The 56,745-nt window shown below is 72.2% G+C and carries 51 protein-coding genes, 1 tRNA gene and 1 pseudogene (2 of these 53 running past the window's edge); 10 read left to right on the top strand and 43 right to left on the bottom strand.

The features are described 5' to 3' along the window. Together ABZW30_RS14630 and ABZW30_RS14635 are read left to right on the top strand one after the other, a co-directional pair. A protein-coding gene (locus ABZW30_RS14630) for a hypothetical protein (RefSeq protein WP_355671449.1) crosses the window boundary here: on the top strand, positions 1-3,638 show its 3' portion. It extends 1,189 nt beyond the left edge of the window; only the last 3,638 of its 4,827 coding nucleotides appear in the window; the start codon falls outside the window, past its left edge; the stop codon is at positions 3,636-3,638. A 117-nt stretch (positions 3,639-3,755) separates the two neighbouring features. Continuing rightward, complete coding sequence (locus ABZW30_RS14635) at positions 3,756-4,685, top strand: cellulose-binding protein (protein ID WP_030282004.1); 930 nt, start codon at positions 3,756-3,758, stop codon at positions 4,683-4,685. 84 nt (positions 4,686-4,769) lie between these two features. Here the strand turns inward: ABZW30_RS14635 and ABZW30_RS14640 are convergent, their stop codons facing one another. Together ABZW30_RS14640 and ABZW30_RS14645 are read right to left on the bottom strand one after the other, a co-directional pair. After that, positions 4,770-5,081 carry a hypothetical protein gene (locus ABZW30_RS14640; protein ID WP_355671450.1) on the bottom strand — a complete coding sequence of 104 codons (312 nt, stop codon included), beginning with the start codon at positions 5,079-5,081 and terminating at the stop codon, positions 4,770-4,772. Then, the gene (locus tag ABZW30_RS14645; protein WP_355671451.1) at positions 5,078-5,875 is read right to left on the bottom strand and encodes an alpha/beta hydrolase; all 798 of its coding nucleotides are present in this window, start codon (positions 5,873-5,875) and stop codon (positions 5,078-5,080) included. Before ABZW30_RS14645 ends, ABZW30_RS14640 begins: the two co-directional genes overlap by 4 nt. A 169-nt stretch (positions 5,876-6,044) precedes the next feature. On the opposite strand from ABZW30_RS14645, the gene ABZW30_RS14650 reads away from it, so the two are divergent. Beyond that, positions 6,045-7,049, top strand: a complete 1,005-nt coding sequence (locus ABZW30_RS14650; RefSeq protein WP_355671452.1) for an ABC transporter ATP-binding protein — start codon at positions 6,045-6,047, stop codon at positions 7,047-7,049. 1 nt (position 7,050) lies between these two features. After that, a complete protein-coding gene (locus ABZW30_RS14655; protein ID WP_355671453.1) occupies positions 7,051-7,818 on the top strand; it encodes an ABC transporter permease subunit in 768 nt (255 codons plus the stop codon). 44 nt (positions 7,819-7,862) lie between these two features. On the opposite strand, the gene ABZW30_RS14660 is transcribed toward ABZW30_RS14655, so the two are convergent. Continuing rightward, positions 7,863-8,186 (bottom strand): ATP/GTP-binding protein, encoded by a 324-nt coding sequence (locus tag ABZW30_RS14660; protein ID WP_355671454.1) that lies wholly within the window; start codon positions 8,184-8,186, stop codon positions 7,863-7,865. Positions 8,187-8,437: 251 nt separating this feature from the next. Between ABZW30_RS14660 and ABZW30_RS14665 the strand changes: the two genes are divergently transcribed. Further along, positions 8,438-9,745: an LLM class flavin-dependent oxidoreductase gene (locus ABZW30_RS14665; RefSeq protein ID WP_355671455.1), complete on the top strand. Its 1,308-nt coding sequence runs from the start codon at positions 8,438-8,440 to the stop codon at positions 9,743-9,745. Positions 9,746-9,822: 77 nt separating this feature from the next. On the opposite strand, the gene ABZW30_RS14670 is transcribed toward ABZW30_RS14665, so the two are convergent. Continuing rightward, positions 9,823-10,215: an SCO5389 family protein gene (locus tag ABZW30_RS14670; protein WP_045694845.1), complete on the bottom strand. Its 393-nt coding sequence runs from the start codon at positions 10,213-10,215 to the stop codon at positions 9,823-9,825. Positions 10,216-10,697: 482 nt separating this feature from the next. Between ABZW30_RS14670 and nucS the strand changes: the two genes are divergently transcribed. Continuing rightward, the gene (nucS, locus tag ABZW30_RS14675; protein WP_355671456.1) at positions 10,698-11,357 is read left to right on the top strand and encodes an endonuclease NucS; all 660 of its coding nucleotides are present in this window, start codon (positions 10,698-10,700) and stop codon (positions 11,355-11,357) included. Between the two features lie 4 nt (positions 11,358-11,361). Here nucS and ABZW30_RS14680 read toward each other — a convergent pair whose 3' ends face one another. The 5 genes from ABZW30_RS14680 to ABZW30_RS14700 all read right to left on the bottom strand — a co-directional run bounded on the left by ABZW30_RS14680 (position 11,362) and on the right by ABZW30_RS14700 (position 17,486). Continuing rightward, a complete protein-coding gene (locus ABZW30_RS14680) occupies positions 11,362-13,653 on the bottom strand; it encodes an ATP-binding protein (protein WP_355671457.1) in 2,292 nt (763 codons plus the stop codon). A 205-nt stretch (positions 13,654-13,858) separates the two neighbouring features. Then, positions 13,859-14,176, bottom strand: coding sequence for an STAS domain-containing protein (locus ABZW30_RS14685; RefSeq protein ID WP_355671458.1), 318 nt, complete (start codon positions 14,174-14,176; stop codon positions 13,859-13,861). A gap of 364 nt (positions 14,177-14,540) precedes the next feature. Further along, entirely contained in the window at positions 14,541-15,410 is an 870-nt protein-coding gene (locus ABZW30_RS14690; RefSeq protein ID WP_355671459.1) for a 3-hydroxyacyl-CoA dehydrogenase family protein, read from the bottom strand. Between the two features lie 256 nt (positions 15,411-15,666). Continuing rightward, entirely contained in the window at positions 15,667-16,317 is a 651-nt protein-coding gene (locus ABZW30_RS14695; protein ID WP_355671460.1) for a response regulator transcription factor, read from the bottom strand. Then, positions 16,314-17,486, bottom strand: a complete 1,173-nt coding sequence (locus ABZW30_RS14700; protein ID WP_355671461.1) for a histidine kinase — start codon at positions 17,484-17,486, stop codon at positions 16,314-16,316. Before ABZW30_RS14700 ends, ABZW30_RS14695 begins: the two co-directional genes overlap by 4 nt. 241 nt (positions 17,487-17,727) lie before the next feature. Here ABZW30_RS14700 and ABZW30_RS14705 point away from each other — a divergent pair, with 241 nt between their 5' ends. After that, on the top strand, positions 17,728-18,321 hold the full coding sequence (locus ABZW30_RS14705) for a hypothetical protein (RefSeq protein ID WP_355671462.1): 594 nt from the start codon (positions 17,728-17,730) through the stop codon (positions 18,319-18,321). Here the strand turns inward: ABZW30_RS14705 and ABZW30_RS14710 are convergent. The 26 genes from ABZW30_RS14710 to ABZW30_RS14835 all read right to left on the bottom strand — a co-directional run bounded on the left by ABZW30_RS14710 (position 18,318) and on the right by ABZW30_RS14835 (position 46,300). Further along, entirely contained in the window at positions 18,318-18,890 is a 573-nt protein-coding gene (locus tag ABZW30_RS14710; protein ID WP_355671463.1) for a cob(I)yrinic acid a,c-diamide adenosyltransferase, read from the bottom strand. The two genes, ABZW30_RS14705 and ABZW30_RS14710, sit on opposite strands and share 4 nt — an antisense overlap. A 22-nt stretch (positions 18,891-18,912) precedes the next feature. Continuing rightward, complete coding sequence (locus ABZW30_RS14715) at positions 18,913-19,413, bottom strand: DUF2550 domain-containing protein (RefSeq protein ID WP_355671464.1); 501 nt, start codon at positions 19,411-19,413, stop codon at positions 18,913-18,915. Positions 19,414-19,562: 149 nt separating this feature from the next. Then, the gene (locus ABZW30_RS14720) at positions 19,563-19,946 is read right to left on the bottom strand and encodes a F0F1 ATP synthase subunit epsilon (protein WP_153462636.1); all 384 of its coding nucleotides are present in this window, start codon (positions 19,944-19,946) and stop codon (positions 19,563-19,565) included. Between the two features lie 184 nt (positions 19,947-20,130). Next, positions 20,131-21,576, bottom strand: coding sequence for a F0F1 ATP synthase subunit beta (gene atpD, locus ABZW30_RS14725; RefSeq protein ID WP_355671465.1), 1,446 nt, complete (start codon positions 21,574-21,576; stop codon positions 20,131-20,133). Between the two features lie 2 nt (positions 21,577-21,578). Continuing rightward, positions 21,579-22,493 (bottom strand): F0F1 ATP synthase subunit gamma, encoded by a 915-nt coding sequence (locus ABZW30_RS14730; RefSeq protein ID WP_355671466.1) that lies wholly within the window; start codon positions 22,491-22,493, stop codon positions 21,579-21,581. Between the two features lie 32 nt (positions 22,494-22,525). Further along, the gene (atpA, locus tag ABZW30_RS14735) at positions 22,526-24,100 is read right to left on the bottom strand and encodes a F0F1 ATP synthase subunit alpha (RefSeq protein WP_355671467.1); all 1,575 of its coding nucleotides are present in this window, start codon (positions 24,098-24,100) and stop codon (positions 22,526-22,528) included. Positions 24,101-24,256: 156 nt separating this feature from the next. Then, the gene (locus tag ABZW30_RS14740) at positions 24,257-25,072 is read right to left on the bottom strand and encodes a F0F1 ATP synthase subunit delta (RefSeq protein ID WP_355671468.1); all 816 of its coding nucleotides are present in this window, start codon (positions 25,070-25,072) and stop codon (positions 24,257-24,259) included. Then, a complete protein-coding gene (locus ABZW30_RS14745) occupies positions 25,069-25,626 on the bottom strand; it encodes a F0F1 ATP synthase subunit B (RefSeq protein WP_355671469.1) in 558 nt (185 codons plus the stop codon). Before ABZW30_RS14745 ends, ABZW30_RS14740 begins: the two co-directional genes overlap by 4 nt. 40 nt (positions 25,627-25,666) lie before the next feature. Further along, positions 25,667-25,903 (bottom strand): ATP synthase F0 subunit C, encoded by a 237-nt coding sequence (gene atpE, locus ABZW30_RS14750; RefSeq protein WP_355671470.1) that lies wholly within the window; start codon positions 25,901-25,903, stop codon positions 25,667-25,669. A gap of 87 nt (positions 25,904-25,990) precedes the next feature. Further along, entirely contained in the window at positions 25,991-26,803 is an 813-nt protein-coding gene (atpB, locus tag ABZW30_RS14755; RefSeq protein WP_355671471.1) for a F0F1 ATP synthase subunit A, read from the bottom strand. 285 nt (positions 26,804-27,088) lie between these two features. Further along, positions 27,089-27,532: a hypothetical protein gene (locus ABZW30_RS14760; protein WP_355671472.1), complete on the bottom strand. Its 444-nt coding sequence runs from the start codon at positions 27,530-27,532 to the stop codon at positions 27,089-27,091. 318 nt (positions 27,533-27,850) lie between these two features. Further along, positions 27,851-29,131 carry an MraY family glycosyltransferase gene (locus ABZW30_RS14765; protein WP_355671473.1) on the bottom strand — a complete coding sequence of 427 codons (1,281 nt, stop codon included), beginning with the start codon at positions 29,129-29,131 and terminating at the stop codon, positions 27,851-27,853. Between the two features lie 211 nt (positions 29,132-29,342). Beyond that, positions 29,343-30,620, bottom strand: coding sequence for a serine hydroxymethyltransferase (locus ABZW30_RS14770; RefSeq protein ID WP_355671474.1), 1,278 nt, complete (start codon positions 30,618-30,620; stop codon positions 29,343-29,345). Between the two features lie 156 nt (positions 30,621-30,776). Beyond that, the gene (locus ABZW30_RS14775; RefSeq protein ID WP_355671531.1) at positions 30,777-31,418 is read right to left on the bottom strand and encodes a protein-tyrosine-phosphatase; all 642 of its coding nucleotides are present in this window, start codon (positions 31,416-31,418) and stop codon (positions 30,777-30,779) included. A 32-nt stretch (positions 31,419-31,450) separates the two neighbouring features. After that, positions 31,451-32,098, bottom strand: a complete 648-nt coding sequence (locus ABZW30_RS14780; protein ID WP_355671475.1) for an L-threonylcarbamoyladenylate synthase — start codon at positions 32,096-32,098, stop codon at positions 31,451-31,453. An 87-nt stretch (positions 32,099-32,185) separates the two neighbouring features. After that, on the bottom strand, positions 32,186-33,052 hold the full coding sequence (gene prmC / locus ABZW30_RS14785; RefSeq protein WP_355671476.1) for a peptide chain release factor N(5)-glutamine methyltransferase: 867 nt from the start codon (positions 33,050-33,052) through the stop codon (positions 32,186-32,188). A gap of 63 nt (positions 33,053-33,115) precedes the next feature. Beyond that, entirely contained in the window at positions 33,116-34,207 is a 1,092-nt protein-coding gene (gene prfA / locus ABZW30_RS14790) for a peptide chain release factor 1 (protein ID WP_355671477.1), read from the bottom strand. Between the two features lie 143 nt (positions 34,208-34,350). Next, positions 34,351-34,572: a 50S ribosomal protein L31 gene (rpmE, locus tag ABZW30_RS14795; RefSeq protein WP_030235761.1), complete on the bottom strand. Its 222-nt coding sequence runs from the start codon at positions 34,570-34,572 to the stop codon at positions 34,351-34,353. Positions 34,573-34,731: 159 nt separating this feature from the next. Continuing rightward, positions 34,732-35,856, bottom strand: coding sequence for an LCP family protein (locus tag ABZW30_RS14800; protein WP_355671478.1), 1,125 nt, complete (start codon positions 35,854-35,856; stop codon positions 34,732-34,734). A 154-nt stretch (positions 35,857-36,010) separates the two neighbouring features. After that, complete coding sequence (gene rho, locus ABZW30_RS14805) at positions 36,011-38,128, bottom strand: transcription termination factor Rho (protein ID WP_355671479.1); 2,118 nt, start codon at positions 38,126-38,128, stop codon at positions 36,011-36,013. Between the two features lie 579 nt (positions 38,129-38,707). Beyond that, entirely contained in the window at positions 38,708-39,646 is a 939-nt protein-coding gene (thrB, locus tag ABZW30_RS14810) for a homoserine kinase (protein WP_355671480.1), read from the bottom strand. A 367-nt stretch (positions 39,647-40,013) separates the two neighbouring features. Beyond that, a complete protein-coding gene (thrC, locus tag ABZW30_RS14815; RefSeq protein WP_355671481.1) occupies positions 40,014-41,123 on the bottom strand; it encodes a threonine synthase in 1,110 nt (369 codons plus the stop codon). A gap of 10 nt (positions 41,124-41,133) precedes the next feature. Then, the gene (locus tag ABZW30_RS14820) at positions 41,134-42,426 is read right to left on the bottom strand and encodes a homoserine dehydrogenase (protein ID WP_355671482.1); all 1,293 of its coding nucleotides are present in this window, start codon (positions 42,424-42,426) and stop codon (positions 41,134-41,136) included. A 137-nt stretch (positions 42,427-42,563) separates the two neighbouring features. Beyond that, positions 42,564-43,958 (bottom strand): diaminopimelate decarboxylase, encoded by a 1,395-nt coding sequence (lysA, locus tag ABZW30_RS14825; RefSeq protein WP_355671483.1) that lies wholly within the window; start codon positions 43,956-43,958, stop codon positions 42,564-42,566. Between the two features lie 166 nt (positions 43,959-44,124). Then, positions 44,125-45,786: an arginine--tRNA ligase gene (gene argS / locus ABZW30_RS14830; protein ID WP_355671484.1), complete on the bottom strand. Its 1,662-nt coding sequence runs from the start codon at positions 45,784-45,786 to the stop codon at positions 44,125-44,127. 94 nt (positions 45,787-45,880) lie between these two features. Next, positions 45,881-46,300, bottom strand: coding sequence for a response regulator (locus tag ABZW30_RS14835; protein WP_355671532.1), 420 nt, complete (start codon positions 46,298-46,300; stop codon positions 45,881-45,883). 170 nt (positions 46,301-46,470) lie between these two features. Between ABZW30_RS14835 and ABZW30_RS14840 the strand changes: the two genes are divergently transcribed. Further along, positions 46,471-46,542: transfer RNA gene (locus ABZW30_RS14840), tRNA-Arg, on the top strand. Between the two features lie 282 nt (positions 46,543-46,824). On the opposite strand, the gene ABZW30_RS14845 is transcribed toward ABZW30_RS14840, so the two are convergent. The 3 genes from ABZW30_RS14845 to ABZW30_RS14855 form a co-directional block, all read right to left on the bottom strand. Next, positions 46,825-47,805: a serine protease gene (locus ABZW30_RS14845; protein ID WP_355671485.1), complete on the bottom strand. Its 981-nt coding sequence runs from the start codon at positions 47,803-47,805 to the stop codon at positions 46,825-46,827. Positions 47,806-47,909: 104 nt separating this feature from the next. Continuing rightward, positions 47,910-48,827: a carbohydrate kinase family protein gene (locus tag ABZW30_RS14850; RefSeq protein ID WP_355671486.1), complete on the bottom strand. Its 918-nt coding sequence runs from the start codon at positions 48,825-48,827 to the stop codon at positions 47,910-47,912. A gap of 258 nt (positions 48,828-49,085) precedes the next feature. Then, positions 49,086-50,792, bottom strand: coding sequence for a DUF885 domain-containing protein (locus ABZW30_RS14855; protein ID WP_355671487.1), 1,707 nt, complete (start codon positions 50,790-50,792; stop codon positions 49,086-49,088). Positions 50,793-50,956: 164 nt separating this feature from the next. Between ABZW30_RS14855 and ABZW30_RS14860 the strand changes: the two genes are divergently transcribed. Next, positions 50,957-51,712, top strand: a complete 756-nt coding sequence (locus ABZW30_RS14860; protein WP_355671488.1) for a TetR/AcrR family transcriptional regulator — start codon at positions 50,957-50,959, stop codon at positions 51,710-51,712. Positions 51,713-51,803: 91 nt separating this feature from the next. On the opposite strand, the gene ABZW30_RS14865 is transcribed toward ABZW30_RS14860, so the two are convergent. After that, a complete protein-coding gene (locus ABZW30_RS14865; RefSeq protein ID WP_355671489.1) occupies positions 51,804-52,655 on the bottom strand; it encodes a fumarylacetoacetate hydrolase family protein in 852 nt (283 codons plus the stop codon). A 275-nt stretch (positions 52,656-52,930) separates the two neighbouring features. On the opposite strand from ABZW30_RS14865, the gene ABZW30_RS14870 reads away from it, so the two are divergent. Further along, complete coding sequence (locus ABZW30_RS14870) at positions 52,931-53,629, top strand: MBL fold metallo-hydrolase (RefSeq protein WP_355671490.1); 699 nt, start codon at positions 52,931-52,933, stop codon at positions 53,627-53,629. Here ABZW30_RS14870 and ABZW30_RS14875 read toward each other — a convergent pair. The 4 genes and pseudogenes from ABZW30_RS14875 to ABZW30_RS14890 all read right to left on the bottom strand — a co-directional run. Then, positions 53,585-54,805, bottom strand: a complete 1,221-nt coding sequence (locus ABZW30_RS14875; protein ID WP_355671491.1) for a serine/threonine-protein kinase — start codon at positions 54,803-54,805, stop codon at positions 53,585-53,587. The two genes, ABZW30_RS14870 and ABZW30_RS14875, sit on opposite strands and share 45 nt — an antisense overlap. Positions 54,806-54,943: 138 nt before the next feature. Next, positions 54,944-55,696, bottom strand: a complete 753-nt coding sequence (locus tag ABZW30_RS14880; RefSeq protein WP_355671533.1) for an amino acid ABC transporter ATP-binding protein — start codon at positions 55,694-55,696, stop codon at positions 54,944-54,946. A gap of 44 nt (positions 55,697-55,740) precedes the next feature. Continuing rightward, positions 55,741-55,956, bottom strand: a pseudogene (locus ABZW30_RS14885) (amino acid ABC transporter permease); the annotation flags it as partial. 251 nt (positions 55,957-56,207) lie between these two features. Beyond that, positions 56,208-56,745: the 3' portion of an ABC transporter substrate-binding protein gene (locus tag ABZW30_RS14890; RefSeq protein WP_355671492.1), read on the bottom strand. The gene runs 407 nt beyond the window's last position; the window shows 538 of its 945 coding nt (coding positions 408-945); its start codon lies off the right edge, out of view; its stop codon occupies positions 56,208-56,210.

Here is a 56,745-nt window from a genome sequence, read left to right on the forward strand (position 1 = left end):
CCACCGCCGAGTCGGTCGCCGCCGAGCTGAAGGCCGAGGCCGAGGCCGCGATCGCCGAGCTGCGGGCCCAGGCCGACCGGGAACTCGCGGAACTGCGGGCCCAGGCCGAGGCCGAGGCCCAGCGGCTGCGCAGCGAGGCCGAGGAGGAGGGCCGGGCGGCCGGCGCCAAGGACGCCACCGTCCACCTCGCCAAGGCCGCCAAGACCGCCGAGGAGGTGCTCGGCCGGGCCAACCAGGACGCCGAGGCCGCCCGCGGTGAGGCCTCCGCCGAGGCCGAGCGGATCCGCGCCGAGGCCCGTGCCGAGGCGCAGCGGCTGCGCGAGCAGGCGCAGGCCGCCGTCGAGCAGGCCCAGAACGCCGCCCTGGACGACGCCGCCGCGATCCGCGAGCGGATCGAGCAGATGCAGGACGAGGCGGCCCGGCTGCGGGCCGAGGCCGAGGAGCTGCGCGCCCAGGCCGCCGCCGAGGCCGACCGGGCTCGCAGTGAGGCCCGCCGCCAGGCGGTGCTGCAGATCGAGGAGTCGGCGAAGAACGCCGAGGAGCTGCTCACCAGGGCCAAGGCCGACGCGGACGAGCTGCGCGCCGGCGCCGCCGGGGAGATCGAGCGGCTGCGCGAGCAGGCCCAGGAGCAGGCCGCCGAGACCCAGGGCCGGGCCGAGCAGACCCTGACCCGGGCCCGCGCCGAGGCCGGGAAGATCACCGCCACGGCCGAGCAGCAGGGCCAGGACGCCCTGGCCGCCGCCAAGGCCGCGGCCGCCGAGAACCGGGTCGCCGCCGAGCGCGAGACCGCCGAACTCCGGCGCGACGCCACCGAGTTCGACCAGCGGGTGCGCGCCGAGGCGAGCGCCGCCGCGGAGGCGCTGACCGCCGAGGCCCAGGCCGAGGCGAGCGCGGTCCGGGACGCCGCGGTCGGCGACGCCGAGCGGGTGCGCACCGAGGCCGACGCCGAGGCCGCCCGCACCCGCGGCGAGGCCGAGGCCGCCGCGAACGCGCTGCGCGAGGAGAGCCTGCGCGAGCACGAGGCCGCCGCCACCGGGCTGCGGCGCGAGCGCGAGGAGACCGCCGAGCAGCTGGCCGCCGCCCGCTCCGCCCGCGAGCAGGCCGAACAGGCCGCCGCCGAGCTGACCGAGCGCACCGCCCAGGAGACCGCCGAGGTCCGCGGCGCCGCCGACCAGTACGCGGCCCAGCAGCGCGAGACGGCCGACCGCGAGACGGCCGAGCTGCGCGCCCTGACCCGGCAGCAGACCGTCGAGCAGCGCGAGAGCGCCGAGGCCTACGCCGACCGGGTCCGCACCGAGGCCGAACAGCACGCCGGCGAGCTCGCCGAGCGCACCGCGACCGAGACGACCGAGCAGCGCGAGGCCACCGACCGGTACGCCGCCGAGCAGCGCGAGGGCGCCGACCAGTACGCGGCCGCCCAGCGCGCCGAGGCCGAGCAGGCCGCAGCCGAGCTGCGCGCCCACGCCCAGCAGGAGACCACCCGGCAGCGCGAGAGCGCCGAGGCCTACGCCGACCGGGTCCGCACCGAGGCCGAGCAGTACGCCGGCGAGCAGCGCACCGAGGCCGAGCAGTTCGCGACCGACCGCCGCACCGAGGCCGACGAGCTGCTGGAGCAGGCCCGGACCGCTGCCGAGCAGCGCCGGGCCGAGGCCACCCAGGACGCCAAGGCCACCCGTGAGAAGGCCGCCGCCGAACTGGCGCTGGCCAACGAGCAGGCCGAGACGGTACGGGCCGAGGCCGGCCGCGAGCTGTCCGAGGCCCGCGCCACCGCCGACGGCATCCGGGCCGAGGCCGCCGCCGTCCTGGAGCAGGCCGGTGCCGACGGCGAGGACGTGGTCGCCGCCGCCCGGGCCGAGGGCGCCGAGCTGGTCGCCACCGCCGAGGAGGAGGCCGCCGAGGTCCGCCAGTCGGTGGCCGGCCTGCACGAGGCCGCCGCCGAGCAGATCGCCGCGCTGAAGGCCACCGCCGAGCAGGACGCCGCCGAGGTCCGCGACCGGGCCGAGCAGGACGCCGCCGAGACCCGCGCCCTCGCCGACCGGGAGACCACCGAGCAGCGCACGGCGGCCGACGCGTACGCCGTCGAGCAGCACGAGGCGGCCGACGCCTACGCCGCCGAGGTCCGTGCCCTCGCCGACCGGGAGACCGCCGACCAGCGCGACCTGGCCGAGCGGGAGACCGGCGATCTGCGCGCCCGTACCGAGGCCGAGACCACCGCCCTGCGCGAGCAGACCGAGCTGGAGCTCGCCGCCGAACGCGAGGCCGCCGAGGCCGAGCTGGGCCGTCAGCGCGCCGAGGCCCAGGCCTACGACGAGCAGCTGCGCGCCGACGCCGAGGCCGAGCTGCGCGCCGCCCAGGAGGCCGCCGAGCAGCTGCGCGCGGACGCCGACGCCCAGGCCGCCCGGACGGTGGCCGACGCCGACGCCCAGGGCGCCCGGACGGTGGCCGACGCCGAGGAGCTGGCCGCCGGGCTGCGCGCGGAGGCCGAGGAGTACGCCCTCGCCACCCGCTCCCTGGCCGACGAGTACGACAACGCCGCCCACACCCGCGCCGACGCCTACGACGCGGAGACCCGGGAGGCCGCCGAGCAGTTCGACAAGGCCACCCGCGAGCAGGCCAGGTCCGTCCTGGAGAAGGCCTTCGCGGACGCCGAGGCGCTCGGCGAGGACGCCCAGACCACCGCGCTGGCCACCACCGCGGCCGCCGAGGAGCAGGCGGACGCGATGGTCGCCGCCGCCCGCAAGGAGGCCGACCGCCTGGTCGCGGCCGGCGAGGCGGCCGGGCTGGCCGAGGTCGAGAAGGGCCGCGCCGACGCCGACGCGGTGCTCGCCGAGGCCCGCCGGGACGCCACCGCGATCCGCGAGCGCGCCGAGGAGCTGCGCGAGCGCACCGACGCCGAGGTCGAGGCGCTGCACGAGCGCGCCCGCAAGGAGAACGCGGCGGCCATGAAGTCCGCCGGCGAGCGGGTGGACGCCCTGGTGACGGCCGCTCAGGAGCAGCTGACCGAGGCCGAGGAGCAGGCGGTGGCCACCGTCGCCGAGGCCGAGGACCGCGCCGCCGCCCTGGTCGCGGCAGCCGAGGAGCGGGCGGGCGAGCTGACCTCGGAGGCCTCCGCGGAGGCCAGCAAGGTCCGGCTCTCCGCCGTCCGCAAGGCCGAGGGCCTGCTCAAGGAGGCGGAGACCAAGCTCGCCACCTCCACCGACCGCGCCGAGGCGCTGATCGGGAAGGCCGAGGCCAAGCTGCTGTCGGCCGAGACCGAGGCCGAGGAGCGGCTGGAGAGCGCGGCCTCCGCGGCGGAGAAGCGGCTGCAGGAGGCCGACCGCACCGCCGACGAGCAGATCGAGCTGGCCAAGGCCGAGGCCGAGCGGCTGGTCGCCGAGGCCAAGGCCGAGGCCAAGCGGGTCACCGACGAGGGCCGGCGCGAGCTGGACGAGCTGGTGCGCCGCCGCAAGGACATCAACACCGAGATCTCCAGGGTCCAGGACGTGCTGTCGGCGCTGGAGGCGTTCGAGGCACCGTCACCGGTCGCCCAGGCCAACGGGGGAAGCAGCACCAAGAAGGACGGGGGCGCCAAGGCCGGTGCCGGAGTTGGCTCCCCCCGGTCGGGTGGCAATCGCTCCAAGAACGCACCACCCGATTGAGCGGACATTGACGGTCATTGTCCGTGAGACAACGGCATTTCGCCGTCGACACTCCGGTACCGTGTCAGGATTCCCTCAACCACCTCAGCGGTTTGACGACAGGAAGCCCAGAGTCCCATGAGCGACAGTCACTCCCCTCACGGCTTCGACCTGGTGCGCCGTGGGTACGAGCGCGCCCAGGTCGACGAGCGGATCACCAAGCTGGTGGCCGACCGTGACAGTGCCTTGACCCGGATCAGCGCGCTGGAGAAGCGCATCGAGGAGCTCCACCTGGAGACCCAGACCGCCCAGGCGGCGGTCGCCGAGCAGGAGCCGTCCTACGCCGGCCTCGGCGCCCGGGTCGAGAAGATCCTGCGGCTCGCCGAGGAGGAGGCCAAGGACCTGCGCGACGAGGCGCACCGAGCCGCCGAGCAGCACCGCGAGCTGGCCGAGGCCGCCGCCCAGCAGGTCCGCACCGAGGCCGAGAACTACGCCAAGGACCGCAAGGCCAAGGCCGAGGACGAGGGTCTGAGGATCGTCGACAAGGCCAAGAGCGACTCCGCCCAGCTGCGCGCCGAGGCCAACAAGGACGCCCAGAACAAGCGTGAGGAGGCGGACGCCCTCTTCGAGGAGACCCGCACCAAGGCCGCCCAGGCCGCGCTGGAGTTCGAGACCAACCTCGCCAAGCGCCGCGAGCAGTCCGAGCGCGACCTGGCCGCCCGTCAGGCCAAGGCCGAGAAGCGCCTCGCCGAGATCGAGCACCGGGCGGAGCAGCTGCGCCTGGAGGCCGAGAAGCTGCGCACCGACGCCGAGCGCCGCGCCCGCCAGACCGTCGAGACGGCGCAGCGCCAGTCCGAGGACATCGTGGCGGACGCCAACGCCAAGGCCGATCGCATCCGCAGCGAATCCGAGCGCGAGCTGGCGGCGCTGACCAACCGCCGCGACAGCATCAACGCCCAGCTGACCAACGTCCGCGAGATGCTGGCGACGCTGACCGGCGCGGCCGTCGCCGCCGCCTCGCTGCCGAACGACGACACCATGGGCGTGCCCGCCCAGCAGTCGCGCTGACGGACAAACTGGCCCGGCGAGCACGGACCAGCACGGCAGGCCCTCACCCTCCCGGGTGAGGGCCTGCCGGCTTTCCCCCCGTCACTATCTCGGGTAGGCCCCGTCGGGCCGTTGGTGCCCGCTGCTGAGCTGGTTGCCCTCGTCGTCCGAGACGGTGCCGAACCAGGAGGTGCACCAGACCGACATCGAGTCGGGCCAGTACTGCACCTCGAACGGGTGCCCGGGCCCGTGGTCGCCGTACGAGGTGACGATGAAGGTCTCCCCCGGGCGCAACCAGTAGTCCTCGCCGAGTGGCTCCAGGGTCAGTTCCACCAGCCCCTCGCCGCGGTTGGTCACCGGCATCCGGCCGGTCACCTCCAGGGCGGAGAAGTCCCAGCCCGCCGCGTCCTGACTCATCCGGCGGCCACCCGGGCGAGCAGTCGGCGGACGGCGGCGTCGAACGCTCCGGGTGCCTCCAGGGCGCTCAGATGGCCGACCCCCGGGACGACGGTCAGCTCGGCGTCCGGGCGGGCCCGTAGCATCCGCTCGGCCTCCTCCGGGGCCACCAGGGCGTCCTGGGCGCCGGCGACGACCGACAGCGGCACCCGTAGGCCGGCCAGGACGTCCAGGGAGTCCGGTCGGGCCGCCATGGCCCGTTGGGCCCAGGCGACCGAGGCCGGCGGCGCGGCGGCGACCATCGCCTGCACCCGTTCCACCAGGTGCTGCGAGTCGGGCCCGAGCTGCCCGGCCGCCACCTTCTCGTCCAGCAGCAGCTGGACGCTGTCCCGGGCGGTGACGGCGGCGGCGATCCGCTCCCGGTTGGCCCGGGCGGCGTCGGTGTCGGCGGTGGCGCGGGTGTTGGCCAGCAGCAGCCCGGCCAGCCGCTGCGGGTGGCGGCGGGCGAAGGCCAGCGCCACGTAGCCGCCCATGGAGAGCCCGGCGACCACCGCGCGGTCGATCCCGGCCGCGTCCAGCAGCAGCGCGAGGTCGTCGGCGACCAGGTCCAGCGAGGGTTCGTCGGCGCCCAGCTCGGTGCCGCCGAAACCCCGCTGATCGGGGGCGAGCACCCGGACCTCGTCCCCGGTCAGGCCGGGCAGCGCGTCCAGCTGGGTGGACCACATCGAGGCGTTCAACGGAAAGGCGTGCAGCAGCACGAGGGGTGTTCCGGTACCGCTCTCGCGGACGGACACTGCGGAGGGGAGCCGACTCACGCGCCCACCTCGCTACGCTCGGCAGGGGCGTTCGCCCGTGCGCGCCCCTCAATGATTCGCTCGCTTCGCTCGCTCATGCGCCCAACCTATTGCGGTGCGCCCGGCGGGCCCACTCAGCGGGCTGCGTTATCCGCTTTGTCCTAGCCTGGCAAGGAGTAAGGGAGCGCGAATGATCGAGTTGCACGACCTGACGAAGCATTACGGGAAGACGCTCGCCGTGGACGGGCTCAGCTTCCAGGTCCCCCGGGGGGTGGTCACCGGCTTCCTCGGCCCCAACGGTGCCGGCAAGTCCACCACCATGCGCATGATCCTCGACCTCGACCGTCCGACCAGCGGCCGGGTCACCATCGACGGCAAGCGCTACGGGCAACTCAGCGAGCCGCTCAAGTACATCGGCGCGCTGCTGGAGGCCAAGGCCGTCCACCCCGGCCGCACCGCCCGCGACCACCTGCTCTGGCTCGCCCAGAGCAACCGCATCCCGGAGCGCCGGGTGGACGAGGTGCTCGCCCTGGTCGGCCTCACCCCGGTCGCCCGCAAGCGGGCCCGCGGCTTCTCGCTCGGCATGGGCCAGCGCCTGGGCATCGCCTCCGCCCTGCTCGGCGACCCGGAGATCGTCATGTTCGACGAGCCGGTCAACGGCCTGGACCCGGAGGGCATCCTCTGGATCCGCAACCTGATGAAGCGCCTGGCCGGCGAGGGCCGCACGGTCTTCGTCTCCTCCCACCTGATGAGCGAGATGGCCGTCACCGCCGACCACCTGGTGGTCATCGGCAGGGGCCGGCTGCTCGCCGACCTGCCGATGCCGGAGTTCATCCGGCGCAACTCCCGCTCCGCCGTCCGGCTGCGCAGCCCTCAGCCCGAGCGCCTGCTCGACGTGCTGACCGGGGCCGGCCTGCGGCACGAGCCGGGCCCGGAGGGCTCCTACGAGGTGCGCGACGGCGACATCGCGATCCTCGGCGAGCTGGTCGCGGCGCACGGCGTGGTGCTGCACGAACTCAGCCCGCAGCAGGCCTCGTTGGAGGAGGCGTTCATGCAGATGACGGCGGACGCGGTGGAGTACCACGCGGGCGACGGACCGGGCCGGGACGCGGCCGGCGCACCCGGCCCCTGGGGCGCCGGCTGGAAGGCGGACGGCACCCGGCCGACCGCCGCGGTGCGACAGGAGGAGAACTGAGATGGAGTCCTTCCCGGCGATCCTGCGCTCCGAGTGGACGAAGATCCGCAGCGTCCGCTCCACCGTCTGGACCCTCGCGCTGGCCTTCGTGGTCACCGTGGGCATCGGCGCGCTGCTGTCCCTGCTCACCAACAACAACTTCACCGAGTTCCGGCGGCACGAGCAGGTCCCGTTCGACGCCACCGGGACGGCCTTCTCCGGCATCATGCTCGGCGAGCTGGCCATCATCGTCTTCGGCGTGCTGGCGATCGGCAACGAGTACAGCAGCGGCATGATCCGGGTCACCCTGGCCGCCGTCCCGCAGCGCGGCACCCTGCTCACCGGCAAGGCGGTGGTGCTCGGCGCACTGGCCCTGGCGGTCTCGCTGGTGACCGTCTTCGTCGCCTTCTTCGTCGGCCAGTCGCTGCTCGGCACCCACTCCACCACCCTGGGCGAGCCGCACGTGCTGCGCGCGGTGTTCGGCGCCGCGCTGTACCTGACGATGCTCTGCCTGTTCTCGGCCGGCGTCACCGCCATGCTGCACAACCAGACGCTCGCCCTCGGCGTGCTGGTGCCGTTCTTCTTCCTGCTCTCGCCGATCCTCTCGGCGGTGCCGAAGGTCAAGACCCTGGCCCACTACTTCCCGGACTACGCGGGCTCGCGGATGCTGCTGGTGTACGAGCAGAACGGCCAGCCGTACGGCCCGTGGGCGGGCTTCGCGATCTGCCTGGCCTGGACGGCGGCGGCCCTGGTCGGCGGCGCACTGGTGTTCAAGAACCGCGACGCCTGAGGCGGTTCGGCACCCGGGGGCAGTCGGCACCGGGTCGGAACCGGTCAGTACCGCGGAGCGCCGCGGCCTCGCAGGATGTTCGAGGCCCGGCGCTCCCGCGCTCCCCAGCACGCGCGGTGCCAGTGCCGCCGGTCGTCCACCCCGGCGCCGTGCATCGGCCAGGCCACCACGTGGCCCACCCCGGACGGGATCTCCTGGTCGCAACCCGGGCAGCGGTAGGACCGCCCCGAGGTGCCCGCGACCGTCTGGACCACCCAGTCGTCGCCCTGGTAGTTCTCGGTACGGCGCAGCGATCCGCCGAGCGGGGCGGCGGTCGACTCGGCGCTCTCGCGGGGGGCGGCGATCTTGATCCGGTTGCGGCGGGGCACGGCGAACTGCCTCTCTTCCGGGGGCTCGAAGTCGTTCCAGCCTAGGGCCTGCCTCCTGGGCCCGGCCGGGTGCCCGAGCTCTTGAATGGCCTCTATCACGGGTCCGGCCGGTGGTCCGGCGTTTTTGCCGAGATCCACCCGATCATCGAGGAGATTCGGGGTTCCGCGTGCCATTGGCACATGACATCGGATACCCACGAAGGGAACAGGCGGGGCTCGCAGACCCTGCGTGCACCCGAGGAGGCCCCAGGATGACCAAGACCAGCCCCCGCGCCGAGACCCGTCGACCCGTCGGCGTCCGGCCGCCGGCACCCGGCCCGGCGCTGACCTCCGTACCACCGCTGACCGCCGTCGCGGGCGAGCCGCTGACCGCCGCGCAACGCACCGGCACGCTGCCGCCGAACACCGCCCCGGTACGGGTCGGCGCGTTCCTGTTGTCCGCGCAGTTCCCCGGGCAGACCCACGGCGAGGCGCTGGAGCGCACCGTCCGGGCCGCTGTCGAGGCCGAACGAGCGGGCCTGGACAGTGTCTGGCTGGCCGAGCACCACTTCGTCCCGTACGGGGTCTGCCCCGACGCCGCGACGCTGGCCGCGCTGCTGCTCGGCCGTACCCGCCGGATCGGCGTCGGCACCGCCGTCAGCGTGCTCTCCACCCGCCACCCGGTGGCACTCGGCGAACAGGCCGCACTGCTGCACCTGACCTCCGGCGGACGCTTCACGCTCGGGGTCGGCCGCGGCGGGCCGTGGATCGACCTGGACGTGTTCGGCAGCGGCGTGGAGGCCTTCGAGAACGGCTTCCCGGAGCGGCTGGACCTGCTGCTGCGCTGGCTGCGCGGCTCCCAGGTGGGCGCGGACGGCCCGCAGTTCTCCTTCCCCGAGGTGCCGGTGGTGCCGCAGGCCACCGAGTCGCTGCGGCGCCCGGGCCTGGGCAGCTGGCTCGGCCTGGACGAGCCGTCCGGCCCGGTGCGCTTCCCGCGCCAGCGCCAGGACACCGGCCTCGGCGAGGAACGCAACCCCGCCGGACGGCCGGTGGCCGGCCCGCCGGTGGTGGTCGCCTGCACCTCGCCGAACGGGGTCAGGCTGGCCGCCGAGCGCGGCCTGCCGATGCTGCTCGGCATGCACTCCGGCGACGACGACAAGCTGCGGATGCTGGAGCTCTACCGCACCGCCTGGCTGGCCGCCGGGCGCGGCGAGGAGCAGCTGCGCCGGATCAGCCGCCAGCACGTCGCGGCCGGGGTGGCCCAGGTGGACGACCGGGCCTCGGAGGCCCGGGCCACCCTGCTGAACGCGATGCCCGGCTGGTTCGAGTACGGGCTGGGCGCACACCGCACCGTGGACGGCCGCGAGCGGAAGATGCGCGACCCGCACCAGTACACCGAACTCCTCTGCGACCTGCATGCGGTGGGCACCCCCAAGCAGTGCGCCGACCGACTGCTGGCCACCGCCGAGCGCACCGGCATCCGGCGGTTCGCCCTGCTCGCCGAGGGCAGCGGCGACCACGAGACGACCCTGCACAACATCGCCCGGCTCGGCTCCGAGGTGCTGCCGCAGCTCAGTTGAGCCCGTCGGGACGATCGGGCGTGGCCGCCGCCCCCTCCCCCCGCGCCGGGGGACGGGGGCGGCCGGCACCACCGGGCTCAGCAGTCCCGCAGTTCCTCGGACTGGTTGAGCAACTGCTCCCGGACGGAGGTGAAGCGGTCGTAGCGCGCCTCGTTGGCCTCCGACGGCAGGAACACCGCCACCCGGTGACAGTTCTGGAACGCCAGCCGCACCCCGAAGTGGCGCTGCAGGGCGCCCCGGATGGCATCGCTGGCCAGGGCGCGCAGCAGCTGGCCACGGGCCTGCTCGCTGGGCGGCGGAACCTGGTTGTCGGCGAAGTCGGTGCCGTCGACCTTCGCCTGGGCGACCAGCGAGCTGATCAGGTCCCAGGCGTACGGCAGCGAGACGCGGACGCAGTCGACGAATTCCCGCTCGTCGACCTCGCCCCGCTCAGCCTTTTCCAGCAGGGCCGGTGAGACGTCGAGCGACATGGATTCTCCTCTCGCGGTCCACCCGCGCGGCGCCCGGGTGGTCGTGCGTGGTCCGAAGCTCACCGTGAGGGTGGGCAAAATCGCATGTGGCGTCCGGAACACCGTGGGACGCGGGTTTCCGGCACCTTTGCGAAGGGCGGAGGCGCCACGGGACGTGACGTCCCGAACACCGACCGCGCCAGAACAGCGTGGCAGTCAACGGCGGAGCAGGCTGGTCATTCCTGGGGATCGCTCCGGAAATACCCAGTGGCGCACCAGATTGGCCAGATCCTGTCGGATCGTTCATCTGAAGTCTCCATCACCGTTGACAGCGACCCCGCAGTCATGCCGTCACACAACGTAGCGACCACTCGGTGTGGGCGCCAGAGGGCGGCGGGCGGTGGCGGGATTGCCGAGCATCCATGTTCGCGGGCTTCGCGCTTTCTTCACCCGGTCGTCGCGGAATCGCATCAACTGGCCCCGGTGGGCTAGCGTGGTCGACCGTGCGTCTCGTAATTGCCCGCTGCTCAGTCGACTATGCCGGTCGGCTCTCCGCCCATCTGCCCTCCGCCACCAGGCTGATCCTGGTCAAGGCCGACGGCAGCGTCAGCATCCACGCCGACGACCGCGCCTACAAGCCGCTCAACTGGATGTCCCCGCCGTGCGCCCTCAAGGAGGCCGACGGGGTCTGGACGGTGGAGAACAAGGCCGGCGAGAAGCTCATCATCACGCTGGAGGAGGTGCTTCACGACTCGTCCCACGAGCTCGGGGTCGACCCCGGCCTGATCAAGGACGGCGTCGAGGCACACCTGCAGGAGCTGCTCGCGGACCGGATGGAGGTGCTCGGTTCCGGCTGGTCGCTGATCCGCCGCGAGTACCCGACCGCGATCGGCCCGGTCGACATCCTCTGCCGCGACGGCGACGGCGCCACGGTGGCCGTCGAGATCAAGCGCCGCGGCGAGATCGACGGCGTCGAACAGCTCACCCGCTACCTCGAACTCCTCAACCGGGACCCGCTGTTGGCCCCGGTCAAGGGCGTCTTCGCCGCGCAGGAGATCAAGCCCCAGGCCCGCGTACTGGCCACCGACCGGGGCATCGGCTGCGTGGTGCTGGACTACGACGAGCTGCGCGGCATCGACGACGACAAGCTCAAGCTGTTCTGATCGCTCACGCCGGGCTCGGGCTCGGGGAGCCGGTCCCGGACGGCGCCGGCGACGTAGCCGACGATGTCGGGGCGGGCGTGCCCGTGCCGGTCGGCGTCGACGGCGCCGTGTGGCTCGGGGTCGGCTTCGAGGGCTGCGGCGCCGACGGCTGAGGCTGCGTCGGCTGCTGGACCGGCGGCTGCGGCTGCCCCGGTGCGGGCTGCTGCGGCTGCGGCTGCTGCGGGGCGTCCGACCCGGTGGCCCCCGGCGAGGAGCTCGGCTTCCTCGTCGGCGAGGCGCTCGGCGAGTGCGACGCGCTGCCGCTCGCCGAGGCCTCCGCACTGGCGCTCGTCCCCGCCGGGCTGCCCGGCTCGGCACCGCCCGTACCGGCCTTCCCCGGGCTGCTGCTGGCGGACGGCAGCGGCATCGGCGTGTTCTTGGTGTCGCCGACGTCGTCCAGCCGCCCGTGCGGGTCGTTCCCCTTGTGCTCGTCGGGCCCGGTGACGCTCATCGCCACCGCCGTACCGAGCACCCCGAAGGTGAGTACGGCCGCGGAGGCCACCACCACCCGGCGCCGCTTCCCGGTCCGGGCCTTCAGACCGGCCGGCACCCGGGCGGCGATCTTGCGGATCACCGGCCCGCGGCCGGTCGCCGCCGCGACCGCGGCTGCGGGCAGCTGTCGGCCTTCGGCGCGCAGCAGGTCGAGCATCCGGCGCGCGGCGGCGACCCCGCGCTGCTCCCCGGCGGAGGCCCGCAGGGTGAGCGCGGTCTCCAGTTCGGCGATCGCCCGGGACGGCTGCTGGACGCAGATCGCGTGCACGCCCGCCTCATGGTGGAACCAGGCCTGGTCGACCGTCGAACCGGTCCGCCGGGCCGCCTCCAGACCCAGCTGCAGCACCCGCTCCCAGGCGCCCCAGCGCAGCGCCAGCGCCAGCGCGGGCGCCGCGGCCCGGGCCAGCCGGATCACCGCCTCGTGCCGCCCGGCGGTCCGGTCCGCGAGCAGCACGCCGATCACCACCTCGGCCTCGGCGGCGATCTGCTCCAGCGACACCGAGCTGTGCCCGACCCACCAGGCGAAGTGCTGGGCGGCACCGTCCACGCAGCCGCGGGCCGGCCAGTGCGGGGTGAGCAGTTCGAGCGCCCCGGCGGTGAGCCGGTGGTGCCCGCCGATGGACACCGCCAGCCCGGCGTCGGCGAGTTCGGCCAGCGCGCTCTCGCCCTGGCCGACGTCGATCAGCGCGGGCAGGTGCGGCGCGGTGGGGCACTCCCCGCCGAGCGCGACGGCGAGCCGCAGCACGGCCTGCGCGGGCTCGCTCAGGCCCTCGGCGAGCCGGACGGCGGGCGAGGCGGTCTCGGCGACCGAGAGCAGCGGGACGGTGCGGCGCAGCGCGTTCTCGCGCACCGCCGGGTCGGGGTCGCGGATGGGCTCGTCGATCGCGCCGAAGACGTCCAGCCGGTCCTCCTCGGCGGCGACCAGCGCGTCCACCGAGACGTCCCGCTGGCGCAGCAGCGCGGCGGCCTGGACGAAGCGCAGCGGCAGGCCCTCGGACTCGAACCAGAGGTCGACGGCCCAGGCCTTCTCGGCCACGTCCAGGGGGCGCCCGGCCTGCCGGGCGGCGAGGATGAGGCAGGCGGAGCGGGAGAGCCCGGCGACGGTGTGGTCCTGCAGCCGGGAGTCGTCCGGCAGCGGCAGGGTGTCCGGGGCGACCGAGATCAGGAAGGCGCAGCCGGGGGCGGCGGCGAGCAGCCCCTCCAGCTCGGCGCCGGTGGGCTCGGCCTCGTCGATCACGACGATCGCGCCGATCCCGGCGAGGTGGGCGGCCAGCTGGCCGGGGTCGGGCCGGAAGCCCGGGGCGTGGTGGGTGGCCGCGAAGAGGTCCTGGAGCAGGTCGGCGGCGGTGCGGCGGTGTCCGCAGAGCTGGACGACGCCGCCGGGGGCGAGGTCGGCCGCGGCCTCGGCGACGGCCGACAGCAGTGTGCTGCGGCCCGAACCGGCCTTGCCGACCAGGCGTATCGAGCGGCCCTCGGCGAGCAGGCCGAGCAGTTCGGCGATGTCGGCCTCGCGGTCGAGCAGCGGCAGGTCGGCGAGCCCGGCACCGAGGGCGAGCGGGCCGACCGCGCGGCCCACGCCGCCGGCCGGGCCGCGGGCGGGCTCGCTGCGCTCGATCCGGCGCGGGCGGGGGCGCCACTCCTCCGGACAGGGCCTGGCCTCGGATCCTTCCGGGGCTCCGACACCGACCAGCAGGCCGCCGGAGACCAGTTCCCCACCGCGGGTGCGGACGGCCTCCTGCCGGAACTCCCCGGTTGGCTGTGCCACGTTCTGCTCCGCATCGTGCTCGGCCGCCGGCGCCCCGCGCCGCCCGGCACACGTCTCGGTCGGGCCGCGGGCGGGGCCCGGGCGGCCGTTTTCTGACGGGCAGACTCTCGCACATCCTGGCCCGCCCGTGCAGAGGGGTCCGGTGCGGGGGAGGTGGCGGGGCGGGCCCCGGCCTAACGAAGCACTACCACCCGACAGAGCACCACTAGAGGATGTGCGCCTCGGCGACGCCGCCGTCGACGGCCAGGATGCGGTGCAACTTGGTGGCCACCAGCAGCCGCTGGAGCTGTGCGGGGACGGAGCGCAGCACGAGCCGGCGGCCGATCCGGCCGGCCCTCCGGTGGGTGCCCATGATCACGCCGAGGCCGGTGGCGTCCCAGAACTCCAGCCGGGCGAGGTCGAGCACGAGGTCGCCGAGGCCGCCGTCCACGGCCTGGTGCAACCGGGCCCGCGCGTCGGCGGCGGTGCGCACGTCGAGGCGGCCTTCGATGGCCAGCGCCGTGTGGTCGCCGGTGATGCGCATACTCTCCTCCTTCGCCTGGGTGGCCTGCTCGGGGTGGTCCGCCCCGGCCGCGACGGGCTCGGAGGCGGGGTAGAGGTTGTGGACGGAACGCCTGTGACGGCTCGGCCCGCACCCGGCCCCGGTCGGAATGCCGGGTTCCCTCATCTGACGGTGAAGCAGCGCCGCAGGTTGCTGGTTTTCGCCCCGGCCTGAAGCAATTTCACTCGTCCGAGGGAATATACGCAGGAACTCTCCACACCTATGCTCGATTACCGCCCAAATCACCCGTCTGCGGCACCCGGCGTGAGGAAACTCACCCGTCCGGCACAGCGGGCCGTACGATTCTCCGATCGCACGGCCCGCCAGGTCGTTCAGCCTTGTCGGCTCACTTGCCTTCGTACGGGTAGAAGCCGCGGCCGCTCTTGCGGCCGAGGTCGCCGGCGGTGACCATGCGGGCCATGATCTCCGGGGCGGCGAACTTCTCGTCCTGGGTCTCGGTGTAGATGTTGCGGGCGGCGTGCAGCAGGATGTCCACGCCGGTCAGGTCGGCGGTCTGCAGCGGGCCCATCGCGTGGCCGAAGCCCAGCCGGCAGGCGGTGTCGATGTCCTCGGCGGTGGCCACGCCCGACTCGTACAGGCTGGCGGCCTCGACGACCAGCGCGGTGATCAGGCGGGTGGTGATGAAGCCGGCCACGTCGCGGTTGACCACCACGACCTCCTTGCCGACGCCCTCGGCGTAGGCGCGGGCGGCGGCGAGCGTCTCGTCACTGGTCTTGTAGCCGCGGACCAGCTCGACCAGCTTCATCATCGGGACCGGCGAGAAGAAGTGCACGCCGACGACCGACTCCGGGCGCTGGGTGACGGCCGCGATCCGGGTGATCGGGATGGCGGAGGTGTTGGAGGCCAGCACGGCGCCGTCCTTGGCGAGCTTGTCCAGCTCGCGGAAGACGCCCTCCTTGACCTCCAGGTTCTCGAACACGGCCTCGACCACGATGTCGGCCTCGGCGACGGCGCCCAGGTCGGTGGTGGTGGTGATCCGGCCCAGCGCGGCCTCGGCGTCCTCGGCGCTCAGCTTGCCCTTGGCGACGAACTTCTCGTACGAGGCGCGGATGCCCGCGAGACCGCGCTGCAGCGCCTCCTCGGTGACGTCCCGCAGCACCACCGGGTGGCCGGCCTGCGCGGACACCTGGGCGATGCCGGCGCCCATCAGGCCGGCACCGATCACGGCGATCTGCTTGCTGGACGCATTGCTCATGGCTGGGTCTCCCGATGCCGTCGCCGCCCCGCGGGCGGGCCCTGAAGGCGGCTCAGGGCAGGGTCACCGCCTGAGAGCCGCATCGCTCGATTCTCCCGCCTCGCTGGCGCTCGGCGGTCACTTCCGCGAAGCGCGCCCCCCGATCGGTTCACTCGCTTCGCTCGCTCACGGCGGGACTCTAGTGCCCAAATCCCCCGTGCAATAGCAATCCGGAGTGTGATCTGCAACCGACCTGGTCAGTCGCTCAGGACGCGGATCAGATGGTCAGACCGAGGTCCTGGGCCAGGATCGCCGCCTGCACCCGGCTGCGCAGTCGCAGCTTCGCCAGGATCCGGCTGACATGGGTCTTGGTGGTCGCCTCCGCCATCTCCAGCCGGCGGGCGATCTCCCCGTTCGACAGCCCCGCCCCGATGCAGGCCAGCACCTCCCGCTCACGGGCGGTCAGCCCGGCCACCGCCTCCTTCGCCTCGGGCCCGATCCGCCGCTCCGGGCGGGCGAAGACGCCGATCAGCCGCCTGGTCACCGAGGGCGCCAGCATGCCGTCCCCGCGCGCCACCGTGCGGATGCCCTCGACCAGGGTGTCCGCCTCCAGGTCCTTGAGCAGGAACCCGGCCGCGCCGGCCCGCAGCGCGCCGTAGACGTACTCGTCCAGGTCGAAGGTGGTCAGCACGAGCACCTGGGCGGCCCCGGCGGCGACCACCTGGCGGGTCGCCGAGACGCCGTCCAGCCGGGGCATCTGCACGTCCATCAGCACCACGTCCGGCCGCAGCTCCAGCGCCAGCCGGACGGCCTCCTCGCCGTCGGCGGCCTGCCCGACCACCTCGAACTCGGGCTCGGCCCGCAGGATCATCACCAGCGCGGCCCGTACCGCCGCCTGGTCCTCGGCCACCAGCACCCGGATCGTCATGCCCGTCCCTCGCTCTCCCGGCCGCGCGGCAGTACCGCGCGCACCCTCCACCGACCGTCCCGCGGCCCGGCCTCGAAGCTCCCGCCGAGCAGCCCGGCCCGCTCCGACATGCCCACCAGTCCGGCCCGGGCGCCGGGCAGTTCTCGGCCCGGCCCGGCCCGGTACGGGCTGTCGACGCTGATCCGCAGCTCCTGGGGCCCGAACTCCAGCCGCAGGGCGACCAGTCCGGGCCCGGCGTGTTTGAGCGCGTTGGTCAGCGACTCCTGGACGATCCGGTACGCGGCCAGTCCGACCGGCACCGGCACCTCGTCGCGCTCGCCCTCCTCGGTCAGCTCGAACTCCAGGCCCACGTCCTGCCCGGCCGCCCTGGCCTTGGCCAACAGGGCGTCCACCGCGGCCAGGTCGGGCGCCGCGTAGGACTCGTCGGCCTCTCCCCCGCCGCTGTCCCGAAGCAGTCCGATCATGCGACGCATTTCGGCCAATCCCTGGACGCTGTTCTCCCGGATCACCGCCAGCACCTCGACCAGCGGATCGTCCTCGCCCAACCGCCGCCGCCGGGCCACCGACTGCGCGCCGGTGGCGTGGATCGCGATCGCCGACAGGTGGTTGGCCACCACGTCGTGCAACTCCCGCGCCATCCTGGCCCGTTCGGCGCCGACCGCCTCGCGCCGGTCCATCTCCGAGAGCAACGCGGTCTGTTCGGCCCGCAGCCGCTCGCTCTCCGCCTCCTGCCGGTGCTTGCGCACCAGGTCGCCGGTCCACACCGGCGCCAGGAACACCAGCGAGCCGAGCACCACGATCAGCAGCCCGGCCGCGGTGCCGCCCACCCACCACGCCAGGGCGGAGAGCACCAGCACCGTCGAGCCGCCGGTCAGGTGCAGCACCCGCGACATCCGGTGGCTGCCGTAGAGCACCGCCGCGTACAGCAGATCGGTGTACATGATCGTCGTCGCCAGCAGGCTGCCGGCGAACACGCTCCCCGCGAAGGCCAGCCCGCCGAGCGACACCGCCAGCACCGGCCGGGTCCGCCGGACCAGCTCCAGCCCCGCCATCACCAGCAGCGGCAGCACCACCGCCCAGATCGGCAGGTCGTCGGCGCTGTCGTACACCTTGAAGGCGATCAGCACCGCGCCGCCGAGCACCCCGCACAGGGCGATCAGCTGGTCCACACGGCGCGGGGGGACGGACGGTGCTAGCACACCCCCATCTCACCATCCCCGGCACCCGCACCGGCTCCCGTCCACGAAGGAGCCCGCTACATCGAAAGATGCAGCCCCGGACGGCACCGTGCGACGACGACACGGCCGCGCCCGCGCACGAGGCTGGACCAGGGCCTGTCTCCTGGGTCCTCGCCGGGCCCGCCGAAACCCGAGGACAGGCCCGGACCACCGACCCGACCGGGAGCAGAACGTGATCGTCACCCTCATCGTCGCGGCCGAGATCTCCTGGTGGATCGTGCTCGGCCTCGCGCTCTCCGCCCGCTACCTGCTGCGCCGGCGCCGCACCAGTACCGCGCTGCTGATCGGCCTCCCGGTGGTGGACCTCGCCCTGTACGCGCTCACCGTGCTCAACCTGCGCGGCGGCGCCGAGGCGAGCTGGATGCACGCCCTGGCCGCGAGCTACGCCGGCTTCTCGGTCGGCTACGGCCCCTCGCTGGTCCGCTGGGCCGACCGGCACTTCCTGCACCGCTTCGCCGGCGGCCCCAAGCCGCTGCCCTCGCCGAAGTACGGCCCGGAGCGGACCAGGTACGAGTGGCAGGTCGCCGGCCGAACCGTCGTGTCCGCCGTGATCACCCTGGGCCTGATCAGCCTGCTGGTGCCGCTCTCCGCGGGCTCCGCCCACTTCGGCACCTTCACCCAGTGGTACGTCAAGCTGGGCATCGCGGCCGTGGTGAACCTGGTCGTCGCCGGTTGCTACTCGATCTGGCCCAAGGAGCCGCCGGCCGGCGTGCGGGTCGAGAACGGCCGGGTGGTGGAGCGGAAGGCCCCGGCCGAGCGGGTCTAGCGGTTCTCCCCCGGCACCCAGAGCACGTCGCCGCGCTCCTTGTTGGCCACCCGGGCCAGGATGAACAGCAGGTCGGAGAGCCGGTTGAGGTACTTCGCGGTCAGCGGGTTGACCGAGTCCCCGTACTCCGCGATCGCCGCCCAGGTGGAGCGCTCGGCCCGCCGCACCACCGTGCAGGCCAGGTGCAGGTGGGCCGCGCCGGGGGTGCCGCCGGGCAGGATGAAGCTGCGCAGTTTCTCCACCTGCGCCAGGTAGTGGTCGCAGTCCCCCTCCAGCCGGTCGATGTAGGACTGCAGCACCCGCAGCGGCGGGTACTTCGGGTCCTCCACCACCGGGGTGGACAGGTCCGCACCGACGTCGAACAGGTCGTTCTGGACCCGGGTGAGCACGGCCACCACGTCCTCGGCCAGTGCGCCGGCCGCCACCGCCACCCCGATCGCCGCGTTCGCCTCGTTGGCGTCGGCGTACGCCATCAGCCGCGGGTCGGTCTTGGTGGTCCGGCTCATGTCGCCGAGCGCGGTGGTGCCGTCGTCACCGGTACGGGTGTAGATGCGCGTCAGATTGACCATGCGGCCAGACTAGCCCGGCAGGTTAGGCGACGTTAACCCTCTGGCCGGGCGGGGCCGCCTCCAGCCAGGCCAGGAAGCCCGTGAGCGCGTCCTCGCTCATCGCCAGCTCCAGCGGATCCCCGTTGTGCAGGCAGCGCAGCACCACCGAGCCGGAGAGCAGCGCCAGCTCCTCCTGGCCCTCCGGGTAGCGCCGGCCGAGCACCTCGATCTCCCGGCGCGGCAGCACCTTGCGCGGACGCGGGGCGTACGAGAAGACCCGGAACCACTCGATCGAGTCGCCGCTGTAGCGGCCGATACCAAAAACCCACCCCTTGCCGTCGGTCGGGGGGACCGGGGCTGAGGTGGGTTTGCCGTTCTCGTCGAGGTCGGGCTGCGTGGAGGCGTCGGCGGGCATTTTGAGCCGGTAGCTGCAGTCGAACGTGCCGCCGACCCGCTGGATCAGGCGGCGGCGCACGGCGAAGGCCATCAGGCCGATCACTCCCAGTGCCACGACCACCGCACACACCACAAGCGCGAGGACCATGCTCACCTACCTCCTCGCTACCCGCGTTCCCCGTTAACGGTCGTACCAAGCGACCGCACTGACCTACCAACTACGACGACAGTCCCGGGGTCACGCTCGCGCGTCCCCGGGACCGTCGGTCGACCCCGCTAAGCCGGGGTCCGGCGCACTCAGGCGTGGGCCTTGAGGCCGCGCGCCGCGAACAGACGCACCTCGGCGCGACGCTCGGCGTGCGCGTCCAGGTCCGACTTGGCCTTCTCCAGTGCGCGCTCGGCACGCGCGACGTCGATCTCGTCCGCCAGCTCGGCGATCTCCGCGAGCAGAGACAGCTTGTTGTCGGCGAAGGAGATGAAGCCGCCGTGCACCGCGGCGATCACGGTGCCGCCGTCCACCGTGCGGATGGTGACCGGGCCGGTCTCCAGCACGCTCAGCACCGGGGTGTGGCCCGGCATGATGCCGGTGTCACCGGAGGCCGTACGGGCGACGACGATGGTGGCCGCACCGGACCACACCTTGCGGTCGGCTGCGACCAGCTCGACGTGCAGCTCAGCCAACGTGGGCTCCTAGGCTCATGCAACGCCCGATTACTCGGGAGTTTCGGTAAGAATAACGGCCCCGCGCCTCCGACATGAAACCGGCGGCACGGATTTGACCGGAATCACAGCCGATGCGACGCGAGGGGTGGACCCCAGGCTCGGGGGCCACCCCTCACGGTCACTCAGCTGCTACCGGCCGCGATTACTTCTTGGCCAGCTCAGCGGCGTTCTTCTCGAGGTCCTCGATGCCACCGCACATGAAGAAGGCCTGCTCCGGAACGGCGTCGTACTTGCCGTCCGCGATCGCGTTGAAGGCCTCGATGGTCTCCGACAGCGGCACGGTCGAACCCTCGACACCGGTGAACTGCTTCGCCACGTAGGTGTTCTGCGAGAGGAAGCGCTCGATGCGACGGGCACGGTGGACCGTGATCTTGTCCTCTTCGGACAGCTCGTCGATACCGAGGATCGCGATGATGTCCTGGAGGTCCTTGTACTTCTGCAGGATCCCCTTGATACGGATGGCCGTGTCGTAGTGGGTCTGCGCGATGTACCGCGGGTCGAGGATGCGGGACGTGGAGTCCAGCGGGTCGACGGCCGGGTAGATGCCCTTCTCCGAGATCGGACGCGACAGAACGGTGGTCGCGTCCAGGTGGGCGAAGGTGGTGGCCGGGGCCGGGTCGGTCAGGTCGTCCGCGGGGACGTAGATCGCCTGCATCGAGGTGATCGAGTGACCGCGGGTCGAGGTGATGCGCTCCTGCAGGAGGCCCATCTCGTCGGCCAGGTTCGGCTGGTAGCCCACCGCGGAGGGCATGCGGCCGAGCAGGGTCGACACCTCGGAACCGGCCTGGGTGAACCGGAAGATGTTGTCGATGAAGAGGAGCACGTCCTGCTTCTCGACGTCACGGAAGTACTCCGCCATGGTCAGCGCGGACAGCGCGACGCGCAGACGGGTGCCCGGCGGCTCGTCCATCTGGCCGAAGACCAGCGCGGTCTTGTCCAGAACGCCCGAGTCGACCATCTCGTCGATCAGGTCGTTGCCCTCACGGGTGCGCTCGCCGACGCCGGCGAACACCGACACACCACCGAAGTTCTCGGCGACGCGGTAGATCATCTCCTGGATCAGAACGGTCTTGCCGACACCGGCACCACCGAACAGACCGATCTTGCCACCCTGGACGTACGGGGTGAGCAGGTCGATGACCTTGATGCCGGTCTCGAACATCTCGGTCTTGGACTCGAGGTCCTTGAAGTCGGGGGCCTTGCGGTGGATCGGCCAGCGGACCTCGACCTGCTGGTCGAACTCCGCCTGGTCCACGTTCAGCACGTCGCCGAGGGCGTTGAAGACCTTGCCCTTGGTGATCTGGCCGACCGGCACGGAGATGGCCGCACCGGTGTCGGTCACCTGCGAACCACGGACCAGGCCGTCGGTCGGCTGCATCGAGATGCCGCGGACCATGCCGTCGCCGAGGTGCTGGGCGACCTCGAGGGTCAGGGTCTTCTTGCCCGAGCCGTCGGGGTTGTCCACCTCGACGTGCAGGGCGTTGTACATGTCCGGAATCGCGTCGACGGGGAACTCCACGTCGACGACCGGGCCGATGACCCGCGCGACGCGGCCCGTCGCCGTGGTCGGCTCAACAGTGGTGGTCATACTCATTCGCTCCCGCGGCTCGCGTCAGCGAGCGCGTTGGCGCCACCGACGATCTCGCTGATTTCCTGGGTGATCTCGGCCTGGCGGGCCGAGTTGGCAAGCCGCGTGAGCGACTTGATGAGCTCGCCGGCGTTGTCCGTCGCGCTCTTCATCGCGCGGCGGCGGGCGGCGTGCTCGGAAGCGGCCGACTGCAGCAGCGCGTTGTAGATCCGGCTCTCGACGTACCGCGGCAGCAGCGCGTCGAGGACGCCCTCCGCCGACGGCTCGAAGTCGTACAGCGGGAAGATCTGGTTCTTGGCCGGCGACTGGTCGCTGAGCTGGACCTCGTCCAGCTTCAGCGGCAGCAGCCGCGCCTCGACCGCGTTCTGCGTCAGCATGGACACGAACTCGGTCGAGATCAGGTGGAGCTCGTCCACACCGCCGGTCTCGGCCGTGAAGGCCTCGATCAGCTCGGCCGCCACCGTCTTCGCGTCACCGTAGGTCGGCTTGTCCGAGAAGCCGGTCCACGAGTTCGCGATCGCCAGGTTGCGGAAGGTGTAGTACGAGACACCCTTCCGGCCGACGATGTAGGTCACCACGTCCTTGCCCTCGCCCCGCAGGCGCTCGGTGAGCGCCTGCGCGGCCTTGATGGCGTTGGTCGAGTAACCGCCGGCCAGACCGCGGTCGGCCGTCACCAGCAGGATCGCGGCCCGCTCGGCGCTCGGGTTCTCGGTGGTGAGCGGGTGCTTGGCGTTGGACCGGATGGCCACCGCCGTCACCGCCCGGGTGAGCTCATCGGCGTACGGAGTGGAGGCGGCCACCGCGCGCTGCGCCTTGACGATGCGCGCTGCGGAGATCATCTCCATCGCCTTGGTGATCTTCTTCGTCGCGGTGACAGAGCGGATCCGGCGCTTGTAGACCCGAAGCTGTGCTCCCATGGGTCGTTACGTCCTTTCCCTCGCTACCGGACTCAGGCCTGCTCGGAGAGCAGCTTGCCGTCTGCGGTCTGGTAACCCTGCTTGAAGGCCTCGATCGCGGTGGTCAGCGCGTCGACGGTGCCGTCGGCGAGCAGACCGGTCTCGACGATGCCGGCGAGCAGGTCCTTGTGCTGCAGGCGCACGTGGTCCAGGAACTCGCGCTCGAAGCGGCGGATCTCGGCGACCGGGACGTCGTCCATCTTGCCGGTGGTACCGGCCCAGATGGAGACGACCTGCTCCTCGACCGGGAACGGCTGGTACTGACCCTGCTTCAGCAGCTCGACCATGCGCGCACCGCGCTCCAGCTGGGCCTTGGAGGCCGCGTCCAGGTCGGAACCGAAGGCGGCGAAGGCCTCCAGCTCGCGGTACTGGGCGAGGTCCAGACGCAGACGGCCGGCGACCGAACGCATGGCCTTGATCTGGGCGGAGCCACCGACGCGGGAGACCGAGATACCGACGTTCACGGCCGGGCGGATGCCGGCGTTGAACAGGTCGGACTCCAGGAAGCACTGGCCGTCGGTGATGGAGATGACGTTGGTCGGGATGTACGCCGAGACGTCGTTGGCCTTGGTCTCGATGATCGGCAGACCGGTCATCGAGCCGCCGCCCAGGGCGTCGTTCAGCTTGGCGCAGCGCTCCAGCAGACGGGAGTGCAGGTAGAAGACGTCACCCGGGTAGGCCTCGCGGCCCGGCGGGCGGCGCAGCAGCAGGGAGACGGAGCGGTAGGCCTCGGCCTGCTTCGACAGGTCGTCGAAGATGATCAGGACGTGCTTGCCGTCGTACATCCACTCCTGGCCGATGGCCGAACCGGTGTACGGGGCGAGGTACTTGAAGCCGGCCGGGTCGGAGGCGGGAGCAGCCACGATGGTGGTGTACTCCAGCGCGCCGGCCTCCTCCAGGGCGCCGCGGACGGACGCGATGGTGGAGCCCTTCTGGCCGACGGCGACGTAGATGCAGCGGACCTGCTTCTCCGGGTCGCCCGAGCGCCAGTTGTCGCGCTGGTTGATGATCGTGTCGACGGCCACCGCGGTCTTGCCGGTCTGGCGGTCACCGATGATCAGCTGACGCTGGCCGCGGCCGATCGGGGTCATCGCGTCGATGGCCTTGATGCCGGTCTGCAGCGGCTGCTTGACCGACTTGCGGGCCATGACGCCGGGGGCCTGCAGCTCAAGGGCGCGACGGCCGGTGGAGGCGATGTCGCCCAGGCCGTCGATCGGGTTGCCCAGCGGGTCCACGACGCGGCCGAGGTAGCCGTCGCCGACCGGAACCGAGAGGACCTCGCCGGTGCGGCGCACGGTCTGGCCCTCTTCGATACCGCCGAACTCACCCAGGACGACGACACCGATCTCGCGGGTGTCGAGGTTCAGCGCGAGGCCGAGCGTGCCGTCCTCGAACTTCAGCAGCTCGTTCGCCATGACCGAGGGCAGACCCTCGACATGCGCGATGCCGTCCGCCGCGTCAGTGACCGTTCCGACCTCTTCCACAGAGGCGGCGTCCGGCTGGTACGACTGGACAAAGTCGGCCAGCGCGTCCCGGATCTCCTCCGGACGGATCGTAAGCTCCGCCATCAGGCTTCCCTGCTCTCCTAGTTTGCGATCCTCGGCCCGCCATTGAGGGCCGCAAGTACTCGACTCTCGGCCGGGTCGTATGAACCGGCCGTACGATTTGCCGGCTCCTTGGGGAACCGGTTTCCCGACCGAGGGTCGGATGTGCTGCTTGGGTGCTCAGCCTTCGAGCGACTGGCGAGCGCCTTCGAGGCGGCTCGACACGGTGCCGTCGATGATCTCGTCGCCGATCTGCACCCGGACACCGCCGACGACCTCGGGGTCGATGTCGATGTTCAGGTGGACCTGGCGGCCGTACATCCGGCCCAGAGCACCGGACAGGCGCTCCTTCTGGGTGTCCGACAGCGGCACCGCGCTGGTGACCAGGGCCACCACGCGGCCGCGGCGCGCGGCGGCGAGCTTCGAGTAGGACTCCAGGCCCTGCTCCAGGCTACGGCCACGCGGCGCGTTGACGAGAGCGGTGACCAGCCGGACGGTGCCGGCGTTGGCGCGGCCGCCGAGCAGCTTCTTGATCAGCTCGGCCTTGGCGACGGCGCCGGCCTTCGGCTCGGTCAGCGCGGCGCGCAGCTCGTGCGAGCCGCTCACCACCCGGCCGAAGCGGAACAGCTCGTCCTCGACGTCGTCCAGGACGCCGGCCTTGTCCGCGGCGATGATCTCGGCGTACGCGGCGAGCTCCTCGGTCGCGTCCACCAGGTCACGCGAACCCGACCAGCGGGAGCGGACCAGGCCGGAGACCAGGTCCACGGCCTCGCCGGAGACCTGACCGGTCAGCAGCGAGGTGACCAGCTGGGCCTTGTCCTGACCCGACCGGGACGGGTCGGTCAGGACGCGGCGCAGCGAGACCTCGCGGTCCAGCACGGCCGTGACGGCGGTGAGCTCCTCGGCGAGCTTGGCCGCGTCCACCGAGGTGGAGTCGGTCAGGCTCTCCAGGTTCTGCCGACCGGCGGCAAGAGCCTCGCGGCTGGCGCCGATCACTTGGCCGCACCCTGAGCAACGGCGGCCTTGGCCTCCAGCTCGTCCAGGAAGCGGTCGATCACGCCGCTCTGCCGGGCGTGGTCCTCCAGGGACTCGCCCACGATGCGGGTGGCCAGCTGGGTGGCCAGCGAACCCACGTCCTGGCGCAGGACGGCAGTCGCCTGCTTCTTGTCAGCCTCGATCTGGGCGTGACCGGCGGCGACGATGGCCTCGCGCTGACGCTGGCCCTCCTCGCGCATCTCGGCGAGCTGGGCGGCGCCCTGCTCGCGAGCCTGCTCGACAATGCGGGCGGCCTCGTGGCGCGCCTCGGCGAGCTCGGCGCGGTACTGCTCAAGCACGGCCTGGGCCTCGGCCTGAGCCGCCTCGGCGCGCTCCATGCCGCCCTCGATGGCGTCCCGGCGCTCCGACAGCACCTTCTCGATGCTGGGGAGGAGCTTCTTGCCGAGCAGACCGAAGACGATGAAGAAGCAGAGCAGGCCGATGATGACCTCGGGCCAAGCGGGGAGAAGAGGGTTCATCTTCTCCTCTTCCGCGAGGAAGACCACGGGGTTCATATCTGAACCTTTCGTCTGGGGGACTACCGGTGTACCGGAATTACTTGCCGGTGCCGAACACGAACGGCATGACGATGCCGATGAGCGCGAGCGCCTCGGTCAGCGCGAAGCCGATGAACATGTTCGAGCGGATCAGGCCGGCGGCCTCGGGCTGACGGGCCATGGCCTGAACGCCGTTGCCGAAGATCAGACCGACGCCGATGCCGGGGCCGATGGCGGCGAGGCCGTAGCCGACGGAAGCGATGGAACCGACGACGCCCTCAGCGATCATCATCATTGCGATTGTCCTTTACGGGGTGGTGAACCGGTGGTGATTGGCCACCGGGATGCGAATGGTGGTTCACGGGAGGCCAGGGCCTCAGGCTCAGTGAGCCTCTTCCAGGGCACCGGCGATGTAGCTGCTGGCCAGCATCACGAAGATGTAGGCCTGCAGGAACTGGACCAGCAGCTCGAAGGCGGTCAGGCCGACGGCGACGATGAACGAGGCCGAGCCGTAGAGCGCACCCAGGGAGGGGCTGAGCAGGTACCAGGAGGCGATGGAGAACATCACGATCAGCAGGTGGCCGGCGAACATGTTCGCGAAGGCTCGGACCGCGAGCGTGAAGGGGCGCACGAAGATGTTCGAGAAGAACTCGATCGGCACCAGGATGAACATGACCCAGCCGGGGATGCCCGACGGCCAGCAGAGGTTCTTCAGACCGCCGACGAAACCGTGCTTCTTGAAGGTCAGCGTCATGTAGGTGACCCACACGACGGCCGCGAGGCCGGCCGGGAACGCGATCGCCGCCGTCACGGGGAACTGTGCGAACGGGATGATCGACATGATGTTCAGCAGCCACACGAAGAAGAACATCGAGACCAGCATCGGGACGTACTTCTCGCCCTTTTTGCCGATCGTCTCCAGCACGATGGAGCGCTTGACGAAGTCGTAGCCGATCTCACCGACCAGCTGCAGCTTGCCCGGCACCAGGCGCGGCTTGGCGAAGGCGGCCCAGAAGAAGACGACCACCAGCAGCGCGACGAGGATCGACAGCAGCATCGGCTTGTTGAAGTCGACGCCGCCGACCGAGAAGATCGGCTTGAACTGGAACTCGTTCAGACCCGGGGCCGGGAAGCCGCAGCCAGCGTCCCCGAAGTGGCAACTGCCTGAGGCGAGGGACGTGAGTTCAGCACTCACCGCGGACTCCTTCGTCGTGACGCATGGTTACGGCAACCTCGGTGTGTCGGCGTGGCCTGCGACCACGGAGCGGCACTGGAACTTGATGGGTTTCTCGCCGACCCCGCGCGACGGCGCGCTGCGCGACTGCGGGATCATCGAAGACTGCGCGGGTCCGGGGGGCGATCAGTCCGCTGTCCGGACAGACCAGGCCTCTTCCCGTACTCCGTTGTTGCGACGGACGATAGCAGCCCGTCAGTGCGGCATAAACACCGCCCCCCTCGTTGGAGGGACAGTCAGGCCTCGTCACTGTTGACGCCCCGAGTCGGAGGGCTTGTCGCCCTTCTTTTCGGAGGCGTCGGTGTCGACGTAGAAGGTCTTGGCCTTGAGAGCGCCACGCACCTGGAAGCCCGTCCAGATCAGGGCGCAGCCCAGCAGGGTGAAGGCGAAAGCCTGCCGGTTGAACAGTTCGGTGTTCTTGAAGATCGCGAGCACGATGCCGACCAGCAGGATCTGCGTGGTGTACACCAGCAGCCCCGCGGCCATCAGGATGTGCGGGTTCGACCTGGTCAGCCGGTCGAGCGCGACCTGGCCGAAGCTGAAGAAGGCCATCACGAGCAGCGCGCCGAAGAGGGCGCCGAGCAGCCCTTTCCCACCGGCGACAACGAACGAGATCGCCATGGCGATGATCCCGGCGACCGCAGTGGGAATCGCGGCGCCTCGGAGGATCCGGGCGTCGGTGGACGGCATGTCGGCAGCTCCGGCGGCATGTCGATGTGGCGGGGGACGGGCACAGACGGTGGTGACAGGCACAACGGTGGTGGTGGCACCGGACCGAGCGGGCCGCCGCCGGGCCGCCCGCGTGAGCGGCGGGCCCGTCGAGGGAGACCGACCGGGGACGGAAGTCCTCCACCTGTCAGGTCTTTTCGGCGTGTTCTCGGTACTCGTGAACGGTATCACAAACTATTTGATGAGAGCTTTACCATGAACGTGTGGCCCCTGTCACACCGTCGGCGCAGCGAACCCACCGTGCGGGTGAGGCTATTTGACGGAACGTCAACTTTCTTGCTAGCGACGGCCGGTGGCCTTGTCATGGTCGGAGGACGCGGACGAACCCCGGCCGGCTTCACCGAGAAGTTGCTTGTCCTTTGCCGACAGTTCAGCCATCGGAGCGGAGCCGCCGTGCCTGCGGTACCGCGGCGGGACGAAGGACTGCACCGCCCGCGGGGCGCGCGGCCGGAACCGCGGGGTGAGCAGCACCACCAGACCGACCAGGCAGAGTCCGGCGAGGGTCAGCACCACGGTGCGGCCGGTGTTGGTCACCGAGAAGGCGACCGTGCCGAAGGCGATCAGCGCGGCCCAGAAGTACATGATCAGTACGGCGCGGCTGTGCGAGTGCCCGACCTGGAGCAGTCGGTGGTGCAGGTGGCGCTTGTCGGCGGCGAACGGGGACTGCCCGGCCCAGGTGCGGCGCACCACCGCGAGCAGCAGGTCGGCCAGCGGCAGCGCGATGACCGTCAGCGGCAGCAGCAGCGGGATGTAGATCGGCACCAGGGCGTGCACGGTGGCGGTCTGCGAACCGGTCTCGCTGTTGATCAGGTCCGGGTCGACCCGGCCGGTGATCGAGATCGCGGCGACGGCCAGCATCAGACCCAGCATCATCGAGCCGGAGTCGCCCATGAAGATCCGCGCGGGGTGCATGTTGTGCGCCAGGAAGCCCAGGCACATGCCGATCAGCAGCACGCTGAACAGCACCGCGGGGGCCGCGTCGGTGATCGCGTAGCCGTACCAGAGCCGGTAGCTGTACAGGAAGAACGCCATCGCGGCGATGCAGACCATGCCGCCCGCCAGGCCGTCCAGACCGTCGATGAAGTTCACCGCGTTGACCATGACGACGACCAGGGTGACCGAGATGACCATGCCCTGGGTCGGGCTCACCGCGACCGCGCCGACACCGGGCACCGGAAGGGTGATCACCGTGACGCCCTGCCAGACCATCACACCGGCGGCGATCATCTGGCCGCCGAGCTTCACCAGCGCGTCCACGCCCCACTTGTCGTCGAGCACGCCGAGCAGCCACATGATCCCGGCGCCGGACAGCAGCGCGCGGATGTCGCCGCCCTGGCTGAACACCTTGCTCAGGTTGTCCAGCTGCGAGGCGACCAGGATGCCCGCGCACAGCCCGCCGAACATGGCGATGCCGCCGAGGCGAGGGGTGGGCTCGCGGTGCACGTCGCGGGCGCGGACCGGGGGCATCGCGCCGGCCGCGATGGCGAACTTCCGGACCGGGCCGGTCAGCAGGTAGGTGACGGCGGCGGTGCAGAACAGCACCAGCAGATACTCACGCACCACTGGCCTCCTGCATCACTGTCGAACGGGGAGGTACCGAAGGTACTCCCCTGCCTTCCCGGGGTTCGAGGTGCGTCGCCACGGCACACACCTTATTGAGTCGGACGCCCGGGACGCGCATCGCGGTTCGCCCTCCCGGGTAGGAGATCCGGATACCCGTGCACGGCACCTCTTGATCGGTGCGCTCGCCGTCGCCCGCTCACTCGTCGACTCAGGCCCCGGCGAAGGCCCCCGCCAGCTCCCGGACCCGCTCCGCGACCGGCGCCACCGCGTCCCCGGCGAGCAGGCGCGCGATCAGCCCGGCGATCTCCGTCAGCTCCGCCTCGCCCATCCCCTGGCTGGTCACCGTGCCCGTGCCCAGCCTGATCCCGGAGGCCTCGGCGGCCGGCGCCGGGTCGTACGGCAGCGCGCACTTGCCGAGCAGCAGCCCGGCCGCCGCGCAGCGCCGCTCGGCCGCCGCGCCGGTCACCCCGAGCGAGCTGACGTCGGCGGTCACCAGATGGGTGTCGGTCCCGCCCGTCAGGGGGCGCATTCCGGCCTCTGCGAGCCCCGCAGCGAGCGCCCGCGCCCCTGCCACCGCCCGCTGCGCGTAGGCCCGGTAGGCGGGCGTCCGGGCCTCCGCGAGGGCGACCGCCTTGCCGGCCACCTCGTTCATCGCCGCGCCGCCCTGGCTGAACGGGAACACCGCCCGGTCGACCCGCTCGGCCAGCTCGGCGGTGGACAGCAGCAGGCCCCCGCGCGGGCCGCGCAGCAGCTTGTGGGTGGCCGCCACCGTGACGTCGGCGTACGGCACCGGGGAGGGCGCCTCCCGGGCCGCGATGAGGCCGGTGGTCTGCGCGGCGGAGGCGATCAGATAGGCGTCCACCTCGTCGGCGATCTCCCGGAAGGCCGCCCAGTCCGGGTGCCGGGGGTAGGAGATCGAGCCCGCCACGATGGCCTTGGGGCGGTGCCGGCGGGCCAGGTCGCGCACCTGATCGAGGTCGATCAGGCCGTCGCCCTCGCGCACGCCGTAGCCGGTGAAGGCGAACCAGCGGCCGGAGAAGTTGGCCCGCGAGCCGCAGCTGAGGTGGCCGCCGTGCTCCAGCGACATCGCCAGCACCCCGTCACCGGGCCGCAGCAGCGCCGCGTAGGCCGCCAGCATCGCCGAAGTCGCCGATCGGGGCTGGACGTTGGCGTGCGGGGCGGCGAACAGCTCACGGGCCCGGTCGATCGCCAGCAGCTCCGCGGCGTCCGCCAGCGCGCAGCCGGTGTGGTGCCGGCGGCCCGGGTAGCCCTCGGCGTACTTGTCGATCAGCGGCCCGGTCAGTGCCGCCAGGACGGCGGGGCTGGTCAGGTTCTCCCCCGCCAGCAGCTGGATCGTCTCGGCCCTCCGCTCGGCCTCGGCGGCCAGCAGGTCGGCGATCTGCGGATCCGCCCGGTGCAGCGCCTCGGACGCCCACGGGCGGACCCTCGTCGCGGTCGAGCCGGTCGCGGCATCGGTGACGGTCATGGCAGGGCTCCCGGCGCTGCGGATGGGGGCGCCCCCGGCCGGCGGCTGGGGGGGTCTACCCAGCGTAGGACCGTCTCGGCCGCCCGGCTCGGCGGCGCGGGCCGTTCGGAGCCCCCGGCTGGACGGCGCAGGGCCGTTCGGAGCCCCCGGCTCGGCTCAGCGCGGCGCTGGGATGCCGGTGAGCGCGGTGACCACCGGGTCGACCGCGTGGAATATCTCCTCGCCGCAGTTGCGGAACATGCCGATCGGCGCCCCGTACGGGTCCTCCAGCTCGTCCGACTCGGGGGTGGCGGCCAGCAGCCAGCCGCGCAGCGAGGCGGCCGCCCGGACCAGCGCGCGGGCCCGCTCGGTGACGTCGGCGCCGCGGCGGGGGTCGGGCAGGGTGCCCGGGTCGATCGTCCGCACCAGGCGGGTGAACTCCTTCAGCGTGAAGGTGCGCAGCCCCGCCTCGTGGCCCATCGAGATCACCTGGGCGCGGTGGTCCAGGGTCGCGGTGAGCACCAGGTCGGCCTCGACCACGTGCGCGTCGAGCAGCTCACGGCCGGTGAAGCCGCCGCTGTCGGCACCGTACTCGTCGAGCACGGTCGCGGCGTGGTCCTCCATCGGCGCGCCGACGTGGCCCCAGGTGCCGGCGCTCTCGACCAGCATCCGGCCGGCCACCCGGGGGCTGAGCCGGGTGTCCAGCTCACGCCGGGTGAGCCGCTCGGCTATCGGCGAGCGGCAGATGTTCCCGGTACAGACGAACAGGATCCGGAAGTGGTCCAGCGGCCTGGGGCCCACGGCCAGGTACGGCGCTATGCCGGGCCCGTCATGGAGCGAGGCGGTGGGTGTCAACTTCCGGCCTCCAGGTCGGGGACGACCTCCCTCAGCTGCTCGATGCTGATCGCGCCGGCCCGCAGCAGGATCGGGACCTTGCCGGTCACGTCGACGATGGACGAGGCGGTGGCGTGGTCGGACCGCCCGCCGTCCAGGTAGACCGAGATCGCGTCGCCGAGCTGGGCCTGCGCCTCGTCGCAGGTCGCCGGGGACGGCCCGCCGGTCTTGTTGGCGCTGGAGACGGCCAGCGGGCCGGTGGTGTTCAGCAGCTCGATGGCGACCGGGTGCAGCGGCATCCGGACCGCGACGGTGCCGCGGGTCTCGCCGAGGTCCCAGCGCAGCGAGGGCTGGTGCCGGGCGACCAGGGTGAGGCCGCCGGGCCAGAAGGCGTCGACCAGCTCCCAGGCCTGCTCGGAGAAGTCGGTGACCAGTCCGTGCAGGGTGGTCGGCGAGCCGACCAGGACGGGCGAGGGCATGTTGCGGCCCCGGCCCTTGGCGGCCAGCAGCTCGCCGACGGCCTCCGGGGAGAAGGCGTCCGCGCCGACCCCGTACAGGGTGTCGGTGGGCAGCACGACGAGTTCGCCGCGGCGGATGGCCGAGGCGGCCTCACGCAGGCCGGTGGCACGGTCCCCGGCGTCGGCACAGTCGTAGCGGCGGCTCATCGGTGCGGTCCCCTTCTGGAGTGGCTCATGACGGTCACGGCGGGCTTCACAGCACGGCTTTACGCGCCGTCGTGCTGTGCTTGATGTTCACAACCCGACCCTGCGGGCGGTTGTGAAGCGCGGCCGGTTGTTCAGGTCGCGGTGGTCGGCGGTGTCCGTCCAGCCGCGTTCCTCGTTGAAGATCCACGGCACCTGGCCGCCCTGCTGGTCGGCGTGCTCGATCACCACCGCGCCGCCCGGGCGCAGCAGTCGCGCGGCCACCCGCTCGATGCCGCGGATGGTGTCCAGGCCGTCCTCGCCCGAGAACAGCGACATCTGCGGGTCGTGGTCGCGGGCCTCCGGCGCGACGTACTCCCACTCGGTGAGCGGGATGTACGGCGGGTTGGAGATGACCAGGTCGAAGCGGCCGTCCCAGGAGCGGTCGTCCTCGAAGGCCTTGGTGGCGTCCCCGGCGTGCAGGGTGACCCGCGCGCGGTCCGGGCTGGCCTCGATGTTGCGCCGGGTGTACTCCAGTGCGCCCTCGTCGAGTTCGAAGGCGTGCACGGTCGACCGCGGCAGCTCCTGGGCCAGGGCGAGCGCGATGGCGCCGGAGCCGGAGCACAGGTCGACCACCAGCGGCTCGGCGACGTCCATGTCGCGCACCGCGTCTATCGCCCACTCGACGACCGTCTCGGTCTCCGGCCGGGGCACGAACACCCCGGGGCCGACCTCCAGTTCGAGGTAGCGGAAGAACGCCCGCCCGGTGATGTGCTGGAGCGGCTCGCGCGCCTCACGGCGCGAGACCGCCTCCCAGTAGCGGGCGTCGAAGTCCGCGTCCTTCACCGTGTGCAGCTGGCTGCGCTTGACGTTGTGGACGTAGGCGGCGAGTTCCTCCGCGTCGAAGCGCGGCGACGGCACGCCGGCCGCGGCCAACCGCTGGGTGGCCTGGGCCACCTCGGCGAGCAGCAGGTTCATCCGTACGACCTCTTGTTTCTGCGCTCCGGCTTCAGGCTTGCGTCGGGCTGGGGCGCGCCGGTCTCAGTTCTCTTGGGCCGCGGCGAGCTTGGCCGCCGCGTCCTTGTCGACGCAGGACTGGATCACCGCGTTCAGGTCGCCGTCCAGGACCTGGTCCAGGTTGTACGCCTTGAACCCCGTGCGGTGGTCCGAGATGCGGTTCTCGGGGTAGTTGTACGTCCGGATCCGCTCGGAGCGGTCCACCGTACGGACCTGGCTGCGACGCGCGTCCGAGGCCTCGCGCTCGGCCTCCTCCTGCGCGGCGGCCAGCAGCCGCGAACGCAGGATGCGCATCGCCTGCTCCTTGTTCTGCAGCTGGCTCTTCTCGTTCTGGCAGGACGCCACGATACCGGTCGGCAGGTGGGTGATCCGGACCGCGGAGTCGGTGGTGTTGACCGACTGGCCGCCGGGGCCGGAGGAGCGGTAGACGTCGATCCGCAGGTCGTTGGCGAGGATCTCGACCTCGACCTCCTCCGCCTCGGGGGTGACCAGCACGCCCGCCGCGGAGGTGTGGATGCGGCCCTGGGACTCGGTGGCGGGGACGCGCTGCACGCGGTGCACGCCGCCCTCGTACTTCAGCCGGGCCCAGACGCCCTGGCCGGGCGAGCCATCAGGGTTCGTCCGAGCGCCCTTGGTCTTGACCGCGACCGAGACGTCCTTGTAGCCGCCGAGGTCCGACTCGTTGGAGTCGATGATCTCGGTCTTCCAGCCGATCCGCTCCGCGTAGCGCAGGTACATCCGGAGCAGGTCGCCGGCGAACAGCGCGGACTCCTCGCCGCCCTCACCCGCCTTGATCTCCAGGATGACGTCCTTGTCGTCGCTCGGGTCGCGCGGCACCAGCAGGAGCCGCAGCTCCTCGGTCAGCTCGTCGCGGCGCTGCTCGGAGTCCTTCACCTCGGAGATGAACTCCGGGTCCTCGGCGGCGAGTTCGCGCGCGGCCTCGATGTCCTCGCCGGTCTGCCGCCACTGCCGGTAGACCCGGGTGATCGGGGTCAGCTCGGCGTACCGCTTGGCCAGCTTGCGGGCGTTCGCCTGGTCGGCGTGGACGGACGGGTCGGCCAGCCTCTTTTCGAGGTCGGCGTGCTCGACGAGGAGCTCTTCGACTGCCTCGAACATGGGGTGGCCTTCTTCCCGGGGTTAGGAACGTGTGAGGAGGTGAACGCGGGGTGTTCGGAACGCGCGGGGGGACGCGAACGGCGCCGGCCCCCAGCGCCCCCGGAACGAGTACGGGGGCACCGGGAACCGGCGCCGAGGGAGCGCTAGGCCTTCGCGCTGTGCTGCTTGCCGAAGCGGGCCTCGAAGCGGGCCACGCGGCCACCGGTGTCGAGGATCTTCTGCTTGCCGGTGTAGAACGGGTGGCACTGCGAGCAGACCTCGGCGCGGATCTCGCCGCTGGTCTCGGTCGAGCGGGTGGTGAACTCGGCGCCGCAGGTGCAGGTCACGCGGGTGACCACGTACTCCGGGTGAACGTTGGACTTCAAGGGGTTCTCCTAGGTTTCGGGAGGGCACCGGGTCGGCGACTGGAGTGCCGCACGTGAACCGGGACCGACGTACCAGTCTGCCAGGACCGGCCGCACCTTCCAAAACCGGGGCCTACTGCGGGATATTCCGGGGGCGCTCCGGGCGCCGCCCGCGCCCGGTCAGCGCCCCGCCGTGGCCGTCGCGGCGGGCTTCGGGGAGGTGGCCGGGGAAGCCGCCGGGGAGGCCGTGGGGGTCGCCTGGGCGGGGTTCTGCGGCTGGGTCGAGACGATCGCCTGCGGGACGGGCCGGTCGGCCTTGAGCGCCGCCCAGAGCTGCTGGGCCTGCGGCTGCCGCTCGACCACCCGGTTGGGGTCGCCGGGGGCGGTCTCCACCGGCAGGGTGACCATGGTCAGCCGGTCCGGGCCGATCCCCTTGAGCTCCTGGACCAGCCCCACCAGGGAGTTCACCGAGCCCAGCGCGGAATCGGCGGTGATGCTCCTGGTCATGGTGTCGCCGATCGACCACAGCTTGACCGGGTTGGAGAACAGTCCGATCCCGCCGGCCTGCTGGAGCAGCGACTTGACCATCTGCTTCTGCAGTTCGATCCGGCCGAGGTCGCTGCCGTCGCCGACGCCGTGCCGGGTGCGGACGAAGGCCAGCGCCTGCCGCCCGTCGAGGTGGTGCTCGCCGGCCGGCAGGTCGAGCCCGCTGTCCTTGTCGTGGATGGCCACCGTGGTGGTCACGGTGACGCCGCCCATCGCGTCCACGACCCGGGCGAAGCCGGCGAAGTCGACCTGCAGGTAGTGGTCCATCCGCAGCCCGGTGAGCTGCTCGGTGGTCCTGACCGCGCAGGCCGCGCCGCCGGCCTCGAAGGCACTGTTGTACATCGCGCGCTTGGCCGCCGGGACGGCCTTGCCGTTCGCGTCGGTGCAGTCCGGGCGGTCGACCAGGGTGTCGCGCGGGATGGAGACGATCGAGGCCCGCGAGTGGTCCTGTCCGATGTGCACCACCATCGCGGTGTCGGAGCGGGCGCTGTCGCCGGTGTCCCCGCCCGCCAGGTCGCCGTTCTCGCCGACGCGGGAGTCGGAGCCCAGCACCAGGATGTTGAAGGAGCCGTCGGTGGCGGCCGGGGGCCGGGCGTCACCGAGGCGGCCGTCGATGTCGACGCTCTTGATGTTGCCGTTGAGCTTCAGGTACGCGTACCCGGCCGCCCCGCCGCCGAGGACGACGAGCGCGGCGAACGCACAGGCGGTCACCCGCAGGACCTTGCGGCGACGCCCCGGGACCCTCTTGTGCTCGGCCATACGGTCCAGAGTAAAACGGACAAGATGATCGAATAACCCCAAGTCGTCCCAACTCGGGAACAAAGCCGCCGCCCCGGTCGGCGTGCTGGCGCACGGAACCCCGGACCGCTCGCGCGATCCGGGGTTCCGTGCTTCAACAGCCGTACGGCTACGGTCAGTCGCCGGAGCCGGGGGTGGTCTTGGCGATCTGCATCAGGAACTCGGCGTTGCTCTTGGTCTGCTTCATCTTGTCCAGGAGCAGCTCGATCGCCTGCTGCGAGTCGAGCGCGTGCAGCACCCGGCGCAGCTTCCAGACGATGGCCAACTCCTCGTTGCCGAGCAGGATCTCCTCCTTGCGGGTGCTGGAGGCGTCCACGTCGACGGCCGGGAAGATGCGCTTGTCCGAGAGCTTCCGGTCGAGCTTGAGCTCCATGTTGCCGGTGCCCTTGAACTCCTCGAAGATCACCTCGTCCATGCGCGAGCCGGTCTCGACCAGCGCGGTGGCCAGGATGGTCAGCGAGCCGCCGTTCTCGATGTTGCGCGCGGCACCGAAGAACTTCTTCGGCGGGTACAGCGCGGTCGAGTCGACACCACCGGACAGGATGCGGCCGGAGGCCGGCGCCGCCAGGTTGTAGGCGCGGCCCAGGCGGGTGATCGAGTCCAGCAGGATGACCACGTCGTGGCCCAGCTCCACCAGGCGCTTGGCGCGCTCGATGGCCAGCTCGGCGACGGTGGTGTGGTCCTCGGCCGGGCGGTCGAAGGTCGAGGAGATGACCTCGCCCTTCACCGACCGCTGCATGTCGGTGACCTCTTCCGGACGCTCGTCGACCAGGACGACCATCAGGTGGCACTCGGGGTTGTTGTGGGTGATCGCGTTGGCGACCGCCTGCAGCACCATGGTCTTACCGGTCTTCGGCGGCGCGACGATCAGACCGCGCTGGCCCTTGCCGATCGGCGACACCAGGTCGATGATCCGGGTGGTCAGCACGCCCGGGTCGCTCTCCAGGCGCAGCCGCTCCTGCGGGTAGAGCGGGGTGAGCTTGTTGAACTCGGGGCGGCCGCGGCCGGTCTCCGGGTCCATGCCGTTGACGGAGTCCAGGCGCACCATGGCGTTGAACTTCTCGCGGCGCTCGCCATCGCGCGGCTGGCGCACCGCACCGGTGATGGCGTCACCCTTACGCAGGCCGTTCTTGCGGACCTGGGCGAGCGAGACGTAGACGTCGTTCTGACCCGGCAGGTAGCCGGAGGTGCGCACGAACGCGTAGTTGTCGAGGATGTCGAGGATGCCCGCGACCGGGATCAGGACGTCGTCCTCGCCGATCTGCGGCTCGACGGTGCCGGTCTCGAAGCCCTCGCGGCCGCGACGGCCGCGACGGTCGCGGTAGCGGCCCCGACGGCCCCGACGGCCCTCGCCGAACTCGTCGTCGTCGTAGCCGCCCTGCTGGGCCTGCGGCTGCTGCTGGGTCTGCTGGCCGCCCTGGCGGCTCTGCTGGCCGTCGGCCTGGACCTGCTGCTGGCCCTGCTGGCCCTGGCGCTCGGCGCGGTCGCGGCGGCCCCGGCGGTCGCGGCGCGACTCGCGCGTCTCGCCGTCCTGCCCGGCCTGGGCCTCGCCGGTGTCCTGACGCTCGGTGCGCTCGGTGCGCTCGGTGCGCTCGGTGCGCTCGGTGCGCTCGGTGCGCTCGCGGCGCTCACGGCGGTCGCGGCGGGTCGCCTCCCGGCCCTCCTCGCGGCCCTCGAAGCCGCGGGTCTCGGCCGGACGCTCGGCCTGCTTGGGCTCGGCCACCGCGACGGTGGCGGCCTCGGCGGCGGCCTCGGCCACCGGGGCGGTCGGGGCACCGGCGGCGGCGGTGGCGCGACGGCGGGTGCGCTCGGTACGGGCGGGCGCGGCGGTCTCGGCGGCGGCCTGGACCGGGATGTCGATCTGGGCCTGCGTCTCGGCTGCGGCGGCCGCCGCAGCCGCGGCGGCGGCCTTGGTGCGACGGGCCGGCTTCTCGGCCGGGGCCTGGGCGTCCGCCTTGGCGGCGGTGCGCTTGGCGGCCGGGGCGCCACCGGCGGCGAGCAGCGGGTCCCCGCCGCTCTTCTCCTTGATGGTCTCGATCAGCTGGCTCTTGCGCATGCGTCCGGTACCGGTGATGCCCAAGTCCGCGGCGAGCTTCTGCAGCTCGGCGAGGACCATGCCGTCCAGGCCCGCGGCGGCACTGCGGCGGCGGCGGGCCGGGGCAGCGGGGGCGGCGGCTGCGTCCGACGCCTCGGCGTCCGGGCGCGCGCCCATCAGATCGGTGGAGTCGCTCACTAAGGGTCCTTCCCTGGAGCGGACGTCGGCCTGTCTGGCTCGGCGACCGGTTGTGCTGTCCTGACCAACGCTCGACTGCGTCGGTCCGAGGCGGTGATCCCTCGAATGGCGGGAGCCGGTCGAGGGAGAGCTGCGAGGTGCGGTGCATGAAGCACGGTGGTGCTGAGGTGGCGCGTGGGCCGGTCGTGTGTCGACCTCCCCTGAGGGCACTGCCCCCACGCTGCCTGCGAATCCCGGGCCCCCGTCGCGTGACGGTGGCCCGCGCTCCGCCCGTCCTGGCCTCAAGGTGGGAGGCTGCGGGTGGGAGTCAGGTGCCGTCACGGCTTCGGGATGCGGCCGCATGTCGCGCAGGCAGGCTGCGTACGCGCTGCGGTGGGCTCCCGGAGAATCGTCGCCCCGGACATCGCCACGACTCCACGGCCGTGGAGTGCTGGGATCGGGACGCGGCGCACCGAGCCCCGGAGGGCACCTGGTGCAGCAATGAGGTTAACACTACCGACCCCCTCACACATTCCCCGACCTCGGGCTTGCCAATCGTGTCCGGACGGCCCGGCTGGACGCCGGGCCCGAACTGGCTGCTCAGACGCCCAGCGGGAGCACGGCGGCCCCGGTCCGGTCGATGCCGAGCCGGTGCGCGGCGAACGCCGGGTCCCCGCCGTGGCCGTGGTGGCCGGCGAAGGAGAGCACCTTGTCGACGCCGGCCTCGTCGGTGAGCGCCAGCACGGTCGGACCGGCCCCGGAGATGACCGCGGGGACGCCCTCCGCGCGCAGCACGCCGACCAGCGCGGCGCTGTCCGGCATGGCCGAGGCGCGGTAGTCCTGGTGCAGCCGGTCCTCGGTGGCCGCGAGGAGCAGTTCGGGCCGCCGGGTCAACGCCTCCACCAGCAGCGCGGATCGGCCCGCGTTGACGGCAGCGTCAGCAAGCGGGACGGTCTTCGGCAGCAGGCCTCGGGCGGTCTCGGTGAGCACCTCGCCGGCCGGTACGAACACCACCGGGACGACCTGCTCGGAGGGCTCCAGGGCGACCGCCTTGGCCGACTCCTCGTCGGTCCAGGCGATGGTGAAGTTGCCGCGCAGGCAGGCCGCGACGTTGTCCGGGTGGCCCTCCAGCTCGGAGGCGAGGGCCAGCAGCGCGTCGTCGTCCAGCGCGGACGGACCGCCGATGGTGACCGCGCGGGCGGCCACGATGCCGGCGCAGATGGCGGCCGAGGAGGAGCCCAGGCCGCGGCCGTGCGGTATCCGGTTGGCGCAGACCACTTCGAGGCCGCGGGGTTGGCCGCCGAGCCGGTCGAAGGCGGCCCGCATCGAACGGATCAGCAGGTGGCGCTCGTCCCGGGGCAGCGTCTCGGCACCCTCGCCGGCGATGTCGACGGACAGGCCCGAGTCTGCGACCCGGACGACCACGTCGTCGTACAGGCCCAGCGCGAGTCCGAAGGCGTCGAAGCCCGGACCGAGGTTGGCGCTGGTCGCGGGAACCCGGACCCGGACGGCGGCGGCACGGAACGCAGGACCGGCCATACGGTGGACTCTCCTGGGGAAATCGGGCGGCGCGAAGCGCGTCGTCGGTGCAAGGGTGGGGGGGGAGGGCCGAGGACCCACGGGGCGGGCGGCCACAGTCGTCGGCGCGGCCCGCACAAGGACGGGCCCGGGGCATGTGCCACACGGCCGAAGCCAGAGTATCGAAGAGAGGTTCCCCAGTGGTACACCCCGTGGGCCCTCGATCTGGTGTGTTGCCGCTTCTGGCCGGAATGCGCACCCCTCTCTGTCGAAGAGAAGGGCGGAATCGGATCGGAATGCGAAGCGGAATTGACACAAAAGAGCCGGCGGAGAACTTTGACGGGCCTCCCCCGAAAGGGTCGGCCCGTCGAAGCGTCAGGCCCCTTCGTCAGTCCAGCAGTCCGAGCCGCTGGGCCGCGGCCTCCGGGTCGACCGGGACGACCTGCGGCTGCGGCGCGCCGGCCACCGCCCAGTCCGGGTCCTTGAGGCCGTTGCCGGTCACGGTGCAGACGATCCGCTGGCCCGGGTCGACCAGGCCGGCCTCCGCCTTGGCCAGCAGACCGGCCACCGAGGCAGCCGAGGCGGGCTCCACGAAGACGCCCTCCTGTGCGGCCAACAGCCGGTAGGCGGCGAGGATCTGACGGTCCGTCACCTTGTCGATGAGGCCGCCGGACTCGTCCCGGGCGGCGAGCGCGCAGTCCCAGGAGGCCGGGTTGCCGATCCGGATCGCGGTCGCGATGGTCTGCGGATTGAGGACGGGCGCGCCGTCCACGATCGGGGCCGAGCCGGAGGCCTGGAAGCCCCACATCCGCGGGGTGCGCGAGGCCATCCCGTCGGTGGCGTACTCGCGGTAGCCCTTCCAGTACGCGGTGATGTTGCCCGCGTTGCCGACCGGCAGGACGTGGATGTCCGGGGCGTCGCCGAGCATGTCGACGATCTCGAAGGCCGCCGTCTTCTGGCCCTCGATGCGCGCCGGGTTCACCGAGTTGACCAGGGCCACCGGGTACTTCTCGGACAGTTCGCGCGCGAGCGTCAGGCAGTCGTCGAAGTTCCCGTCGACCTGTAGGATCCTGGCGCCGTGCACCAGCGCCTGGCCCATCTTGCCGAGGGCGATCTTGCCCTGCGGGACGAGCACGGCGGAGACCATCCCGGCCCGCACCGCGTACGCGGCGGCGGAGGCCGAGGTGTTGCCGGTGGACGCGCAGATGACGGCCTGCGCGCCCTCCTCCTTGGCCTTGGAGATGGCCATCGTCATCCCGCGGTCCTTGAAGGAGCCGGTCGGGTTGGCGCCCTCGACCTTGAGGTAGACCTCGCAGCCGGTGCGCTCGGAGAGCACCTGGGCGGGGACCAGGGGCGTACCGCCCTCCAGCAGGGTGACCACCGGGGTGGCCGCGGTGACCGGCAGACGGTCCCGGTACTCCTCGATCAGCCCGCGCCACTGGTGGGTGTGGGTATGGGTGTGGGTGTTTCTGGCCGCGTTCTCGGCAACGCCGCTCATCATCTGTTCCTTACTCCCCTTCGACCCGCATGATGCTGGCCACGTCCCGCACGCTGTCCAGCGCGCGGAGCTTGTCGACCGTCGCCGACAGTGCGGCGTCGGTGGCACGGTGGGTGACCACGACGAGCGAGGCGTCGCCGTCGCGGCCCTGCTGGCGCACGGTGTCGATGGACACACCGTGCTCGGCGAACACGGACGCGACCTGGGCGAGCACGCCCGCGCGGTCGTCCACGTCCAGGCTGACGTGGTAGCGGGTGACCACCTCGTCCATCGGCTTGGCCGGCAGCCGGGTGTACACCGAGTCACCGGGACCGGTGGCGCCGGCCAGCTTGTTGCGGCAGACCGCGACCAGGTCACCGAGCACCGCGGAGGCGGTCGGTGAGCCGCCCGCGCCCGGGCCGTAGAACATCAGCCGGCCGGCCGCCTCGGCCTCGATGAACACCGCGTTGTACGCCTCGCGGACCGAGGCCAGCGGGTGCGAGAGCGGGATCATCGCCGGGTGGACCCGCGCGGTGACGGACCCGCCGTCGGCCGCCCGCTCGCAGATCGCGAGCAGCTTGACCACGCAGCCCATCGCCTTGGCGGAGGCGATGTCGGCGGCGGTCACCTCGGTGATGCCCTCGCGGTAGACGTCCGCCGCGGTCACCTTGGTGTGGAAGGCGATACCGGCCAGGATCGCGGCCTTGGCGGCGGCGTCGAAGCCCTCCACGTCGGCCGTCGGGTCGGCCTCGGCGTAGCCGAGCGCGGTGGCCTCCTCCAGTGCCTCCGAGTAGCCGGCGCCGGTGGTGTCCATCTTGTCGAGGATGAAGTTGGTGGTGCCGTTGACGATGCCCAGCACCCGGTTGACCTTGTCCCCCGCGAGGGACTCGCGCAGCGGGCGCAGCAGCGGGATCGCGCCCGCCACCGCGGCCTCGTAGTACAGGTCCACCCCGGCCTCGGCGGCCGCGGCGTGCAGCTCGGTGCCGTCCTGGGCGAGCAGCGCCTTGTTGGCGCTGACCACCGAGGCGCCCTGCTTGAAGGCGGACAGGAGCAGCGATTTGGACGGCTCGATGCCGCCCACCACCTCGACCACCACGTCGATGTCGCCCCGGTTGATCAGGGCCTCGGCGTCGGTGGTGATCAGGTGCTCGGGCACACCGGGGCGCACCCGGCCGGCCCGGCGGACCGCGATCCCGGCGAGCTCGACCGGGGCACCGATGCGAGCGGCGAGGTCGTCGGCCGTCGTCGTCATGATGCGCGCCACCTCGGAGCCCACCACACCACAACCCAGCAACGCCACCTTCAGCGGGCGCGTACGCATCATCCGACTCCGCTCTGCATTCATCGTGCTTCGGTATTCCCGGCGGTTTTTCGGGGCCACCGGAAACTTCGGTCCGTACCAGTCTCGGGGACTTTCCGCACGGATCTACGGTCGTTCCATGATCTGAGACGAGAATTTCGTCATCCGATATCCAGGCGCAGGAGATCCTCCTCCGTCTCGCGCCGGACGATCACCCGGGCCGCACCGTCCTTGACGGCGAGCACGGGGGGCTTCAGGGCGTGGTTGTAGTTGCTCGCCATCGAGCGGCAGTAGGCGCCGGTGGCGGGCACCGCGATCAGGTCGCCCGGGGTCAGATCGGCCGGCAGGAAGGCGTCCCGGACGACGATGTCACCGGACTCGCAGTGCTTGCCGACCACCCGGACCAGCATCGGCTCGGCCTCGCTGGTGCGCGACACCAGGGCCACCGAGTACTCGGCGTCGTACAGCGCGGTGCGGATGTTGTCGGACATCCCGCCGTCCACGCTGACGTAGGTGCGCAGGCCCTCCAGCGGCTTGACCGTGCCGACCTCGTACAGGGTGAACGCGGTCGGGCCGACGATCGCCCGGCCCGGCTCCACGCACAGCCGGGGGGTGTCGAGGTTCGCGGCCTCGCACTCACGGCGGACGATGTCGGCCAGCGCGGCCGCGATCTCGGCCGGCTCGCGCGGGTCGTCCTCGCTGGTGTACGCGATGCCGAGGCCACCGCCGAGGTCGATCTCGGGCAGCTGGACACCGTGCTCGTCGCGGATCCCGGCCAGCAGGCCGACCACCCGACGGGCGGCCACCTCGAAGCCGGCCGTGTCGAAGATCTGCGAGCCGATGTGCGAGTGGATGCCGCGCAGCTCCAGACTGTCGCCGTGCGCCAGCACCCGGCGCACCGCCTCGGCCGCGGCGCCGCCGTTCAACGAGAGGCCGAACTTCTGGTCCTCGTGCGCCGTGGCGATGAACTCGTGGGTGTGCGCCTCGACGCCGACGGTGATCCGAATCAGCACCTGCTGGCGCACGCCCTGGTGGGCGGCGATCGCGGCCAGGCGCTCGATCTCCTCGTAGGAGTCGACCACGATGTGCCCGACGCCGGTCTTCACCGCGTGCTCGAGCTCGTCCACCGACTTGTTGTTGCCGTGCAGCGCGATCCGCTCCCGCGGCATCCCGGCGGCCAGCGCGACCGCCAGCTCGCCGGCGCTGCACACGTCGAGGTTGAGGCCCTCCTCGTGCAGCCAGCGCACGACCGCCTTGGAGAGGAAGGCCTTTCCGGCGTAGAAGACGTCCGCGTCGGCGCCGAAGGCGTCCCGCCAGGCGCGGGCCCGGGTCCGGAAGTCCTCCTCGTCCAGCACGTAGGCCGGGGTGCCGAACTCGGCCGCCAGCTGCTTGACGTCGATCCCGCCGACGGTGGCCACGCCCTCGGCGTTGCGGGCGACGGTGCGCGACCAGACCTTGGGGTCGAGCGCGTTCAGGTCGGCCGGCGGGGCCTGGTAGTGGGCCTCGGACAACACGTCCCCGTGCCGGGGGCCTGCGGGGTGTGCGGAGCGACTCATGCTCCCGCCTCGCTTCGCTCGGCGGTGCCTTCGTCAGACACGGCTCTCATGATTCGCTCGCTTCGCTCGCTCATGTTCTGCAAAGTCCTTCGAGACCTATGGCAAGGGGCGGCGACGGTCACCGTTGACCGTCAGCCGCCCCCCGCTGTGCGCTTGGGGGTGGTGCTTACATCCGCTCGGGCGCCGTCACGCCCAGCAGCGTGAGGCCGTTGGCGAGCACCGTACGCGTCGCCTCGACCAGCCAGAGGCGGGCCCGGTGCGTGTCGGTGAGCTCCTCGTCGCCCTTGGGCAGGAACATGCAGTTCTCGTACAGGCGGTGGTACTTGCCCGCGAGCTTCTCCAGGTACACGGCGACCCGGTGCGGCTCGCGCAGCTCGCCGGCCGTGGCCAGCACGCGCGGGAACTCGCCGAGGTGGCCGAGCACGTCGGACTCCCACTCGGTGGCGAGCAGCTCGGGTTTGAACTGCTCGGCCGTGCCCTTGTCCACGCCCAGCTCGACGGCCTTGCGCGCCACGCCGCACATCCGGGTGTGGGCGTACTGGACGTAGTAGACCGGGTTCTCGTTGGTCTGGCTGGTCAGGATGTTGATGTCCAGCGTGATCGTCGAGTCCGTGGACGAGCGCGCCAGGGTGTAGCGGGCGGCGTCCACGCCGATCCACTCGACCACGTCGTCGATCGTGATGATGTTGCCGGCCCGCTTGGACATGCGGACCTCTTCGCCGTCGCGAAGCATCTTCACGAACTGGCCGATCTTCACCTCGATGTTGCGGTCCATGTCGTCGCCCGCGCAGGCCGAGATGGCCTTGAGGCGGTTGACGTAGCCGTGGTGGTCGGCGCCCAGCATGTAGAGCGCGACCTCGGCGCCGCGGTCCCGCTTGGACAGGTAGTAGGCGGCGTCGGCGGCGAAGTAGGTCTTGTCGCCGTCGGCCTTGATCAGGACGCGGTCCTTGTCGTCGCCGAAGTCGGTGGTGCGCAGGAAGACCGCGCCGTCCTGCTCGAAGACGTGGCCCTGCTCGCGCAGCCGGTCGATGGCCTTCTCGACGGCGCCGGAGTCGTGCAGCGTCTTCTCCGAGAACCACACGTCGAAGTGGGTGCCGAACTCGTCCATCGAACGCTTGATCTCGGCGACCATGAGCTTGAGGCCCTCGGTGCGGAAGACCTGAAGCTGCTCGTCCTCGGGCAGGTCGAGCACGCCGGGGACGGCGCCGGTGATCGCCTTGGCGATGTCGACGATGTACTCGCCGACGTACCCGCCCTCGGGCGCCTCGCGGCCGTTCGCGGCGGCCTGCAGCGAGGCGGCGAACTTGGTGATCTGCACGCCGGCGTCGTTGAGGTAGTACTCGGTGGTGACGTCGGCACCGGAGGCCCGCAGCACGCGCGCCAGCGAGTCGCCGACGGCGGCCCAGCGGACGCCGCCGATGTGGATCGGGCCGGTCGGGTTGGCGGAGACGAACTCCAGGTTGATCTTCAGGCCCTTGAGGGCCTCGTTGCGGCCGTAGGCCTCGCCCGTCTCGACGATGGTGCGGGCGAGCGCACCGGCGGTGGCGGTGTCCAGGGTGATGTTCAGGAAGCCCGGACCGGCGATGTCGACCTTGGCGACGCCGGTGATCCCTCGCAGGCGGTCGGCCAGCAGCTCGGCAACGGCTCGCGGCGGCTTGCCGGCCGCCTTGGCGAGCTGGAGGGCCACGTTCGTCGCGTAGTCGCCGTGGTCCCGGTTCTTGGGCCGCTCGACCGTCACGTGCTCGGGCACGGCGACGGCCAGCTCGCCCGCCTCGACGGCGGAGCTCACTGCGGCTTGGATTGCCTGGGAAAGGTCTGCGGGGGTCACGACGCCAAGCGTAGGCGAGACGGGGTGCCCGCCCGCCACTCCGTTTACCGGTTGAGACGCGTGGAGGCGCCGCCACGCCGTGCGTCCAGGGGTGTCAGCCGCGATCCGTGCGATCCGTTCGCTCAGGGCGAAACACTTCGGGCTGTCCGGTGAGTCGCATCAGGCGCCGGACCAGGGCCACCAGATCGGCCGGGTCGAAGGGCTTGCCGAGGTAGCCGTCCACCCCGACGGCCTCCCCCAGGTCCAGATCCGCCGGGGTGCAGGCGCTCACGATCGCGATCGGCAGTCGACTGGTGTCCGGGGTCGCGCGCAGCCGGGCCGCGGTCCGCAGGCCGTCCAGCCGCGGCATCATCACGTCCAGGGTCACCACGTCCGGCTTCACCCGGCGGATGACCTCCAGGCACTCGGCGCCGTCGGCAGCGGTCACCACCTCGAAGCCCTCAAGCTCCAGGTTGACCCTGATCAGCTGGCGGATCACCTCGCTGTCGTCCACCACGAGGACCCGCCCGGACACTCCCGACACCTCACCGAGGGTATCGGCGGGCCCGCCGATACGTCCGGCCTTTGGGCACTTCCGCCCCGGGCCGACCCCGACGATCTTTCCGGAAACCCGTGCACGGACCACGACCGAAGCCTGGTAGTGTTCATTCCGTCGGAACGCGGAAGCGGCCGACAGGCCAACAGGCCCCCGTAGCTCAGGGGATAGAGCACCGCCCTCCGGAGGCGGGTGCGTAGGTTCGAATCCTACCGGGGGCACTTCGCGGTAAGTGCAACTGAGGCCCAGATCAGTGGAGTTGATCCACGGATCTGGGCCTTCGTCATGTCCGAGCCCCGGAGGGGGTCGGCATTGGCGGGGTCGAGCCCCGGAGGGGGTCGGCGTTGGCGGGGTCGAGCCCCGGAGGGGGTCGGCATTGGCGGGGTCGAGCCCCGGAGGGGGTCGGCATTGGCGGGGTCGAGCCCCGGAGGGGGCCGGCGTTCGCGGGGTCGAGCCCCGGAAGGCCCCGGAAGGCCCTGAAGGGGGCCGGAGCCGCCCGGCGCTCAGGCCGAGGCGGCGGACTCGGCCTGGGAGTACAGGTCGGCGATGGTGTGGTCGAAGTAGGCGCTATACGAGGTGTCGTCGCTGTCGCCGCCCTGCTGGTAACCGCCGATGGCGCCGACCACGTCACCGGTGGCGGTGTTGATCCACGGGCCGCCGCTGGTGCCGGCCGGGTAGGACGGGCACTGGATGACGCGCTGGTAGGCGCTCTGCTTGTCGGTGGTGTTGGTGCAGAGGCTGGCCGTCTCGGCGTCGGCCGGGTAGCCGTAGAGGCGGACGGTGGCGCCGAAGGGCTCGTTGGTGCCGAGGCGGTTGGCGCCGACCACGTCCTCGACCTTGCGGCCGTTGTTGGGGGCGGTCTCCAGGATCGCGAAGTCCTCGTCCACGTCGCCCTTCTGGGACCAACCGGTGGTGGTGTGGACCGCGGTCACCTGCCAGGTGCCGTACGGCGCGGAGCCGTCGCGGTAGCCCGGGGCGAAGACGACGCCGTCGGTGCCGGTGATGCAGTGGGCGGCGGTCAGCAGCAGGTTGCCGGTGGCGCTGTGCAGCACGCTGGCGGTGCAGAAGTGGTTGCCCGCCGTCACCGAGCCGCTGAACAGCGCGCCCACGATGGCACTCTCCTTGTCCGCGGTGGGGGCGGCGGCGGTTGCCCCGAGGACGGCGCTGCGGGTGTCGGGGGTGGCCGTCGGGGTGTCGGTGGGAGTGTCGGTGGGGGTGGGCGAGGACGAGGGGGTCGGGCTGTCGCTCGGCGTGGTGGCCGCGGCCGGGGCGGGCGAGGCGGGCGCCTCCGTGGTGGCGCTCGGGGTGGGCGCGGCGACGGTCCGGACGCTGCGGGCCGCCTTCCCGGCGGCCGTCGCGTCGGACAGGTTCAGCTCGTGCGCCCCGGTCACCATCGCGGCCACCACGACCGCGGACAGCGCGGTGAACAGCGACGGGGCGAGCAGACGGTGACGGCGCGACCTCTCGCGGCGGTGCTGACCCATGCCTGTCTCTCCTGCCGTGGTCGGTGGCGGCGTTCGGTCAACGACTATGACGCCTCAGCCTGCAAAGGTTGTTACCGCAGGCTTGGAGGTCGATGAGAAATCGGTCACCGGGACAGCAGGGTATCCAGTTCGCGGGGGTCGATGAAGTCGGTGTGCGTACCGGCACTGGTGCAGGTGAACGCGCCGGCCGCCGAACCGGCCCGGGCGCAGTCCAGCGGCGGGTGTCCGCGGAACCAGGCGTACAGGAATCCGGAGACGAAGGCGTCCCCGGCGCCGTTGGTGTCCACCACCGGGCGGCCCGGGTCGACGGCGGGCAGGTGGCGCAGGACGCCGTCCTCGCGGGTGAGCAGGTAGCAGCCCTCCGCGCCCGCGGTGGCGGTGACCGCGGCGGCCCGGCCCTCGGCGAGGATCGCCCGCATCACCTGCTCGTGCCGGTCGCGGCAGCCGGCCACCGAGAGGAACACCAGGTCGGAGCCGAGCGCGTAGTCGCGGTGGTGGGGGTTCGCGCCGTCCCAGTCGTGCAGGTCGGCGGAGGTGGTGCGGCCCAGCCGGCGCAGGTCGTCGTACATGTCGCGGTTGACGCCGGTGATGGAGAGGTGGACGTGTCGGCTGCGCTCGGCGTACGGGAGGTAGAACTCGCGCGGGAGCCGCAGGTCGGCGGGGTGGCGGCCGTCGAAGAAGGAGAACCGGCGGCCGTCCGCGTCCACCAGGTTGACCCCGCGCGGGGTGCCGTGCGGGCTCACCAGGTGCGCGAAGTGCAGCCCGTGCCGCCGGTAGTGGGCGCGGACCAGGTCGCCCTGCGGGTCGTCGCCCAGGAAGTCCAGGAAGGCGGTGCGCAGGCCGAGGCGGTGGGCGCCGAGGGCGACGCCGTTGCCGGTGTGGCCGACGTAGTCGCGCACCGGCTCGACGAACCGCGAGTCGCCGGGCGGGATCTCCAGCCGATCGACCCGGACGATGGTGTCCACCCCGGCACCACCGACGACCAGCAGGTCGAACTCGGGCGACTCGGTTTCCGGCAGCATGGCGGCGCCTCCTTGATCCCCGGACGGTGGCCAGGAGTCAAGCAGGCACCGGAGGTTGACTGCAAGACCTTGCTGCAAGCTTTCAATCGGGGTGCTGCCGATCGGCCGCTCTCAATCGGCCCGTGGCCGCCCCGCCCCCGCTTCCGCCCGGACCTCGCCGGCCGGTTTCACGGTGGCCCTGACGTCGGCCCTGACGTCGGCCATCGCGGCGGCCCCGGGACTCGCGACCGAGTCCCAGGGCCCCGCTGCGCACCGGCCCTACAGCGCCGACAGCTCCGCGACCAGGTCGTCCAGCCCCAGCGAGCCCTGCGAGAGCGCCGCCATGTGCCAGGCCTTGAGGTCGAACTCCTCGCCCCGCGCCTCGTGCGCCGCCCTCGCCGCCGCCCGGCCGCGCAGCCAGGCGCGCTCGCCGAGCTTGTAGCCGATCGCCTGGCCGGGCAGGCCCAGGTAGCGGACCAGCTCGCTGTCCAGGAAGTCGGCGGACAGGCCGCAGTACAGGCCGAAGAACTCGCGGGCGTGCTCCGGGCTCACCGGCTCGCCCGGCTTGTACGGGGAGTCGGCCGGGAAGTCCAGGCCCAGGTGCATGCCGATGTCGATGATGACCCGCAGCGCCCGCATCATCTGGGCGTTGAGGTAGCCCAGGCGGTGGCCCGGGTCGGTGAGGTAGCCGAGCTCGTCCATCAGGCGCTCGGCGTACAGCGCCCAGCCCTCCAGGTTGGCGCTGACCCCGCCGAGGCTCACCTGGTAGGTGGAGAGCCGGTCGGCGACGTAGTTCCACTGCGCGAGCTGCAGGTGGTGGCCCGGGACACCCTCGTGGTACCAGGTGGAGACCAGGTCCCAGACCGGGAAGCGGTCCTTGCCGAGCAGCGGAAGCCAGGTCCGGCCGGGGCGGCTGAAGTCCAGCGAGGGCGCGGTGTAGTACGGCGCGGCGGCGCTGCCGGCCGGGGCGATCCGCGACTCGACCCGGGTGACCGGCTCGGCCAGGTCGAAGTGGCTGCCCTGGAGGTCCCGGATCGCCTGGTCCATCAGGCTCTGGAGGTACTCCCGGGTCGGCTCGGCGCCCTCGATGGCCGGGCCGTCCTCCTCCAGCCACTTCATCGCGGCCATCGGGTCGGAACCCGGGCGGACCTTCTCGGCCTCCGCCCGCATCTGCGCGTACAGGTCGTGGAACTCGCCCCAGGCCCAGGCGTAGGCCTCGTCCAGGTCCAGGTCGGCGCCGGTCCAGTAGCGCACCCAGCGGCCGTAGCGCTCCCGGCCGACCTGGTCCGGGGTGCCGGCGGCGGCCGGGGCGTACACGTCGCGCATCCAGTCACGCAGTGCGGCCAGCGCCTCGGCGGCGGCCACCGCGTGGGCGGACAGCTCGGCGCGCACGCCCTCCGGGGCGTCCTGGACGAACTGCCCGAACCACCCGCCGGGCACCTCGCCGTCCAGCCACTCGCCGAACTGCCCGATCACGGTCTCCACCTGGCGGGGACCGGACAGCAGACCGCGCTCGACGCCCTCGGCCAGGGTCTGCCGGTACTGCTCCAGCGCCAGCGGGAAGCGGGCCAGCCGGCGGCCGATCACCTGCCACTCGGCCTCGGTGCCGGTGGGCATCAGGGTGAAGGCCTCCCGCGTGTTGTGCACCGGGGAGGCCAGGTTGCGCACCGCGCGGAAGTGCTCGCCGGCCCCGTGGACGGCGAGTTCGGCGGTCAGCCGCTCGCGCAGCAGCCGGGCACAGCGGCGCTCGGCCTCGTCCTCGGCGGCGCCGGCCCGCTCGGCCTCGTCCAGCCGGGCCAGGGTGCGGCGGCCCAGGTCGGCGATCGCCTCGGCGCCGGCCGGGGAGAGGTCGGGCAGGCGGTCGCCCTCGGGGTCGAGGCCGAGGTACACCGCGGTCAGCGGGTCGAGCTCGGCCAGGGTGCGGACGTAGTCGTCGGCGATGCGGCGCGGGGTGTCGCCGCCGGAGGTGATCAGTTCTTCAACCATCCGGACATCATCGCGTTGCCGGGGCCGTTTGCAAGCCCCTACCGCAGACCGGTTGACCTGCACCGGCCCGGGATCTGACGGACGGTGGGCGACACAAACGCCCGTTCGGAAAGATCCGTGCCCGACAGGTCCCGATCGATCCGACGCCCATTACGCTGACGGCCATGGAAGCCCGCCCCACCACGGCACCCGGACCGGTCCCCACCCCGGCCGCACCCGACCTGCGACCGCGTCGCACCGGCTACCGGCGGCTGCCGGTCGAACAGCGGCGTGAGCAGCTGATCGCGGTCGCCCTGGAACTGTTCGCCTCCCGGCCGCCCGAGGAGGTGGGCCTGGACGACGTCGCCGAGGCCGCCGGGGCCTCCCGGCCGCTGGTCTACCGCTACTTCGCGGGCGGCAAGCAGCAGTTGTACGAGGCCGCGCTGCGCACCGCGGCCGACGAGCTGACCAGCCGGTTCACCGTCCCGCCGACCGGGACGCCGTCCGAGCAGCTGGCGGCCGTTCTGGACGGCTACTTCGACTTCGTGTCCGAGCACCAGGCCGGCTACTCGGCGCTGCTGCGCGGCGGTTCGGTGGTGGAGACGGCCCGCACCTCGGCGATCGTGGACGACGTCCGGCGGGCGGCGCTCAAGCGGACCGTACGGCACCTGGGCGTGCGGGAGGCCGGGCCGCGGCTGACCCTGCTGGTGCGCTCGTGGATCGCGGTGGTCGAGGGCGCCTCGCTGAGCTGGCTGGACGAGGGGCGCGCACTGCCGATGGCGGAGCTGCGCGACTGGCTGGTGGACCAGTTCACGGCGATGGCGGCGGCGACGGCGCTGCACGATCCGCAGACGGCGGAGGTGCTGGCGGGGCTGCTCGCGCTGGACGGTCCGAGCACCGACCGGGCCGGGCGGCTGCGCGCGGTGCTGGGCGGGCGGTGACGCGGGCTCGGCTCGCGGTGACCGGGGCCGGGGCCGGGCTCGCGGTAGGGCCTTCCCGACCCCCGTGCCAAGGGTCGGGTGCAGCCGGAGGTTACGCCTTGCCGAGCACCTGGCGCTGGCGGCCGAGGCCGTCGATCTCGATCTCGACCACGTCGCCCGGGGCGAGGAACGGCGTGCCGGGGCGGCCCAGGGTGACCCCGGCCGGGGTGCCGGTGACGATCACGTCGCCGGGCTCCAGCACCATGAACCGGCTCGTGTAGCGGACGAGTTCGAGCACCGGGAAGATCATCTCGGCGGTGCTGCCGTGCTGCCGCTGCTCGCCGTTGACCCAGAGCCGCAGCTCCAGGGCCTGCGGGTCGGCCACCTCGTCGGCGGTGACCAGCCAGGGCCCGAGCGGGGTGAAGGTCTCCGCCGACTTGCCCTTGTCCCACTGGCCGCCGCGCTCGAACTGGAAGGCCCGCTCGGTGACGTCGTTGGCGATCGTGTAGCCGGCGATCACCCCGGCGGCCTCGGCGGGCGAGTCCAGGTAGCGGGCGGTGCGGCCGATCACGATCGCCAGCTCGGCCTCGTAGTCGGTCTTCTCGCCGCCGCGCGGCACCAGGACCTCGTCGTACGGGCCGACCACGGTGGAGCTCGGCTTGAGGAAGATCACCGGCTCGTCCGGGATCGCGGCCCCGGCCTCGGCCGCGTGGTCGCGGTAGTTGAGCCCGATGCCGACCACCTTGCCCGGCCGGGCCACCGGCGCGCCCACCCGCAGGCCGTCCAGGTCCACCGTCGGCAGCAGGCCGGCGGCCACCTCCCGGGCCAGGGCGTCGGTGTCCAGCCCGGACAGGAAGGCCCCGTCGAGGTCGCGGGCCCGCCCGGAGAGGTCGTACGCGGTGCCGTCCTCGCCCAGCACGACCGGGCGCTCGGCGCCCGGGGGTCCGACGCGGAGGAGCTTCATCGATCCGTCACCAGCCTTTCGTCGCAGCTCACCGGGGCGGCGCGGACACCGCTCCCGAGTCCGGCAACGAGGTATATCAACGGCCCGGGGCCGTGGACCAGACCGTCCCGATGGGCGAATTCCCATCAAATCCCACCGGAGCCCGAGGGCCCGAATCGGCCGCCCGTACGGTTGACACCCGCAGGCGGAGCCGCCGGGAGCGAACCGCGCACGCCCAGGACAGGCCCAGAGCGAACGCGGGCGTACGGCGGCGCCGGAGGGCGCAGGATCCGAGCATGGAGATCACCCGGGTACGCGACGAGTTGCACATGATCACCCTGGAGTTCGGCACCGCCTACCTCTGGCGGGACGAACACGGACTGACCCTGGTCGACACCGGCATCGCCGGGTCGGCGGACGGGATCGAGAAGGGCATCCGCACCATCGGGCTGGATCCGGCCGCACTGCGCCGGATCGTGCTCACCCACCACCACGAGGACCACACCGGCTCGGCCGCCGAGCTGGCCCGCCGCTGGAGCGCCGAGGTGGTGGCGCACCGGCTGGAGGCGCCGGTCGTCCGGCGCGAGCAGCCGGCGGCGCCGCCGGTGCTGAACGCCTTCGAACAGGAGCTGTGGGACGGCCTGCCGCCGATCCCGCCCGCCGAGCCCTGCCCGGTGCACCGCGAGGTCGGGGACGGGGACGTGCTGGACATCGGCGGCGGCGCGCTGGTCGTGCACGTGCCCGGCCACACCGACGGCAGCATCGCGCTGCACCTGCCGGGGCCCGGGGTGCTGTTCACCGGGGACACCGTGTCCAACGTCCAGGGGCAGACCAGGCCGGGGGTGTTCAACACCGACCCGGCACTGGCCCTCGCCTCCTTCCACCGGCTGGCCGCGTTGCCGGTGGAGACGGTGGTGTTCGGGCACGGCGACCCGATCGCCGTCGGCGCCTCAGCGGCCCTGCGCGCCGCCGCCGAGCAGCACCCCCAGGCGTAGCGGCCCTGGGCCCCGTCCCTCGCCCGGGCCGAGCCGGGCGGCCTCCCGCTGCCAGTGCGCGAGGTCGCGCCGCAGGTCGTCCCGGGCCTCCGGGGCGGCGCCGGGCTCCAGCGTCAGCGCCTCCAGCAGCTCGACGGCGGCGCCCCGGCTGCCGTCCCGGGCCAGCCAGAGGGCCAGGTCGTGGCAGGTGCGCAGGGTGCGCGGGTCGGCCGGGCCGCAGATCCGGGCGAAATCCGGAACGAGCTTCAGCAGGACCTGCACGGCCTCCCCCGTCCTGCCGTCGGCGCCGAGCTCCCAGGCCTGGTCGGCCCGGCGGCGCAGCTGTTCCGGGCTGGGGTCGTCCGGCCGCAGCATCCCCGGCCGGATCCGGCGCAGCCGCTCCAGCACCTCGGCGGCGTCGGCCGGCCGGTCGGCGGGCCGTTTGGCGAGCAGCCGGGCGACCAGGTCGGCCAGCGCCGGGTCGTGGCTGCGGATCCGCAGCGGGGTCACCTCCAGGTGCTTGGCCATGTACCCGTACGGCGAGTCGGCGTGGAACGGCCGCCGGCCGGTACTGACCTCGTACAGCATCACGCCGAGCGCGTAGAGGTCGGCCCGGCCGTCCACGGTGCCGCCGGACCAGCACTCGGGCGCCAGGTACGGGACGGTGCCGACCACGCTGCCGGTGGAGGTGAGGCCGGTGGACTGGGTGAGCAGCCGGGCGATGCCGAAGTCCAACACCTTCGCCCGGTCCCCGCTGTCCGAGATCATCACGTTCTCGGGCTTGATGTCCCGGTGGATGACACCGCTGCGGTGCGCCGCGTCGAGCGCCTCGCAGATCTGCCCCATCCAGGCCAGCGCGCGTCCGTGGTCCGGCCGGCCCTCCTTGAGGATCTTGGACAGCGACCGGCCGCGGACCAGCTCCATCACCAGGTAGTGCGTCTCCCCGCCGCCGTCGGCGACCCGGCCGTAGTCGTGCACCGTGACGATGTGCGGGTTGGACAGGCCGCCGGCCAGCTTGGCCTCGCGGACGAACCGCCCGACGGCCTCCCGGTCGGCGGCGTGCTCGGCCAGCAGCAGCTTGATCGCGACCTCCCGCTCCAGCCAGTTGTCGGTCGCCCGCCAGACCGATCCGAAGCCGCCCCTGCCCAGGAAGTCGTCCAACCGGAAGCGACCGTCGAGCACCTCGCCCTTGTGCATGCCCTCCCCCAACTCGACCGCGCCCGCACGTCGTTCGCCGTCGGATGGGCCACCATAGCGGCGGGCGGGGACGAACGGGTGAACGGGGAAGGCCCTCAGGGCCTGGGCTCGGGGGGAGGGGATTCGGGGGGAGGAGGTTTACAGCACCTTGGCCAGGAAGGCCCGGGTGCGCTCGTGCCGCGGGCGGTCCAGGACCTCGGCGGGCGGGCCCTGCTCGACCACCACGCCGCCGTCCATGAAGACCACGGTGTCGGCGGCCTCGCGGGCGAAGCCGATCTCATGGGTGACCACGATCATCGTGGTGCCGCTGCGGGCGAGGTCCTTGATGACGTCCAGCACCTCGCCGACCAGCTCCGGGTCGAGCGCCGAGGTGGGCTCGTCGAAGAGCAGCACCTTGGGTTCCAGGGCGAGCGCCCGGGCGATGGCGACCCGCTGCTGCTGTCCGCCGGACAGCTGCCGGGGGTAGGCGGGGGCCTTGTCGGCCAGCCCGACCCGCTCCAGCAGTGCCAGCGCCGTCGCCCTGGCCTCGGCCCGGGGGCGGCCCAGCGCGGCGACCGGCGCCTCGACCAGGTTCTCCAGCACGGTCAGGTGCGGGAAGAGGTTGAAGTTCTGGAACACGAAGCCGATGCCGGTGCGCTGGCGCAGTACCTCGCGCTCCTTGAGCTCGTACAGCCGGTCGCCGGAGCGCCGGTAGCCGATCAGCTCACCGTCGATCGCGACGTAGCCGCGGTCGAGCTTCTCCAGGTGGTTGATCGCCCGCAGCAGGGTGGACTTGCCGGAGCCGGACGGGCCGAGCAGCACGGTCACCGAGCCGGCCGGGACGTCCAGGTCGACCCCGCGCAGCACCTCCAGCGCGCCGAAGCTCTTGTGCAGGCCGCGGACCTGCACCATCGGGGCGGCCTCGGCCCTGGTCGGTGCGGGCTGCGTCAGCGTGGTCACGGGTTACCTCCGGAGGTACGGACGGGCAGGCTCCGCACGAAGGCCCGGAGGCGCTGCAGCGGGCCGGGCGACGGGGTGCGCCGGGCACCCCGGGAGAAGTGGCGCTCGACGTAGTACCGGCCGATCGACAGCACCGTGGTCAGCACCACGTACCAGACGGTGGCGACCATCAGCAGCGGCACCACCCGACCGGTCCGGCCGTAGATGACCTGGGCGCCGGAAGGTCGGCCAGTCCCAGCCGGGGTTGGTGGCCAGGCCGTGGGCGAACTGGGCCAGCAGGACGAGGGCGGCGACCCCGGCCGCCCAGCGCCAGGAGTGCCGGGCGAGGACGGTCCGCAGGCCGTCCAGTTCCGCGGGGGCGAGGCCGGGCGCCGATCTCGACGGGGACGGCGGTGCTTGGGTGCTGACGGTCATCGGGGGACTCCTTCGACAGGCCCTGCGCCGCGTTCGACGGAGCCGGGGTTCAGGGGTGTTCGGGCGGGCTGATCCGCGACTGCGGGATGGCCGAGTCGGCGAGCCCCCACTTCTTGAGGATCCGCTGGTACGTCCCGTCCTTGATCAACTGGTTGACCGCCGCCTGGAAGGCCGGGGTGAGCTTGGAGCCCTTCTTGAAGGCGAAGCCGACGTCCAGCCGGTGGAACTCGTTGAGGAAACGGACCCCGGCGGCCTCCTGCGCGGCCTGGTGGCGCAGGCCGTTGATGGTGGACATCTCGACGTCCACCCGGCCCTGCTGGAGCCCGGTCAGCAGCGCGCCGCCCTCGCTGAACGCCCTGACCTCGTACGGCTTCTTCCCGGCGTCGGTGCAGACGCTCTTGCGGCTGTTGAGCGTGGTCTCGAAGGTGGTGCCGGCGCCGGTGCCGATGGTCAGCCCGCAGAGCTGGACCAGGTCGGTGACCGGCTGGACGGACGTGTTGTCCTTCTTCACCGCGAAGCCCTGGCCGTCGTCGATGTAGGTGACGAAGTCGATGGTCCTCAGCCGCGCGGTGGTGACCCCGAAGTTG

This window comes from Kitasatospora sp. NPDC004669, from assembly GCF_040609455.1.
GTDB lineage: Bacteria > Actinomycetota > Actinomycetes > Streptomycetales > Streptomycetaceae > Kitasatospora.

Bases quoted from the DNA above. Each gene is read 5' to 3' on its own strand.
- ABZW30_RS14635 (WP_030282004.1), top strand. From the start codon at position 3,756: ATGAGCGACAGTCACTCCCCTCACGGCTTCGACCTGGTGCGCCGTGGG.
- ABZW30_RS14640 (WP_355671450.1), bottom strand. From the start codon at position 5,081: ATGAGTCAGGACGCGGCGGGCTGGGACTTCTCCGCCCTGGAGGTGACC.
- ABZW30_RS14650 (WP_355671452.1), top strand. From the start codon at position 6,045: ATGATCGAGTTGCACGACCTGACGAAGCATTACGGGAAGACGCTCGCC.
- ABZW30_RS14655 (WP_355671453.1), top strand. From the start codon at position 7,051: ATGGAGTCCTTCCCGGCGATCCTGCGCTCCGAGTGGACGAAGATCCGC.
- ABZW30_RS14665 (WP_355671455.1), top strand. From the start codon at position 8,438: ATGACCAAGACCAGCCCCCGCGCCGAGACCCGTCGACCCGTCGGCGTC.
- ABZW30_RS14670 (WP_045694845.1), bottom strand. From the start codon at position 10,215: ATGTCGCTCGACGTCTCACCGGCCCTGCTGGAAAAGGCTGAGCGGGGC.
- ABZW30_RS14685 (WP_355671458.1), bottom strand. From the start codon at position 14,176: ATGCGCATCACCGGCGACCACACGGCGCTGGCCATCGAAGGCCGCCTC.
- ABZW30_RS14690 (WP_355671459.1), bottom strand. From the start codon at position 15,410: ATGAGCAATGCGTCCAGCAAGCAGATCGCCGTGATCGGTGCCGGCCTG.
- ABZW30_RS14695 (WP_355671460.1), bottom strand. From the start codon at position 16,317: ATGACGATCCGGGTGCTGGTGGCCGAGGACCAGGCGGCGGTACGGGCC.
- ABZW30_RS14710 (WP_355671463.1), bottom strand. From the start codon at position 18,890: ATGGTCAATCTGACGCGCATCTACACCCGTACCGGTGACGACGGCACC.
- ABZW30_RS14715 (WP_355671464.1), bottom strand. From the start codon at position 19,413: ATGGTCCTCGCGCTTGTGGTGTGTGCGGTGGTCGTGGCACTGGGAGTG.
- atpD (WP_355671465.1), bottom strand. From the start codon at position 21,576: ATGACCACCACTGTTGAGCCGACCACGGCGACGGGCCGCGTCGCGCGG.
- ABZW30_RS14730 (WP_355671466.1), bottom strand. From the start codon at position 22,493: ATGGGAGCACAGCTTCGGGTCTACAAGCGCCGGATCCGCTCTGTCACC.
- atpA (WP_355671467.1), bottom strand. From the start codon at position 24,100: ATGGCGGAGCTTACGATCCGTCCGGAGGAGATCCGGGACGCGCTGGCC.
- ABZW30_RS14745 (WP_355671469.1), bottom strand. From the start codon at position 25,626: ATGAACCCCGTGGTCTTCCTCGCGGAAGAGGAGAAGATGAACCCTCTT.
- atpE (WP_355671470.1), bottom strand. From the start codon at position 25,903: ATGATGATGATCGCTGAGGGCGTCGTCGGTTCCATCGCTTCCGTCGGC.
- ABZW30_RS14760 (WP_355671472.1), bottom strand. From the start codon at position 27,532: ATGCCGTCCACCGACGCCCGGATCCTCCGAGGCGCCGCGATTCCCACT.
- ABZW30_RS14770 (WP_355671474.1), bottom strand. From the start codon at position 30,620: ATGACCGTCACCGATGCCGCGACCGGCTCGACCGCGACGAGGGTCCGC.
- ABZW30_RS14780 (WP_355671475.1), bottom strand. From the start codon at position 32,098: ATGAGCCGCCGCTACGACTGTGCCGACGCCGGGGACCGTGCCACCGGC.
- prmC (WP_355671476.1), bottom strand. From the start codon at position 33,052: ATGAACCTGCTGCTCGCCGAGGTGGCCCAGGCCACCCAGCGGTTGGCC.
- prfA (WP_355671477.1), bottom strand. From the start codon at position 34,207: ATGTTCGAGGCAGTCGAAGAGCTCCTCGTCGAGCACGCCGACCTCGAA.
- ABZW30_RS14800 (WP_355671478.1), bottom strand. From the start codon at position 35,856: ATGGCCGAGCACAAGAGGGTCCCGGGGCGTCGCCGCAAGGTCCTGCGG.
- thrB (WP_355671480.1), bottom strand. From the start codon at position 39,646: ATGGCCGGTCCTGCGTTCCGTGCCGCCGCCGTCCGGGTCCGGGTTCCC.
- thrC (WP_355671481.1), bottom strand. From the start codon at position 41,123: ATGAGCGGCGTTGCCGAGAACGCGGCCAGAAACACCCACACCCATACC.
- ABZW30_RS14820 (WP_355671482.1), bottom strand. From the start codon at position 42,426: ATGATGCGTACGCGCCCGCTGAAGGTGGCGTTGCTGGGTTGTGGTGTG.
- lysA (WP_355671483.1), bottom strand. From the start codon at position 43,958: ATGAGTCGCTCCGCACACCCCGCAGGCCCCCGGCACGGGGACGTGTTG.
- ABZW30_RS14845 (WP_355671485.1), bottom strand. From the start codon at position 47,805: ATGGGTCAGCACCGCCGCGAGAGGTCGCGCCGTCACCGTCTGCTCGCC.
- ABZW30_RS14850 (WP_355671486.1), bottom strand. From the start codon at position 48,827: ATGCTGCCGGAAACCGAGTCGCCCGAGTTCGACCTGCTGGTCGTCGGT.
- ABZW30_RS14855 (WP_355671487.1), bottom strand. From the start codon at position 50,792: ATGGTTGAAGAACTGATCACCTCCGGCGGCGACACCCCGCGCCGCATC.
- ABZW30_RS14860 (WP_355671488.1), top strand. From the start codon at position 50,957: ATGGAAGCCCGCCCCACCACGGCACCCGGACCGGTCCCCACCCCGGCC.
- ABZW30_RS14865 (WP_355671489.1), bottom strand. From the start codon at position 52,655: ATGAAGCTCCTCCGCGTCGGACCCCCGGGCGCCGAGCGCCCGGTCGTG.
- ABZW30_RS14870 (WP_355671490.1), top strand. From the start codon at position 52,931: ATGGAGATCACCCGGGTACGCGACGAGTTGCACATGATCACCCTGGAG.
- ABZW30_RS14875 (WP_355671491.1), bottom strand. From the start codon at position 54,805: ATGCACAAGGGCGAGGTGCTCGACGGTCGCTTCCGGTTGGACGACTTC.
- ABZW30_RS14880 (WP_355671533.1), bottom strand. From the start codon at position 55,696: ATGGTGCAGGTCCGCGGCCTGCACAAGAGCTTCGGCGCGCTGGAGGTG.